47 protein-coding genes, 5 tRNA genes, 6 rRNA genes, 1 other RNA gene and 1 other annotated feature (1 of these 60 running past the window's edge) are annotated in these 57,671 nt (G+C 46.5%); of the genes, 53 read left to right on the plus strand and 6 right to left on the minus strand.

Translation table 11 applies throughout. The features are described from left to right. The 15 genes from dnaA (at window position 1) to rrf (JOJ89_RS00075) (ending at window position 17,804) form a co-directional block, all read left to right on the plus strand. A complete protein-coding gene (dnaA, locus tag JOJ89_RS00005) occupies window positions 1–1,347 on the plus strand; it encodes a chromosomal replication initiator protein DnaA (protein WP_029282914.1) in 1,347 nt (448 codons plus the stop codon). A gap of 256 nt (window positions 1,348–1,603) precedes the next feature. Then, window positions 1,604–2,740, plus strand: coding sequence for a DNA polymerase III subunit beta (gene dnaN, locus JOJ89_RS00010; RefSeq protein ID WP_029282912.1), 1,137 nt, complete (start codon window positions 1,604–1,606; stop codon window positions 2,738–2,740). A 205-nt stretch (window positions 2,741–2,945) separates the two neighbouring features. Further along, window positions 2,946–3,164, plus strand: coding sequence for a S4 domain-containing protein YaaA (gene yaaA / locus JOJ89_RS00015; protein ID WP_029282910.1), 219 nt, complete (start codon window positions 2,946–2,948; stop codon window positions 3,162–3,164). A 45-nt stretch (window positions 3,165–3,209) separates the two neighbouring features. After that, a complete protein-coding gene (gene recF, locus JOJ89_RS00020; protein WP_029282908.1) occupies window positions 3,210–4,319 on the plus strand; it encodes a DNA replication/repair protein RecF in 1,110 nt (369 codons plus the stop codon). Between the two features lie 19 nt (window positions 4,320–4,338). Beyond that, the gene (gene remB, locus JOJ89_RS00025; protein WP_029282906.1) at window positions 4,339–4,593 is read left to right on the plus strand and encodes an extracellular matrix regulator RemB; all 255 of its coding nucleotides are present in this window, start codon (window positions 4,339–4,341) and stop codon (window positions 4,591–4,593) included. Between the two features lie 56 nt (window positions 4,594–4,649). After that, window positions 4,650–6,572: a DNA topoisomerase (ATP-hydrolyzing) subunit B gene (gene gyrB / locus JOJ89_RS00030; protein ID WP_029282904.1), complete on the plus strand. Its 1,923-nt coding sequence runs from the start codon at window positions 4,650–4,652 to the stop codon at window positions 6,570–6,572. A gap of 141 nt (window positions 6,573–6,713) precedes the next feature. Continuing rightward, entirely contained in the window at window positions 6,714–6,968 is a 255-nt protein-coding gene (locus JOJ89_RS00035; RefSeq protein ID WP_203289294.1) for a spore coat protein, read from the plus strand. A 126-nt stretch (window positions 6,969–7,094) separates the two neighbouring features. Continuing rightward, the gene (locus JOJ89_RS00040) at window positions 7,095–8,468 is read left to right on the plus strand and encodes a copper amine oxidase (RefSeq protein ID WP_203289295.1); all 1,374 of its coding nucleotides are present in this window, start codon (window positions 7,095–7,097) and stop codon (window positions 8,466–8,468) included. Between the two features lie 285 nt (window positions 8,469–8,753). After that, window positions 8,754–11,273 carry a DNA gyrase subunit A gene (gene gyrA, locus JOJ89_RS00045; RefSeq protein WP_029282898.1) on the plus strand — a complete coding sequence of 840 codons (2,520 nt, stop codon included), beginning with the start codon at window positions 8,754–8,756 and terminating at the stop codon, window positions 11,271–11,273. 105 nt (window positions 11,274–11,378) lie between these two features. After that, on the plus strand, window positions 11,379–12,428 hold the full coding sequence (locus JOJ89_RS00050; protein WP_203289296.1) for an HD-GYP domain-containing protein: 1,050 nt from the start codon (window positions 11,379–11,381) through the stop codon (window positions 12,426–12,428). 265 nt (window positions 12,429–12,693) lie between these two features. After that, a 16S ribosomal RNA gene (locus tag JOJ89_RS00055) occupies window positions 12,694–14,231 on the plus strand. Between the two features lie 151 nt (window positions 14,232–14,382). After that, window positions 14,383–14,459: transfer RNA gene (locus JOJ89_RS00060), tRNA-Ile, on the plus strand. Between the two features lie 12 nt (window positions 14,460–14,471). After that, a tRNA-Ala gene (locus JOJ89_RS00065) sits at window positions 14,472–14,544 on the plus strand. Window positions 14,545–14,666: 122 nt separating this feature from the next. Next, window positions 14,667–17,597 (plus strand): 23S ribosomal RNA (locus JOJ89_RS00070). A gap of 91 nt (window positions 17,598–17,688) precedes the next feature. Further along, window positions 17,689–17,804, plus strand: a 5S ribosomal RNA gene (gene rrf / locus JOJ89_RS00075). Together the 16S, 23S and 5S rRNA genes with 2 tRNA genes alongside form the textbook arrangement of a ribosomal RNA operon. Before the next feature lie 191 nt (window positions 17,805–17,995). Here rrf (JOJ89_RS00075) and JOJ89_RS00080 read toward each other — a convergent pair. After that, the gene (locus JOJ89_RS00080; protein WP_203289297.1) at window positions 17,996–18,964 is read right to left on the minus strand and encodes a YaaC family protein; all 969 of its coding nucleotides are present in this window, start codon (window positions 18,962–18,964) and stop codon (window positions 17,996–17,998) included. Between the two features lie 114 nt (window positions 18,965–19,078). Here JOJ89_RS00080 and guaB point away from each other — a divergent pair, with 114 nt between their 5' ends. The 6 genes from guaB (at window position 19,079) to JOJ89_RS00110 (ending at window position 25,577) form a co-directional block, all read left to right on the plus strand. Continuing rightward, window positions 19,079–20,545 carry an IMP dehydrogenase gene (gene guaB / locus JOJ89_RS00085; protein ID WP_029286447.1) on the plus strand — a complete coding sequence of 489 codons (1,467 nt, stop codon included), beginning with the start codon at window positions 19,079–19,081 and terminating at the stop codon, window positions 20,543–20,545. A 171-nt stretch (window positions 20,546–20,716) separates the two neighbouring features. Continuing rightward, the gene (locus tag JOJ89_RS00090) at window positions 20,717–22,072 is read left to right on the plus strand and encodes a serine hydrolase (protein WP_406818063.1); all 1,356 of its coding nucleotides are present in this window, start codon (window positions 20,717–20,719) and stop codon (window positions 22,070–22,072) included. Window positions 22,073–22,259: 187 nt separating this feature from the next. Continuing rightward, window positions 22,260–23,144, plus strand: a complete 885-nt coding sequence (pdxS, locus tag JOJ89_RS00095) for a pyridoxal 5'-phosphate synthase lyase subunit PdxS (protein ID WP_203289298.1) — start codon at window positions 22,260–22,262, stop codon at window positions 23,142–23,144. 21 nt (window positions 23,145–23,165) lie between these two features. Beyond that, window positions 23,166–23,756, plus strand: coding sequence for a pyridoxal 5'-phosphate synthase glutaminase subunit PdxT (pdxT, locus tag JOJ89_RS00100; RefSeq protein ID WP_203289299.1), 591 nt, complete (start codon window positions 23,166–23,168; stop codon window positions 23,754–23,756). Window positions 23,757–23,808: 52 nt separating this feature from the next. After that, window positions 23,809–24,029 (plus strand) — a binding site (T-box leader). A 56-nt stretch (window positions 24,030–24,085) separates the two neighbouring features. Continuing rightward, window positions 24,086–25,363, plus strand: a complete 1,278-nt coding sequence (serS, locus tag JOJ89_RS00105; RefSeq protein ID WP_203289300.1) for a serine--tRNA ligase — start codon at window positions 24,086–24,088, stop codon at window positions 25,361–25,363. A gap of 121 nt (window positions 25,364–25,484) precedes the next feature. After that, a tRNA-Ser gene (locus tag JOJ89_RS00110) sits at window positions 25,485–25,577 on the plus strand. 136 nt (window positions 25,578–25,713) lie between these two features. Here the strand turns inward: JOJ89_RS00110 and JOJ89_RS00115 are convergent. Next, on the minus strand, window positions 25,714–26,382 hold the full coding sequence (locus tag JOJ89_RS00115; RefSeq protein WP_203289301.1) for a deoxynucleoside kinase: 669 nt from the start codon (window positions 26,380–26,382) through the stop codon (window positions 25,714–25,716). After that, window positions 26,379–27,020, minus strand: coding sequence for a deoxynucleoside kinase (locus JOJ89_RS00120; RefSeq protein ID WP_203289302.1), 642 nt, complete (start codon window positions 27,018–27,020; stop codon window positions 26,379–26,381). The genes JOJ89_RS00115 and JOJ89_RS00120 overlap by 4 nt, the downstream gene beginning before the upstream one ends. A gap of 256 nt (window positions 27,021–27,276) precedes the next feature. Here JOJ89_RS00120 and hppD point away from each other — a divergent pair, with 256 nt between their 5' ends. Genes hppD through JOJ89_RS00140 form a run of 4 tightly spaced genes read left to right on the plus strand, consistent with a single transcriptional unit; the run spans window position 27,277 to window position 31,085 of the window. Further along, window positions 27,277–28,392 (plus strand): 4-hydroxyphenylpyruvate dioxygenase, encoded by a 1,116-nt coding sequence (gene hppD / locus JOJ89_RS00125; protein WP_203289303.1) that lies wholly within the window; start codon window positions 27,277–27,279, stop codon window positions 28,390–28,392. Between the two features lie 18 nt (window positions 28,393–28,410). Next, a complete protein-coding gene (locus JOJ89_RS00130; protein ID WP_203289304.1) occupies window positions 28,411–29,019 on the plus strand; it encodes a flavin reductase family protein in 609 nt (202 codons plus the stop codon). Window positions 29,020–29,023: 4 nt separating this feature from the next. Next, on the plus strand, window positions 29,024–29,935 hold the full coding sequence (locus JOJ89_RS00135; protein ID WP_203289305.1) for a fumarylacetoacetate hydrolase family protein: 912 nt from the start codon (window positions 29,024–29,026) through the stop codon (window positions 29,933–29,935). Window positions 29,936–29,939: 4 nt separating this feature from the next. Further along, the gene (locus JOJ89_RS00140; RefSeq protein ID WP_203289306.1) at window positions 29,940–31,085 is read left to right on the plus strand and encodes a homogentisate 1,2-dioxygenase; all 1,146 of its coding nucleotides are present in this window, start codon (window positions 29,940–29,942) and stop codon (window positions 31,083–31,085) included. Between the two features lie 36 nt (window positions 31,086–31,121). Here the strand turns inward: JOJ89_RS00140 and JOJ89_RS00145 are convergent, their stop codons facing one another. Both JOJ89_RS00145 and JOJ89_RS00150 read right to left on the minus strand, forming a co-directional pair. Next, window positions 31,122–32,408: a glycoside hydrolase family 18 protein gene (locus JOJ89_RS00145; protein ID WP_203289307.1), complete on the minus strand. Its 1,287-nt coding sequence runs from the start codon at window positions 32,406–32,408 to the stop codon at window positions 31,122–31,124. 67 nt (window positions 32,409–32,475) lie between these two features. Beyond that, window positions 32,476–33,021, minus strand: coding sequence for a cysteine hydrolase family protein (locus JOJ89_RS00150; RefSeq protein ID WP_277987843.1), 546 nt, complete (start codon window positions 33,019–33,021; stop codon window positions 32,476–32,478). Window positions 33,022–33,085: 64 nt separating this feature from the next. Between JOJ89_RS00150 and tadA the strand changes: the two genes are divergently transcribed. From tadA to rsmI, 23 genes are all read left to right on the plus strand, one after another. Further along, window positions 33,086–33,577 carry a tRNA adenosine(34) deaminase TadA gene (gene tadA / locus JOJ89_RS00155; RefSeq protein WP_029286419.1) on the plus strand — a complete coding sequence of 164 codons (492 nt, stop codon included), beginning with the start codon at window positions 33,086–33,088 and terminating at the stop codon, window positions 33,575–33,577. Between the two features lie 85 nt (window positions 33,578–33,662). Continuing rightward, window positions 33,663–33,928: signal recognition particle sRNA large type (gene ffs, locus JOJ89_RS00160), an RNA gene on the plus strand. A gap of 174 nt (window positions 33,929–34,102) precedes the next feature. After that, a complete protein-coding gene (dnaX, locus tag JOJ89_RS00165) occupies window positions 34,103–35,812 on the plus strand; it encodes a DNA polymerase III subunit gamma/tau (protein ID WP_203289309.1) in 1,710 nt (569 codons plus the stop codon). Window positions 35,813–35,829: 17 nt separating this feature from the next. Then, window positions 35,830–36,156 carry a YbaB/EbfC family nucleoid-associated protein gene (locus tag JOJ89_RS00170; protein ID WP_029566291.1) on the plus strand — a complete coding sequence of 109 codons (327 nt, stop codon included), beginning with the start codon at window positions 35,830–35,832 and terminating at the stop codon, window positions 36,154–36,156. 10 nt (window positions 36,157–36,166) lie between these two features. Then, window positions 36,167–36,763, plus strand: a complete 597-nt coding sequence (gene recR, locus JOJ89_RS00175) for a recombination mediator RecR (RefSeq protein WP_029286413.1) — start codon at window positions 36,167–36,169, stop codon at window positions 36,761–36,763. Window positions 36,764–36,787: 24 nt separating this feature from the next. Next, on the plus strand, window positions 36,788–37,009 hold the full coding sequence (locus JOJ89_RS00180) for a YaaL family protein (protein ID WP_029286411.1): 222 nt from the start codon (window positions 36,788–36,790) through the stop codon (window positions 37,007–37,009). Window positions 37,010–37,073: 64 nt separating this feature from the next. Then, window positions 37,074–37,340 carry a pro-sigmaK processing inhibitor BofA family protein gene (locus tag JOJ89_RS00185; protein ID WP_029286409.1) on the plus strand — a complete coding sequence of 89 codons (267 nt, stop codon included), beginning with the start codon at window positions 37,074–37,076 and terminating at the stop codon, window positions 37,338–37,340. A gap of 258 nt (window positions 37,341–37,598) precedes the next feature. After that, window positions 37,599–39,136, plus strand: a 16S ribosomal RNA gene (locus JOJ89_RS00190). A gap of 151 nt (window positions 39,137–39,287) precedes the next feature. Next, a tRNA-Ile gene (locus JOJ89_RS00195) sits at window positions 39,288–39,364 on the plus strand. A 12-nt stretch (window positions 39,365–39,376) separates the two neighbouring features. Next, window positions 39,377–39,449, plus strand: a tRNA-Ala gene (locus tag JOJ89_RS00200). Between the two features lie 122 nt (window positions 39,450–39,571). Continuing rightward, window positions 39,572–42,502 (plus strand): 23S ribosomal RNA (locus tag JOJ89_RS00205). Between the two features lie 90 nt (window positions 42,503–42,592). Further along, a 5S ribosomal RNA gene (gene rrf / locus JOJ89_RS00210) occupies window positions 42,593–42,708 on the plus strand. 581 nt (window positions 42,709–43,289) lie between these two features. Beyond that, a complete protein-coding gene (locus JOJ89_RS00215; RefSeq protein WP_029286013.1) occupies window positions 43,290–43,493 on the plus strand; it encodes a sigma factor G inhibitor Gin in 204 nt (67 codons plus the stop codon). A gap of 197 nt (window positions 43,494–43,690) precedes the next feature. Then, complete coding sequence (locus JOJ89_RS00220) at window positions 43,691–45,115, plus strand: aminotransferase class I/II-fold pyridoxal phosphate-dependent enzyme (RefSeq protein ID WP_203289310.1); 1,425 nt, start codon at window positions 43,691–43,693, stop codon at window positions 45,113–45,115. A gap of 5 nt (window positions 45,116–45,120) precedes the next feature. Continuing rightward, window positions 45,121–45,747 carry a dTMP kinase gene (gene tmk / locus JOJ89_RS00225; protein WP_203289311.1) on the plus strand — a complete coding sequence of 209 codons (627 nt, stop codon included), beginning with the start codon at window positions 45,121–45,123 and terminating at the stop codon, window positions 45,745–45,747. An 85-nt stretch (window positions 45,748–45,832) separates the two neighbouring features. Further along, window positions 45,833–46,162, plus strand: coding sequence for a cyclic-di-AMP receptor (locus JOJ89_RS00230; RefSeq protein WP_029286018.1), 330 nt, complete (start codon window positions 45,833–45,835; stop codon window positions 46,160–46,162). A 9-nt stretch (window positions 46,163–46,171) separates the two neighbouring features. Continuing rightward, on the plus strand, window positions 46,172–46,609 hold the full coding sequence (locus JOJ89_RS00235; RefSeq protein ID WP_203289312.1) for a YaaR family protein: 438 nt from the start codon (window positions 46,172–46,174) through the stop codon (window positions 46,607–46,609). A gap of 18 nt (window positions 46,610–46,627) precedes the next feature. Beyond that, a complete protein-coding gene (gene holB / locus JOJ89_RS00240) occupies window positions 46,628–47,617 on the plus strand; it encodes a DNA polymerase III subunit delta' (protein WP_406818056.1) in 990 nt (329 codons plus the stop codon). A 2-nt stretch (window positions 47,618–47,619) separates the two neighbouring features. Further along, entirely contained in the window at window positions 47,620–48,447 is an 828-nt protein-coding gene (gene ricT / locus JOJ89_RS00245) for a competence/sporulation regulator complex protein RicT (RefSeq protein ID WP_029286024.1), read from the plus strand. 13 nt (window positions 48,448–48,460) lie between these two features. Next, complete coding sequence (yabA, locus tag JOJ89_RS00250) at window positions 48,461–48,829, plus strand: DNA replication initiation control protein YabA (RefSeq protein ID WP_029286025.1); 369 nt, start codon at window positions 48,461–48,463, stop codon at window positions 48,827–48,829. Between the two features lie 266 nt (window positions 48,830–49,095). Next, entirely contained in the window at window positions 49,096–49,839 is a 744-nt protein-coding gene (locus tag JOJ89_RS00255; protein ID WP_029566229.1) for a tRNA1(Val) (adenine(37)-N6)-methyltransferase, read from the plus strand. Next, window positions 49,826–50,149, plus strand: a complete 324-nt coding sequence (locus JOJ89_RS00260; protein WP_203289313.1) for a GIY-YIG nuclease family protein — start codon at window positions 49,826–49,828, stop codon at window positions 50,147–50,149. Before JOJ89_RS00255 ends, JOJ89_RS00260 begins: the two co-directional genes overlap by 14 nt. Continuing rightward, a complete protein-coding gene (gene rsmI / locus JOJ89_RS00265; protein ID WP_203290225.1) occupies window positions 50,121–50,999 on the plus strand; it encodes a 16S rRNA (cytidine(1402)-2'-O)-methyltransferase in 879 nt (292 codons plus the stop codon). Before JOJ89_RS00260 ends, rsmI begins: the two co-directional genes overlap by 29 nt. A gap of 42 nt (window positions 51,000–51,041) precedes the next feature. Here the strand turns inward: rsmI and JOJ89_RS00270 are convergent, their stop codons facing one another. Continuing rightward, complete coding sequence (locus JOJ89_RS00270; RefSeq protein WP_029286033.1) at window positions 51,042–51,320, minus strand: transition state genes transcriptional regulator AbrB; 279 nt, start codon at window positions 51,318–51,320, stop codon at window positions 51,042–51,044. A gap of 593 nt (window positions 51,321–51,913) precedes the next feature. Between JOJ89_RS00270 and metG the strand changes: the two genes are divergently transcribed. The 5 genes from metG to rsmA form a co-directional block, all read left to right on the plus strand. Then, window positions 51,914–53,872 (plus strand): methionine--tRNA ligase, encoded by a 1,959-nt coding sequence (metG, locus tag JOJ89_RS00275; RefSeq protein ID WP_203289314.1) that lies wholly within the window; start codon window positions 51,914–51,916, stop codon window positions 53,870–53,872. A 91-nt stretch (window positions 53,873–53,963) separates the two neighbouring features. Further along, on the plus strand, window positions 53,964–54,734 hold the full coding sequence (locus tag JOJ89_RS00280; protein ID WP_203289315.1) for a TatD family hydrolase: 771 nt from the start codon (window positions 53,964–53,966) through the stop codon (window positions 54,732–54,734). A gap of 233 nt (window positions 54,735–54,967) precedes the next feature. Then, window positions 54,968–56,182 carry a G5 and 3D domain-containing protein gene (locus JOJ89_RS21205; protein ID WP_277987844.1) on the plus strand — a complete coding sequence of 405 codons (1,215 nt, stop codon included), beginning with the start codon at window positions 54,968–54,970 and terminating at the stop codon, window positions 56,180–56,182. A gap of 151 nt (window positions 56,183–56,333) precedes the next feature. Next, window positions 56,334–56,897 (plus strand): ribonuclease M5, encoded by a 564-nt coding sequence (rnmV, locus tag JOJ89_RS00290; protein WP_203289316.1) that lies wholly within the window; start codon window positions 56,334–56,336, stop codon window positions 56,895–56,897. Beyond that, window positions 56,890–57,671: the 5' portion of a 16S rRNA (adenine(1518)-N(6)/adenine(1519)-N(6))-dimethyltransferase RsmA gene (gene rsmA / locus JOJ89_RS00295; RefSeq protein WP_203289317.1), read on the plus strand. The gene runs 100 nt beyond the window's last position; the window shows 782 of its 882 coding nt (coding positions 1–782); its start codon is at window positions 56,890–56,892; the stop codon falls past the right edge of the window. Before rnmV ends, rsmA begins: the two co-directional genes overlap by 8 nt.

The raw sequence follows: 57,671 nt of genomic DNA on the forward strand, positions 1-57,671 counted from the left end.
ATGGAGAACATTGATGAGCTGTGGAGCAAGGCGCTGTCTGAAATTGAAAAAAAACTCAGCAAGCCAAGCTTTGAAACGTGGCTGAAATCGACGAAGGCCCATGCGCTTAAAGGAGACACGCTGACGATTACGGCGCCTAATGAATTTGCACGCGACTGGCTGGAATCACGGTATCTGCATTTGATTGCCAATACCATATATGAACTGACGGGCGAGGAGCTGCTGATCAAGTTCATTATTCCCCAAAATCAGAACGAAGCAGATTTTATGCCGAAATCACCGATTAAGCAGGTGGCAAAAGACGAAGAGCAGATCGAGCTGCCTCAAAATATGCTGAATCCTAAATATACGTTTGATACATTCGTTATCGGTTCAGGCAACAGGTTTGCGCACGCAGCGTCGCTTGCCGTGGCAGAAGCGCCTGCTAAAGCCTATAATCCGCTGTTTATCTACGGGGGAGTAGGACTTGGAAAAACGCATCTTATGCATGCAATCGGCCATTATGTCATTGATCATAAACCAAATGCGAAGGTCGTTTACCTGTCCTCAGAGAAATTCACGAACGAATTCATTAACAGCATCCGTGACAACAAGGCGAAAGATTTCCGCAACAAATACCGCAGCGTTGACGTTTTGCTTATAGATGATATTCAGTTTCTTGCCGGAAAAGAACAGACGCAGGAGGAGTTTTTCCATACGTTTAACACCCTGCATGAAGAAAGCAAGCAGATTGTCATTTCCAGCGACCGTCCTCCAAAGGAAATACCGACACTAGAAGACCGCCTCAGATCCAGATTTGAATGGGGACTGATTACGGACATTACCCCTCCGGATCTTGAGACGCGTATTGCGATTCTCAGAAAAAAAGCAAAGGCTGAGGGCCTTGATATCCCTAATGAAGTCATGCTTTATATCGCCAATCAAATTGATTCCAATATTCGTGAACTTGAAGGCGCACTTATTCGGGTTGTTGCTTATTCATCCCTTATCAATAAAGACATAAATGCAGATCTTGCTGCAGAAGCTTTAAAAGATATCATCCCGAGCTCAAAGCCGAAAATGATCACCATTGCGGATATTCAGCGCATGGTAGGCCAGCATTTCAGCGTGAAGCTTGAGGATTTTAAAGCAAAGAAACGAACAAAATCCGTCGCTTTTCCAAGACAAATCGCGATGTATCTGTCACGGGAACTGACTGATTCCTCCCTTCCGAAGATCGGCGAGGAATTCGGAGGCCGCGACCATACGACCGTCATTCATGCCCATGAGAAAATCTCCAAGCTCCTTCAGGCTGATGACCAGCTTGTGAAACAGCTGAAAGAAATAGAGAGCATGCTGAAGAACTAGCTCTCTCTCTAGCAGCATAAACCAGGCAAAATCATCTCAAAATAAAATAGAGCATCCGGGATAATGTGAATAACCCAATACGATTCATACACAGTCTGTCCACATGTGGATAGGCTGTGTTTCCTTTCTTCAACAGAGTTATACACATATCAACAGGCCCTACTAGTACTTCTACTATTTTTTTCTTTAAAAGATATATATATTAAGTCACCAGAAAAAATATTCCGCCGTATGAAAAAAAGGAGGATTTACCCTAATGAAATTCGTCATACAAAAAGACCGTCTTGTTCAAAGCGTACAGGATGTCATGAAAGCTGTTTCGTCCAGAACGACTATTCCAATCCTGACGGGAATTAAAATTGTGGCAACAGAAGAAGGCGTCACTCTTACAGGAAGTGACTCTGATATCTCAATTGAGTCTTTCATTCCTACAGAAGAAAACGGAAAAGAGATTGCAGAAATCAAGCAGGCAGGCAGCATCGTCCTTCAAGCCCGTTTCTTCAGTGAAATCGTTAAAAAACTTCCTAAGGATTCTGTAGAGATGGAGGTTCATGGCCACCACATGACAGTCATCCGGTCGGGCAAAGCAGAGTTCAACTTAAACGGACTGGATGCAGAGGAATATCCGCATCTTCCACAAGTAGAAGAGCACAACAGCTTTAAAGTTCCGACAGATCTTTTAAAAACGATGATCCGACAGACCGTCTTTTCTGTTTCAACATCTGAAACCCGCCCGATTTTGACAGGTGTTAACTGGAAGCTTGAAAATAAAGAGCTGATCTGCATCGCAACAGACAGCCACCGTCTTGCCCTCCGCAAGGCGAAAATTGAAATGGAAGCCGACACTTCCTACAATGTTGTCATTCCAGGAAAAAGTTTAAATGAACTGAGCAAAATTCTTGCTGATACGAGCGAAGAAATCGAAATCGTGATCACAGAAAGCCAGGTGCTTTTCAAAGCGGAAAACCTGCTGTTCTTCTCAAGACTTCTTGACGGAAACTATCCTGATACAACGAGGCTGATTCCTTCTGAAAGCAAAACAGAAATGGTTCTGAATACAAAAGATTTTCTTCAGGCCATCGACCGCGCGTCTCTTCTTGCAAAAGAAGGCAGAAACAACGTCGTAAAGTTCTCTACGCTTGAAGACGGAATTGTCGAAGTTTCTTCGAATACTCCGGAAATCGGAAAAGTCATCGAGGAAGTGCAGACACAGGAGCTCTCAGGAGAGGAATTAAAAATTTCTTTCAGTGCAAAATATATGATGGATGCATTAAAGGCACTTGAGGGAACAGAAATCAGCATCAGCTTTACAGGTGCGATGAGACCGTTTTTGATCCGCACTCCAAATGACGATTCCATCCTTCAGCTGATTCTCCCTGTCAGAACGTATTAATGACACAAGCTGCCGGCGGTCTGCCGGCAGCTTTCTTTTTTTAGCGAAAGAATCAACCTGGCCAGGGAGGACTTTTGTCATGATTGGTGTCCGTGCAGGAAAGACACGATTTTCTTTAAAAAGAACAGACAGCTGCCTATTGTGGGATGGCTATCATATTTAGTAAAATAAAGTGTTAGAGATTTTAGAAAGAAGGCGATCCGGAATGTCCAGAAAACCTGTTAAAATAGATACAGAATATATAGCACTTGGCCAATTTTTAAAGTTGGCGGACGTAATCCAGACCGGCGGCATGGCAAAATGGTTTCTTCAGGAATACGCGATATTTGTAAACGGGGAGCCTGAGAACCGCCGAGGCAAAAAACTTTATGACGGAGATCTTGTTGATATTCCTGATTTCGGTACATTTATCGTTAAAAGCTGAATGTTTCAAGATGTGAAATACACAACTTAAAGTTGGTGAACGGATTTGTTTATCAAAGAACTGTCCCTGCGGAACTACCGCAACTATAAAGAACTGACTGCGGAGTTTGAAAACAAGGTCAATGTCATCCTCGGGGAAAATGCCCAGGGGAAAACGAATGTGATGGAAGCCATCTATGTCCTTGCCATGGCCAAATCCCACCGCACGTCAAATGACAAAGATCTTATCTACTGGGACGAGGAATATGCTAAAATAGAAGGCAGAGCAGAAAAACAAAACGGTTCTGTGCCAATGCAGCTCGTCATTTCGAAAAAGGGAAAAAAAGCGAAGCTGAACCACATTGAGCAGCAGAAATTAAGCCAGTATGTCGGAGCGATGAACGTGATCATGTTTGCTCCCGAAGACCTTAACCTTGTAAAAGGCAGCCCCCAGGTCAGAAGACGCTTTATCGATATGGAAATTGGACAGGTTTCGCCTGTCTATCTTCATGATTTAAATAAATTTCAAAAAGTCATGCTGCAGCGGAATCAGTATTTAAAGCAGCTGCAGATGAAGAGGCAGACCGACCGGACGATGCTTGATGTGCTGACTTCGCAGCTTGCGGAATCCGCTGCAAAAGTAGTGAAAAAGCGAATGGAGTTTATCGGCAAACTAGAGAAATGGGCTCAGCCGGTCCACGAGGGAATCAGCAGGGGGCTTGAAACACTGACGATTGAGTATAAAGCCTCCGCCGATGTATCAGAAGCCTCAAGTTTGTCGAAAATGATAGAAGGATATGAAGAGAAGTTTGATAAAATAAAAGAAAAAGAAATTGAGCGCGGAGCAACACTTGCCGGTCCGCACAGAGATGATCTTCTTTTCTTTGTGAACGGGCGGGACGTTCAGACGTTCGGCTCCCAGGGACAGCAGCGGACAACCGCTCTCTCGCTGAAGCTTGCGGAAATCGATCTGATCCACGAGGAAATCGGCGAGTATCCGATTCTTCTTCTTGATGATGTTTTATCTGAACTTGATGATTACAGGCAATCGCATTTATTAAATACAATTCAGGGGAAAGTGCAGACGTTTGTCACGACGACAAGCGTTGAGGGCATTGACCATAAGACGCTGAAGGAAGCAACAACGTACCGCGTTTCAAAAGGCACGCTTACTTAAGTGAGAGAGGTGGTTTTTCATGTATATCCACTTGGGAGACAATTTCGTGATTCCTTCAAAGGAAGTCGTCATGATTATTGATCATCAATCGTCAAAGACGTCCGGAATTGTCAGTGAATTTTTGGAAAAGCAGCAGAATCAGCCGGTAAAGCTTGCAAATGGCGAAACAAAGTCGATTGTTGTGACGACAGACAAGATTTATTTTTCTCCTCTTGCTTCAGGCACGCTGAAAAAACGTGCAAAATTCTCATTTGACATAGAGACGGCAGAATGAACGTTCTGAACCCAATCTATAAGCCCTTAAGAAAAGTGTAGGTGATCATAGTGGCGATGGAACAAAAACAAATGGAACAGCAATCATATGATGAAAACCAGATACAAGTACTAGAAGGCTTAGAGGCTGTCCGGAAACGTCCCGGAATGTATATTGGCTCAACTGCGGCGAAAGGTCTCCACCATCTGGTCTGGGAGATTGTCGACAACAGTATCGATGAAGCTCTTGCGGGATACTGCGATGAGATTAATATTATCGTTGAAGAAGACAACAGCATTACCGTAAAAGACAACGGCCGCGGAATTCCGGTTGGAATCCATGAAAAAATGGGACGTCCTGCAGTTGAAGTCATTATGACGGTGCTTCATGCCGGAGGAAAATTCGGCGGCGGCGGATACAAGGTGTCGGGCGGTCTTCACGGCGTAGGTGCATCTGTCGTAAATGCCCTGTCCACGTATCTTGAAGTCACTGTTTACCGCGACGGTAAAATTCATTATCAGAAGTTTGAGCGCGGTGTGCCTGCTGCCGACCTGGCAGTAATCGGCGAAACAGAAGTAACAGGAACAACCACTCACTTTGTCCCTGATCCGGAAATCTTTACAGAGACGACGGAATATGATTTTGACACACTTGCAAACCGTTTAAGAGAGCTTGCCTTCTTAAACCGCAATATCAAAATCACAATTGAAGACAAGCGTGAAACGAAACGCAAAAAAGAATATCTGTACGAAGGCGGCATTAAATCCTATGTTGAGCATTTAAACCGAACAAGAGAAGTTATTCATGAAGAGCCTGTCTACATGGAAGGCGAAAAGGACGGCATCACAGTCGAGGTTGCCCTTCAGTACAATGATTCCTATACAAGCAACATTTATTCGTTCGCCAACAACATTCACACTTATGAGGGCGGAACGCATGAAGCCGGATTTAAAACGGCTCTTACACGCGTCATCAATGACTATGCCCGCAAAAGCGGCGCATTTAAAGACAATGATGCCAACCTCACAGGTGACGATGTGCGCGAAGGTTTGACAGCCATTATTTCTGTTAAACATCCGGACCCGCAGTTTGAGGGCCAGACAAAAACGAAGCTCGGCAACTCAGAAACGCGGACTGTTACGGATAATGTCTTTGCAGATGCATTTGAGAAGTTTCTTCTTGAAAATCCTTCAACAGCAAAGAAAATTGTTGAAAAAGGGGTTATGGCATCAAGAGCGCGTCTTGCAGCCAAAAAAGCGCGCGAACTGACTCGCCGTAAAAGTGCGCTTGAGATCTCTAACCTTCCCGGGAAACTTGCCGACTGTTCGTCTAAAGACCCGTCCATCTCAGAACTTTACGTCGTTGAGGGTGACTCTGCGGGCGGTTCTGCAAAACAGGGGCGCGACCGTCATTTCCAGGCGATTCTGCCGCTTAGAGGAAAAATCATCAACGTTGAAAAAGCGCGTCTTGATAAAATCCTTTCCAACAACGAGATCCGGACGATTATCACGGCTCTTGGAACAGGAATTGCGGAAGACTTTGATCTTTCAAAAGCGCGCTACCATAAAATCATCATCATGACGGATGCAGACGTTGACGGAGCCCATATCCGCACACTGCTTCTGACGTTCTTCTACCGCTACATGAGACAGATCATCGAAAGCGGATATGTCTACATTGCCCAGCCGCCGCTTTACAAGGTGCAGCAGGGCAAGCGGGTTGAATATGCGTACAATGACAGGGAGATGGAGAAGCTTATGGCAGAACTGCCTGCAACTCCTAAGCCTGGAATTCAGCGCTACAAAGGTCTTGGTGAGATGAATCCCGAGCAGCTTTGGGAGACGACGATGGATCCGAACACGCGTACATTCCTTCAGGTTACGCTTGAAGATGCGATGGAAGCGGATGAAACCTTTGATATTCTGATGGGCGACAAAGTCGAACCCCGCCGGAACTTTATCGAAGGCAACGCCCAGTATGTTAAGAATCTTGATATTTAATGCGATAAATAGAGGCATAGCCGGTTCCCGGCTTTGCCTTTTCTTTTTGCCCTAAATTCCGTCATAGCCCACTACATTTCACATGTCCCTGCATATCTTTGTAAAGAAAGTAGGCAATTTATCTAAGCAGGAGGCGTGGAAATGAACAATCAGCAATATGACATGAGGCGTCCATTTGGATTTGGAGGAGGCTTCGGGAGACCGGGCTTTGGCTTTGGAAGACCAGGCTTCGGCTTTGGAAGACCTGGATTTGGCTTTGGAAGACCGGGCTTCGGCTTTCCGTTTGCAACGGGGTTTGTCGGCGGTCTTGCGACAGGAGCGCTGCTGTCGCCGGGCTATGGCTACGGATATCCTTATCCTTATTATCCGCCGTACCCGTACTATCCGTATTATTAATTTCTTTAAAAAACATCCGGGCAGGATGTTTTTTAATTTTTTAAAAGATAAATGATCCATGTATTCATTCTCTCCGTTAGTCATGATGTAAACGTCAAATAAATAAAAATAAAAGGAGAGAATAACATGAAGATGAAAAAAGCACTGATTGCTGTACCACTCAGTTTTTCCCTGCTGATTCCCGCTTTTGGAACAGTGAACGCAGAAGATCACGGAGGCAGCCACGGCGGAAGCCACAGCGGCATGGCATCAGCAGAGGTTTCAAACCCTGCCATTGATCTTCGGGCATCCCTTGATGCGATCCTCTCAGAGCATGCATACTTAGCGGTTGTTGCCATGCAAAAAGGCATTGACGGCAAAGAAGACTTTGAAGCGGCTGCAGGACAGCTGAATAAAAATACCGACGATTTAGCGGCAGCTGTAGGATCTGTTTACGGTGAAGAAGCGGGAAATCAATTCAAAGAAATCTGGAGCAGCCACATCGGCTATTTCGTAGACTATGTAACGGCGACAGCTGAAAACAATGAAGAAGGCAGAAAACAGGCACTTGCAGAACTGGACAAGTACCGTGCCGAGCAAGCTGGCTTTTTGGATACAGCAACAGAAGGCCGCCTGAAAGCGGCAGATCTTGAAGCGGGCCTAAAGGTTCATGTGGAACAGCTGATTGGAGCTTTTGAAAGCTACAGAGCGGGTGAATACGACAAAGCATACGATGATGCAACAGAATCGATGCACCATATGTTCGGAGTCGGCAAAAGCCTTTCATGGGCCATCACCGACCAGTTCCCTGAGAAATTCGAAAATACATCTCCGGACACTGCCGCTGCTGACTTGCGCGCAGATTTAAATCATGTATTTTCAGAGCACGCAGCATTAGCTGCACTGACGATGCAAAAAGGAATTGACGGAGCAAAAGATTTTGATGCGGCGGCAGCGGCATTAAATGAAAACACAGATGATCTGACAGCAGCTGTTGAATCTGTCTACGGTGCTGAAGGAGCTGCGCAGTTTAAAGAAATCTGGAGCAGCCACATCGGCTACTTTGTTGACTACGTGACAGCAACTGCTGAAAACGATGAAGCGGGTAAGGAAGAAGCAGTGGCGGAGCTTGATGCATACCGTGCAGAGCAGGCGGCATTCCTAGATGCTGCAACAGAGGGCAGACTGAAAGCGGCCGACCTCGAGGCGGGTCTCAAAGAGCATGTAGACCAGCTTCTCGCGGCATTTAACAGCTACACAGGAAAAGACTATCCTGCAGCCTATGAAAATATCCATGTTGCTTATTCGCACATGTTTGGAGTAGGCCAGGCCCTGTCAGGCGCCATTACGGATCAATTCCCTGAAAAGTTTGAGGGGCAAAAGCCTTCTGACATGCCGAAAACAGGCATGGGCGGCATGAGCCAGTCAAACAGCGGTGTCATTATGTGGGCCGTATTCGGATTTATTCTGGCATCTGCAGCGATCGCCATGATTGCACGCAAAAAATCAGTGAAAAACTAAGGGCTCGAGCAGAAGTTTTAAGCAAGGCCCGCCTTATTTAAAAAAAATGAGTAAAAGAACTGTGATCCCTGCCGAAAAGGCAGGGATTATTCGGTTTTTCGGGATATTTCTATGAATTTGACGTGTAATGTCATAGGTTTATTGATATAATGGAGAGTAGGCTATTATTCAATTATCGGAAAGACTTACATATTTATGGTCTTATATATTTCAGCATGAACATCATTACAAAAACTTTTAACTCCCGTTTTTTATGGAGCTAGATAGATTAGGGAGGTTCAACTCATGGAAGAAAACAAAACACCTAACGTGAAAGAGATTAATATCAGTCACGAGATGCGTTCTTCTTTTCTCGATTATGCGATGAGCGTTATCGTTTCGCGCGCTCTTCCGGACGTTCGTGACGGCCTGAAGCCTGTTCACCGCCGGATTCTCTACGCGATGAATGACCTTGGCATGACATCGGACAAACCGTTCAAAAAGTCCGCGCGTATCGTCGGCGAAGTAATCGGAAAGTATCATCCGCACGGCGACAGCGCCGTTTATGACTCTATGGTCAGGATGGCACAGGATTTCAACTTCCGCTACATGCTTGTCGACGGTCACGGGAACTTTGGTTCAGTTGACGGAGACGGTGCGGCAGCGATGCGTTATACAGAAGCCAGGATGTCTAAGATCGCAATGGAGCTTCTCCGCGATATTAACAAAGACACCATCGATTATCAGGACAACTATGACGGGTCTGAACGTGAACCTGTCGTGCTTCCTTCAAGGTTCCCTAATCTTCTGGTAAACGGAGCAGCGGGGATTGCTGTCGGCATGGCGACAAACATTCCGCCTCATCAGCTTGGAGAAGTCATCGACGGGGTTCTTGCTGTCAGCAAAGATCCTGAAGTCAGCATACAGGAGCTGATGGAAATCATTCCGGGTCCGGACTTCCCTACTGCAGGACAGATTATCGGCAGAAGCGGCATCCGCAAAGCGTATGAAACCGGCCGGGGATCGATCACCATCAGAGCAAAAGTTGAAATTGAACAAAAAGCGTCAGGCAAGGAAGTTATTATCGTCAGAGAGCTTCCTTACCAGGTGAACAAGGCGAAGCTGATCGAAAAAATTGCAGAGCTTGTTCGCGACAAAAAGATCGAAGGAATTACAGACTTAAGAGACGAATCCGACCGAAACGGCATGCGTATTGTCATTGAAGTCCGCAAAGATGCAAATTCAAACGTCCTTTTGAACAATCTTTTTAAACAGACAGCTCTTCAGACAAGCTTCGGCATCAACATGCTTGCCCTTGTAGGCGGACAGCCTCAGGTGCTGAACCTGAAGCAGTTCCTTGTCTATTATCTGGACCATCAAAAGGTGATTATCCGCCGCCGCACAGCCTTTGAGCTGCGCAAAGCGGAAGCACGTGCGCATATTCTGGAAGGACTCCGGATTGCTCTTGATCATCTGGATGAAGTGATTGCACTTATCCGTGCTTCACAGACAACAGATATCGCTAAACAAGGATTGATGGACAACTTCTCTCTTTCTGAAAAACAGGCTCAGGCTATTCTTGACATGCGTCTTCAGCGCTTAACAGGACTTGAGCGCGAAAAGATTGAAGAAGAATACCAGGGTCTTGTTCAACTGATCGCAGAATTGAAGGCAATTCTTGCAGATGATGAGAAAGTTCTTGAAATCATCCGCGAGGAGCTTGAAGAAATCAAGGAGCGCTTCAATGATGTGCGCCGTACGGAGATTGTAACCGGCGGCATCGAAATGATTGAAGACGAAGACTTAATTCCTGTTGAAAACATCGTGATCACGCTGACGCACAACGGCTATATCAAGAGACTTCCAATCTCGACATACCGAAGCCAGAGAAGGGGCGGACGCGGAATTCAGGGAATGGGCACGAATGAAGATGATTTCGTCGAACATCTGCTCACAACTTCAACCCACGACACGATCCTGTTCTTCACGAACAAAGGAAAGGTTTACCGTACAAAAGGCTACGAGATTCCTGAGTACGGAAGAACGGCAAAAGGTCTGCCGATCATTAACCTCCTTGAGATTGAAAAAGGGGAATGGGTCAATGCCATCATTCCTGTTTCGGAATTTGCAGATGACTGGTCTCTCTTCTTCACGACGAAAGAAGGAATCTCAAAACGGTCTCCGCTTTCTCAATTTGCCAACATCAGAAAGGGCGGCCTGATTGCTGTCAATCTGCGCGAGGCAGATGAACTGATTTCTGTAAGGCTGACGGACGGAACGAAACACATCATGATCGGAACGAAAAAGGGAATGCTGATCCGCTTCCCGGAAACAGACGTCCGCTCAATGGGCCGTACGGCTACAGGGGTAAAAGGCATCACGCTTGATGCGGATGACGAAGTTGTCGGCATGGAGATCCTGGAAGAGGACGCAGACGTTCTGACTGTCACGCGAAACGGATTCGGCAAGCGGACGCCTGCAGCTGAATACCGCGTGCAAAGCCGTGGCGGAAAAGGGATTAAAACATGTAATGTAACCGAAAAGAACGGTACTGTCATATCTGTTAAGCCTTCAACAGGAGAAGAGGACCTGATGCTGATTACAGCAAGCGGCGTTCTGATCCGGATGGCGATTGACAGCATTTCGACAACGGGACGAAACACACAGGGCGTCAAGCTGATTAAGCTTGGCGGCGAAGAACACGTTGCAACAGTAGCGGTAGTGGAAAAAGAAGAATTGGAACCTGAAGAGGATCTGACAGAAGAACAGATTCAGGATTCTGAAACTGAAGCACCGCCGGAAGATCCATCAGGCACTGAAGAATAAGGGGGAAAAGTACAGCGGAAGCTGTACTTTTTTTCTGCCTTTTTTATTCAATAAATCCATATCCTTCTAAAATATTGGGTTATAATCAGGTTGGGAGGGATTCATGTGAGGGTCCATATCAATCAGATAAATGAGGGGAACATCTTGCTGAAGGATGTTCTTTCAGCATCGGGTAAACCGCTTATGCGGAAACATACTGTACTTGAACGGGAACTTGTCGATGTTTTGCATGCGTTTTTAATAGAAACAGTAGATATAGAATCATTCAGTGAGACCGAGCAGGACAAAAACGTTCCGGCTGACAAGTCTGTTACACCGTTTGGGGCAGTCTATCATGCTGCTGTTCAGGGCTTTAAAAAACTGTATGCGGACTGGCATTCAGGTGCTTCAGTTGACATCTCAAAGGTTAGAAATCTTCTGATTCCTGCTGTGGAACATATCCTGCAGCACCCGTCAGAAGTGTTTAAAACAACCGGATATACAGGAGAAGAAGACTATCTCTACCATCAATCTGTATCAGCGGCGCTCCTGAGCGCAAGCCTCGCCAAATCTTCAGGCTTCCCGCACGGCGACGTGATTCAGATTGCAATGACAGGACTGCTTTGCGACTGCGGTCTGACAAAGCTTGATCAGGGGTTTATTCAGAAAAAAAGAGCTCTGACGGCAAAGGAATTTGACGAAATCAAACAGCATCCTGTACACAGCTATAAGATGCTTAAAAACATTGTCTCTTTAAAAGAAGCTGTCAAGATCGGTGTCCTGCAGCATCATGAACGAATGGACGGGAGCGGGTATCCCCTCGGCACTAAAGGAGATCAGCTTCATCCTTACGGGAAAATTGCAGCACTCGCCCACGCCTATCAGGCCATGGTCAGCACCAGGCCTTACAGGGACCGGCAGTCTCCATTTCTCGTTCTTGAGCAGCTGATGGAAGATGAGTTTGGCAGATTTGACCTTTCAGCTCTTAAAGCATTGAGAAAAGGGCTGCTGACATTCAGCAGCGGAACATTCATCAGGCTGTCTGACGGGCGAACAGCAGAAATTGTCTTTATAGAAGACCAGCAGCCTGCAAGACCTCTTGTGAAGCTCCAGGACAGCGGTGAAATGATTGCTCTGAAAGAATATAGACAGCTATATATAGAGGAAATATTATAAGAGCAACTTTTTGCTCTTTTTTTATTGCTTATTTAAAAGAATGCTGATATAATTCTAAAAGTCAGTAAGAAAGCCACTACATAAGCGAGTTTAGCAAAAAAACATTTTCAAAATGTTATTGACTTAATGGGCTTTAGAGTGATATACTGATTAGGTCGCTTCGAGATGAAACGACATCAAAAGTTCTTTGAAAACTAAACAAAACCAAAAGCGTACCAAACGTTTTAAATTTTTTAAGTCAGCAACATTTATGAGTCACAAATTTTCTTCGGAGAGTTTGATCCTGGCTCAGGACGAACGCTGGCGGCGTGCCTAATACATGCAAGTCGAGCGGACCTCTTCGGAGGTCAGCGGCGGACGGGTGAGTAACACGTGGGCAACCTGCCTGTAAGACTGGGATAACTCCGGGAAACCGGAGCTAATACCGGATACTATGTCAAACCGCATGGTTTGACATTCAAAGACGGTTTCGGCTGTCACTTACAGATGGGCCCGCGGCGCATTAGCTAGTTGGTGAGGTAATGGCTCACCAAGGCGACGATGCGTAGCCGACCTGAGAGGGTGATCGGCCACACTGGGACTGAGACACGGCCCAGACTCCTACGGGAGGCAGCAGTAGGGAATCTTCCGCAATGGACGAAAGTCTGACGGAGCAACGCCGCGTGAGTGATGAAGGTTTTCGGATCGTAAAACTCTGTTGTCAGGGAAGAACAAGTGCCGGAGTAACTGCCGGCACCTTGACGGTACCTGACCAGAAAGCCACGGCTAACTACGTGCCAGCAGCCGCGGTAATACGTAGGTGGCAAGCGTTGTCCGGAATTATTGGGCGTAAAGCGCGCGCAGGCGGTTTCTTAAGTCTGATGTGAAAGCCCCCGGCTCAACCGGGGAGGGTCATTGGAAACTGGGAAACTTGAGTGCAGAAGAGGAGAGTGGAATTCCACGTGTAGCGGTGAAATGCGTAGAGATGTGGAGGAACACCAGTGGCGAAGGCGACTCTCTGGTCTGTAACTGACGCTGAGGCGCGAAAGCGTGGGGAGCGAACAGGATTAGATACCCTGGTAGTCCACGCCGTAAACGATGAGTGCTAAGTGTTAGAGGGTTTCCGCCCTTTAGTGCTGCAGCTAACGCATTAAGCACTCCGCCTGGGGAGTACGGTCGCAAGACTGAAACTCAAAGGAATTGACGGGGGCCCGCACAAGCGGTGGAGCATGTGGTTTAATTCGAAGCAACGCGAAGAACCTTACCAGGTCTTGACATCCTTTGCCACTTCTAGAGATAGAAGGTTCCCCTTCGGGGGACAAAGTGACAGGTGGTGCATGGTTGTCGTCAGCTCGTGTCGTGAGATGTTGGGTTAAGTCCCGCAACGAGCGCAACCCTTGATCTTAGTTGCCAGCATTCAGTTGGGCACTCTAAGGTGACTGCCGGTGACAAACCGGAGGAAGGTGGGGATGACGTCAAATCATCATGCCCCTTATGACCTGGGCTACACACGTGCTACAATGGATGGTACAAAGGGCTGCGAGACCGCGAGGTTTAGCCAATCCCATAAAACCATTCTCAGTTCGGATTGCAGGCTGCAACTCGCCTGCATGAAGCTGGAATCGCTAGTAATCGCGGATCAGCATGCCGCGGTGAATACGTTCCCGGGCCTTGTACACACCGCCCGTCACACCACGAGAGTTTGCAACACCCGAAGTCGGTGGGGTAACCGCAAGGAGCCAGCCGCCTAAGGTGGGGTAGATGATTGGGGTGAAGTCGTAACAAGGTAGCCGTATCGGAAGGTGCGGCTGGATCACCTCCTTTCTAAGGATATGAGGTCGCTTTTGGATTTTGTTTAGTTTTGAGAGAACTTTGTTCTCCATTTAAATAGGAAGTTTACTTTACAAGTAAGCGAGAACGTCATGCGCGTGCTTTTTTGTTCGTCGCAATCGTCTCTTTTATCCTTATATGAGATGGGCCTATAGCTCAGCTGGTTAGAGCGCACGCCTGATAAGCGTGAGGTCGATGGTTCGAGTCCATTTAGGCCCACCATCTCTTTAATACGGGGCCTTAGCTCAGCTGGGAGAGCGCCTGCCTTGCACGCAGGAGGTCAGCGGTTCGATCCCGCTAGGCTCCACCTAGAAAGTTGTTCTTTGAAAACTGGATAACGTAATTGATAACAAGTAATTCACTGAGATTTACGCTTACCATAGTGATTTTCTTAGACTTTACAGTCTAAACAAACGATTGACCAATTTTGGTTAAGTTATGAAGGGCGCACGGTGGATGCCTTGGCACTAGGAGCCGATGAAGGACGGGACTAACACCGATATGCTTTGGGGAGCTGTAAGTAAGCTTTGATCCAGAGATTTCCGAATGGGGAAACCCACTGTTCGTAATGGAACAGTATCTTTACCTGAATACATAGGGTACTGAAGGCAGACCCGGGGAACTGAAACATCTAAGTACCCGGAGGAAGAGAAAGCAAATGCGATTTCCCAAGTAGCGGCGAGCGAAACGGAATCAGCCCAAACCAAGAGGCTTGCCTCTTGGGGTTGTAGGACACTCTATACGGAGTTACAAAGGAACGGGGTAGATGAAGCGGCCTGGAAAGGCCTGTCATAGAAGGTAAAAACCCTGTAGTCGAAACTTCGTTCCCTCCAGAGTGGATCCTGAGTACGGCGGGACACGTGAAATCCCGTCGGAATCCGGGAGGACCATCTCCCAAGGCTAAATACTACCTAGTGACCGATAGTGAACCAGTACCGTGAGGGAAAGGTGAAAAGCACCCCGGAAGGGGAGTGAAAAGATCCTGAAACCGTGTGCTTACAAGTAGTCAGAGCCCGTTAACGGGTGATGGCGTGCCTTTTGTAGAATGAACCGGCGAGTTACGATCCCGTGCAAGGTTAAGTTGATGAGACGGAGCCGCAGCGAAAGCGAGTCTGAATAGGGCGAATTAGTACGTGGTCGTAGACCCGAAACCAGGTGATCTACCCATGTCCAGGGTGAAGTTCAGGTAACACTGAATGGAGGCCCGAACCCACGCACGTTGAAAAGTGCGGGGATGAGGTGTGGGTAGCGGAGAAATTCCAATCGAACTTGGAGATAGCTGGTTCTCTCCGAAATAGCTTTAGGGCTAGCCTCGAGTATGAGAGTCTTGGAGGTAGAGCACTGATTGGACTAGGGGCCCTCATCGGGTTACCGAATTCAGTCAAACTCCGAATGCCAAAGACTTGCTCCTCGGGAGTCAGACTGCGAGTGATAAGATCCGTAGTCAAGAGGGAAACAGCCCAGACCGCCAGCTAAGGTCCCAAAGTATACGTTAAGTGGAAAAGGATGTGGAGTTGCTTAGACAACCAGGATGTTGGCTTAGAAGCAGCCACCATTTAAAGAGTGCGTAATAGCTCACTGGTCGAGTGACTCTGCGCCGAAAATGTACCGGGGCTAAACGTATCACCGAAGCTGCGGACTGTTCTTACGAACAGTGGTAGGAGAGCGTTCTAAGGGCGTCGAAGCCAGACCGGAAGGACTGGTGGAGCGCTTAGAAGTGAGAATGCCGGTATGAGTAGCGAAAGAGGGGTGAGAATCCCCTCCACCGAATGCCTAAGGTTTCCTGAGGAAGGCTCGTCCGCTCAGGGTTAGTCGGGACCTAAGCCGAGGCCGAAAGGCGTAGGCGATGGACAACAGGTTGATATTCCTGTACCACCTCCTCACCATTTGAGCAATGGGGGGACGCAGGAGGATAGGGCAAGCGCGCTGTTGGATATGCGCGTCCAAGCAGTTAGGCCGGGAAGTAGGCAAATCCGCTTCCCATATAAGGCTGAGCTGTGATGGCGAGGGAAATTTAGTACCGAAGTTCCTGATTCCACACTGCCAAGAAAAGCCTCTAGCGAGGTGAGAGGTGCCCGTACCGCAAACCGACACAGGTAGGCGAGGAGAGAATCCTAAGGTGAGCGAGAGAACTCTCGTTAAGGAACTCGGCAAAATGACCCCGTAACTTCGGGAGAAGGGGTGCTTTTTAGGGTGAATAGCCCTGAAAAGCCGCAGTGAATAGGCCCAGGCGACTGTTTAGCAAAAACACAGGTCTCTGCGAAGCCGCAAGGCGAAGTATAGGGGCTGACGCCTGCCCGGTGCTGGAAGGTTAAGGGGAGAGGTTAGCGCAAGCGAAGCTTTGAACCGAAGCCCCAGTAAACGGCGGCCGTAACTATAACGGTCCTAAGGTAGCGAAATTCCTTGTCGGGTAAGTTCCGACCCGCACGAAAGGCGTAACGATCTGGGCACTGTCTCAACGAGAGACTCGGTGAAATTATAGTACCTGTGAAGATGCAGGTTACCCGCGACAGGACGGAAAGACCCCGTGGAGCTTTACTGCAGCCTGATATTGAATTTTGGTACAGCTTGTACAGGATAGGTAGGAGCCTTGGAAGCCGGAGCGCAAGCTTCGGTGGAGGCATTGGTGGGATACTACCCTTGCTGTATTGAAATTCTAACCCGCAGCCCTTACCGGGCTGGGAGACAGTGTCAGGCGGGCAGTTTGACTGGGGCGGTCGCCTCCTAAAATGTAACGGAGGCGCCCAAAGGTTCCCTCAGAATGGTTGGAAATCATTCGCAGAGTGTAAAGGCACAAGGGAGCTTGACTGCGAGACCTACAAGTCGAGCAGGGACGAAAGTCGGGCTTAGTGATCCGGTGGTTCCGCATGGAAGGGCCATCGCTCAACGGATAAAAGCTACCCCGGGGATAACAGGCTTATCTCCCCCAAGAGTCCACATCGACGGGGAGGTTTGGCACCTCGATGTCGGCTCATCGCATCCTGGGGCTGTAGTCGGTCCCAAGGGTTGGGCTGTTCGCCCATTAAAGCGGTACGCGAGCTGGGTTCAGAACGTCGTGAGACAGTTCGGTCCCTATCCGTCGTGGGCGCAGGAAATTTGAGAGGAGCTGTCCTTAGTACGAGAGGACCGGGATGGACGCACCGCTGGTGTACCAGTTGTCTTGCCAAAGGCATCGCTGGGTAGCTATGTGCGGAAGGGATAAGTGCTGAAAGCATCTAAGCATGAAGCCCCCCTCAAGATGAGATTTCCCATCACATTTGTGAGTAAGAACCCTGAAAGATGATCAGGTTGATAGGTCTGAGGTGGAAGCGCGGTGACGTGTGGAGCTGACAGATACTAATCGTTCGAGGACTTAACCACAGTCTAACTAAGCGTAAATTGCACGTGAATCTTGTTATCAAACGTTACTCAGTTTTGAAAGAATAACTTCTTTCAACAAAAATGCATATTGTCTGGTGATGATGGCAAAGAGGTCACACCCGTTCCCATGCCGAACACGGAAGTTAAGCTCTTTAGCGCCGATGGTAGTTGGGGGTTTCCCCCTGTGAGAGTAGGACGTTGCCAGGCACGCAGAAAAAAGGACAGCAGAGATGCTGTCTTTTTTGTTGTTCTGAAGGAATGCAGGATTAATTAGTGCAAACAAATGGGGAATCGTACCCTGTGAAACTGTAAATCGATATCAGAGGGTAAGCAAACGCCCGAATCGTACCCTCCAAAACCGAAAAACGATATCGGAGGGTAAGCAAACAGCTTGGATCCTACCCCTGCATACTCTGCTCCCTCATCTGATTCAAAAAGGTCAGCGCCATCTGGGGTATTTTATCCTTTGTGGCTTCAAGGAAACGGACTATGAAGACATAGTCATCCTGGGAATGGCTGAGCATCAGTTCGTACCACCACTCTGTTTCATATCTTGAGATCATGCTGAGATTGTACAGCAGGAGATAGTGCGCAAGAAACTCAGGCAGACCTGCCAGATCATTCAGCGATGCCGGCAGACTGTACGTGCACGTCTGCTGGTTATATAAAAAGGGCGGGCTGCTGAAAGCGTTAAAAGACTCTGGCAGAAGCAATGACATAACGTCACTAGTCTCACCTGCTTTATCAAGCTGAAAGTGATGATGCAAATAGTCAAGCATCCTATCCGGTGTCATGTGGTAGGATGCTGCCGCATCTTTCGGAAGATGAATGTGTTGATCGTCCACCCCAATTGCGATATGTACGTCTTTTTGTTTATGCATTTTAAACAGGTCACAGAGCTCGGGCACTCTCTTTAAAAGCTCGTGCATGGAGTACTTGTCATTCTCCACGTGCTGAAGGCTGTACAGGTGGAATGCTGCATGGGCAAACAGGCCGTTTCTTTGTATTTTCACTTCGTCCTGCAGAAAGCGGTAATGCTGTTTTTTTCGTTTGCGTGAAGATACTCCGTGTGCAAGAACAGAGGATGCGGCAGGGTATTCGGGATCTTTTGTCAGGATGCAGGCTTTGATGAGCTGGGCCATGCCGTAGAAAAGCAGCATGGGCTTTACGGGCAGTGATGCATTCTCAGCTGAGAGATAAAAGTTTTCTGCATGCTTCAGATGGTACACAAACGGGTAGCTGTTCTGATAAGAGAGTTCTGCCGGCAATGACTGGCAGGATTTTTGGTAACATTTTTCCAGAAACTTTTGGACGGTATCTGTTGTTTGGTAGGATTTAAGCTGATTCCACGCGTTTGTTGCAGTCATTTTGCAGACCTCCTTATTGTCGAAATTTTTAAACTCTTTTACCTGTTCTTGACAGTGGGTAGGCAAGTTGTTAATCTACTAATAATATTTTGCCGTAAAGAGGGGGATTTCATGATGTGGGAAAGTAAATTTGTTAAAGAAGGTTTGACGTTTGACGATGTATTGCTTGTTCCGGCTAAATCTGAAGTACTGCCAAGGGATGTAGATTTAAGTGTCAGCTTAACACCGACTCTTAAGCTTAATATTCCGGTTATCAGTGCAGGCATGGATACGGTGACGGAAGCTCAGCTTGCGATTTCGATGGCAAGGCAGGGCGGCATGGGCATTATCCACAAAAACATGTCCATTGAGCAGCAGGCAGAACAGGTTGATAAGGTAAAGCGTTCTGAACGGGGTGTTATTACAAACCCATTCTTTTTAACTCCTGACCACCAGGTATATGATGCTGAGCATTTGATGGGAAAATACCGTATTTCGGGTGTTCCTGTCGTCAACAATGAAGACGAGCAAAAGCTTGTCGGCATCATTACAAACCGGGATATGCGTTTTATTCAGGATTTCTCCATCAAGATTTCAGAGGTTATGACAAAAGATAACCTTGTAACGGCAGCTGTCGGAACAACGTTAAAGGAAGCAGAGAGCATTCTTCAAAAACACAAAATCGAAAAACTTCCTCTTGTTGATGATAAAGGTGTTTTAAAAGGATTAATCACGATTAAGGATATTGAAAAAGTCATCGAGTTCCCGAACTCTGCAAAAGATGAGCACGGCCGCCTTCTTGTAGGTGCAGCAGTAGGTGTTACGTCAGATACGATGACCCGCGTTAAAAAACTTGTGGAAGCCAATGTTGATGCGATTGTAGTTGATACGGCCCACGGTCATTCAAAAGGCGTTCTCGATATGGTCAAAATGATCAGAAGCGAATTCCCTGAACTTAATATTATCGCTGGAAACGTGGCGACTGCAGAAGCGACAAGAGCTCTTGCTGAAGCCGGAGCGAATGTTGTAAAAGTAGGAATCGGACCTGGATCAATCTGTACAACACGTGTTGTTGCAGGCGTAGGTGTACCTCAGATCACGGCTGTTTACGACTGTGCGACAGAAGCAAGAAACCTTGGCATTACTATTATCGCAGACGGCGGCATTAAATATTCAGGCGACATCGTAAAAGCACTTGCTTCAGGCGGACATGCTGTTATGCTCGGAAGCCTTCTTGCAGGCACGTCTGAAAGCCCCGGCGAAACAGAGATCTACCAAGGCAGACGCTTTAAAGTCTACCGCGGCATGGGGTCTGTCGGCGCTATGGAAAAAGGAAGCAAGGACCGCTACTTCCAGGAAGACAACAAGAAGTTTGTTCCGGAAGGCATTGAGGGCAGAACGCCTTATAAAGGACCCCTTTCAGATACGATATATCAGCTTGTCGGGGGTATCCGCTCAGGCATGGGCTACTGCGGAACAGCAAATCTTGAAGAGCTTCGCGAAAATACCCAGTTTGTCCGCATGACCGGCGCAGGTCTGCGCGAAAGCCATCCGCATGATGTGCAAATTACAAAAGAATCACCTAACTACTCGTTATCATAAGATTTTTAGGCCGTTTGACCTGAAATGTAATACAATGTTCAATCTTTAGGACAGAGTCTCAGACTCTGTCTATTTTTTTTTATAATAGTGTGATAAAATCGACTTTGTTGTTTGTAGCTAAGGTCAATAATTGAATAATAAATAGATAAAAAAACGGTGGAGGTTATGAAGTTGAGCAACATGAAAGTAAAGTGCCTGCTGTCTGTTTTTCTTGCAGCTGTTCTGGCAGTGACTGCAGTATTGCCGGGTGCAGGAGCAAAAGCGGCAGAGAACGATCCAGTTGGAGTAAATGCAAAAGGAGCCATTTTAGTAGAGGCATCTACAGGAAAGATCCTGTACGGCAAAAATGCCGATGAGCTTCTGCCGATCGCAAGTATGGCTAAAATCATGACAGAATACCTTGTCCTTGAAGCTGTAAACGAAGGAAAAATCAAGTGGGATCAAACCTATACACCGAGTGACTATGTTTACCGCATCTCCCAAAACCGCAGCCTGTCAAATGTTCCATTGCGAAAAGACGGTACATACAATGTAAAAGAGCTCTTTGAAGCCATGAGCATTTATTCTGCAAACGGTGCAGCGATCGGTCTTGCTGAAATTGTAGCAGGATCTGAATCGAATTTTGTTAAATTGATGAATGAAAAAGCGAAAGATCTTGGTCTTAAAAATTATGAATTTGTTAACTCAACTGGTCTTGATAATGGAGATCTGATTGGACAGCATCCTGAAGGAACGAGTGCAGACGCTGAAAACAAAATGTCAGCACGCGACATGGCTCTTCTTTCACAGAAACTCATCAATGAATATCCGGAAGTGCTTGAAACAGCAAGCATTCCAAGAAAGGTATTCAGAGAAGGAACAGATGATGCGATTAAAATGGATAACTGGAACTGGATGCTCAAAGGTCTTCTTTTTGAAACAGAAGGCGTTGACGGGCTGAAAACGGGTTCCACGAAATCTGCAGGCTCATCCTTTACTGCCACAGCAGAACGAAATGACATGCGTGTCATTACAGTTGTTTTAAATGCACAGGGCAGCGACGGGCTTCACACACCGCGCTTTAAAGAAACGAAAAAGATGATTGATTATGCATACAATAACTTCAAGATGGAAGAAGTTTACCCTGAAAACTATCAAATCAAAGATAAATCAAACCTTTCTGTAGTGAAAGGAAAAGAAAAAGAAGTGGCTGTTGCAACAAATGAGCCGTTATCGCTAGTTGTTAAAAACGGTGAAAAAAATGCGTACAAGCCAAGCTACGTTTTTGATGAGAAAAAAGTAAATGCTGATAACGAAGTGCAGGCACCGGTTAAAAAAGGCGAGAAGATCGGCTCTATGACCGTTCAATACAGCGGTGAAGGCCAGGATCTTGGCTTCCTTGAAGAAAAAAGCGAAGCAAGCGTTGACCTTGTCACAAAGAGCAGCATTGAAAAAGCAAACTGGTTTGTCCTTTCCATGAGAGGAATCGGAGGATTCTTTGCAGGGTTATGGGGCACTGTGACAGATACAGTAACCGGCTGGTTTTAAGGAAAGAGATTTGCCCGATTTGGGCAAATCTTTTTTTTACAATAATTTCTTTTAAAGGAAACATGACAGCTGTTTGTTTGAAATGTTACTATTATTCCGTTAATTTTGATAGGATTTTTCGATAACTTAGGATAGAATAAGCTATATGTGCTAGATCAATTTTTATCTATTACGAGGGGGATATAGAATGAACAATACAGGTACTGACCGCGTAAAGCGCGGCATGGCAGAAATGCAAAAAGGCGGCGTCATCATGGACGTTGTGAACGCTGAACAGGCTAAAATTGCTGAGGAAGCAGGCGCAGTTGCTGTAATGGCACTTGAGCGCGTTCCTGCGGATATCCGCGCAGCAGGCGGAGTTGCCCGCATGGCAGATCCGACAATTGTTGAGGCGGTTATGGGAGCAGTATCCATTCCTGTTATGGCAAAAGCGCGTATCGGACATATTGTAGAAGCACGCGTATTAGAAGCTATGGGTGTTGATTATATCGATGAGAGTGAAGTATTGACTCCTGCAGATGAAGAATATCACTTGAACAAGCGCGATTTCACAGTTCCGTTTGTCTGCGGATGCCGCGATTTAGGCGAAGCGACAAGACGTATTGCAGAAGGAGCTTCTATGCTTCGCACTAAAGGCGAGCCGGGAACAGGAAACATTGTTGAGGCTGTCCGCCACATGCGCAAAGTAAATGGACAAGTACGCAGAATCGCAAGCATGAGCACAGACGAGCTGATGACAGAAGCGAAGCTGTTAGGCGCGCCTTATGAGCTTCTTCTTCAAATTAAACATGAAGGACGCCTTCCGGTAGTTAACTTTGCAGCAGGCGGAGTAGCAACACCTGCAGATGCTGCTCTTATGATGCAGCTTGGTGCTGACGGAGTATTTGTAGGATCAGGTATCTTCAAGTCAGAAAATCCTGCTAAATTTGCACGTGCGATTGTTGAAGCAACAACACACTTTGAAGATTATGAGTTGGTTGCAAGCCTTTCTAAAGGTCTTGGAACGGCAATGAAAGGCATCGAGATCTCAACACTGCTTCCTGAAAACAGAATGCAGGAGCGCGGCTGGTAATCATAAAGGAGTAGAAGAGTCATGCTTAAAATTGGTGTACTTGGCCTTCAGGGTGCCGTCAGAGAGCACATCCGCTCCATCGAGGAAAGCGGAGCTGAAGGGATCGTTATCAAACGGACTGAGCAGCTTGATGAGCTTGACGGTCTGATTATTCCTGGCGGTGAAAGCACAACGATGCGCCGCCTGATTGATAAATACGGGTTCATGGATCCCTTAAAAACGTTTGCTGCACAAGGAAAACCGATGTTTGGAACGTGTGCAGGCCTTATTCTTCTTGCGAAAAACATTGTCGGATATGAAGAAGGCCATCTAAGTGTAATGGATGTAACCGTCGAACGAAATTCCTTCGGCCGTCAGCGCGACAGTTTTGAAGCGGAGCTTAACATCACAGATGTAGCAGAAGACTTCACCGGCGTTTTCATCAGAGCCCCTCATATTGTGGAGGTAGGAGAAGACGTTGAGATCCTTTCTAAACATGATGGACGCATTGTCGCTGCAAGGCAGGGCCAGTTCCTTGGATGCTCCTTCCATCCGGAATTAACGGATGATCACAGGATGACAGGTCTTTTTGTCCGCATGGCGGAACAGGCAAAAGAAAAATTAAGCGTATAAAACCCTTGCAACCGTACCAAACTTATAGTAAATTATGAATTACTTAAATAAGCACAACGTGATGACAGGAACCAGTAGCAAGTGTTTCTTTCCAAAGAGAGCCGGTGGTCGGTGCGAACCGGTGTGAGAGCCTTGTGAATCCATCCTTGAATGATGTATTGAAATCTTCGGAGACTAGATATGTCCGGAACAGGCCGTTATCCTGCTAAGAGGAAGGCGCAGGATTCTGTCTTCAATTAGGGTGGCAACGCGGATACAACTTCCGTCCCTTTACCGGGGACGGGAGTTTTTTATTTGTAAAAAAATGATAAATAAAAGGAGTTATTAGGATGCTTGATATTAAGTACTTGCGGGCTAATTTTGAAGAGGTAAAAGAAAAGCTCTCTCATCGCGGAGAAGATTTAGGCGACTTTGCCAAATTTGAAGAGCTTGACCAAAAACGCCGTGAATTGATTTCTGAGGTTGAGGTCTATAAAAGCAAACGAAATGAAGTATCCGGCCAAATCGCTGTCATGAAGCGCGAAAAGCAGGATGCCGATCACCTAATTAAAGAGATGCGCGAAGTTGGCGACAAGGTGAAGGAAATGGATGAAGAGCTCAGACAAGTAGAAGCCGATCTTGAACATTTGATGCTGTCTATCCCGAATATTCCCCACGAAAGCGTGCCGGTTGGGGAGACGGAGGATGATAACATTCTTCACCGCGAGTGGGGAGAAGTTCCGTCATTTGCATACGAGCCGAAGCCTCACTGGGATGTAGCCGACCATTTGGGAATCCTTGATTTTGAACGTGCCGGCAAAGTAACAGGAAGCCGCTTTGTTTTCTACAAAGGTCTTGGCGCCCGTCTTGAGCGTGCATTGATCAGCTTCATGCTCGATCTTCATATTGATGAGCACGGCTATACGGAAGTTCTGCCTCCATACATCGTCAACAGAGCGAGCATGACGGGTACAGGTCAGCTTCCTAAGTTTGAGGAAGATGCTTTCAAAATTGCAGATGAGGACTATTTCCTGATTCCTACGGCTGAAGTACCGGTGACAAACATGCACCGCGAGGAAATCATGTCGGTTGATCAGCTACCAATCAATTATGCAGCATACAGCTCTTGCTTCCGTTCTGAAGCAGGTTCTGCGGGAAGAGATACAAGAGGTCTGATCCGCCAGCATCAATTTAACAAAGTAGAGCTTGTAAAATTCGTAAAACCTGAAGACTCTTACGATGAGCTTGAAAAACTGACAGGACACGCTGAAAAAGTTCTGCAGCTTCTCGGCCTTCCGTACCGCGTTCTGAGAATGTGCACAGCTGACCTCGGATTTACGGCTGCGAAAAAATACGACATTGAAGTATGGATTCCAAGCCAGGAAACATACCGTGAAATTTCTTCTTGCAGTAACTTTGAAGCATTCCAGGCACGCCGTGCAGGCATCCGCTTCAGACGCGAGCCTAAAGGGAAACCTGAATTTGTTCACACGCTGAACGGTTCAGGACTTGCGATCGGACGCACGGTTGCAGCGATTCTTGAAAATTACCAGCAGGAAGATGGAACAGTCATCATCCCTGAAGTTCTTCGTCCGTACATGGGTAACAGAGAAGTTCTATCAAGATAATGGTTTGTCATACCGGAGGGCCCAAAACAGCCGTTTTGGCCCTCTGATTTTTTTTGAAAAAAGTTTTTTAGAAACGTTGACAGAGATATTTTCTATATGATATATTAATTCTTGTCAGTACGGAGGTATACCCAAGTCTGGCTGAAGGGATCGGTCTTGAAAACCGACAGGGGGGTCAAACCCCGCGGGGGTTCGAATCCCTCTACCTCCTCCATTTTAAATATGAATTCCGGTTATTACGCGCATAATAATTGGAGATTGATACTTAGACCGCTGCTTTTGCAGCGGTCTTTTTGCATCTCAAAAAAGGACATAAAAAATAACCGGGAATGATCCCGGTTATTCTACCATTATTTTTTCAGCAGTCTGGTCTGCTCGATGAAATGCGCAACACGCTCAACAATCGGCTCGATGGAACCTTCGTCTTTCATGATGTCGTAATCGTTAATGTTCAGACGCAGTACCGGGCACGCATTGAAGTTGTTGATCCAGTCTTCATAGCGGCGGTGCATTTCCTCCCAGTACGCAACAGGCGTCTGCTGCTCCATCGGGCGTCCGCGCTCTTTAATGCGGGACAGAATGTCGTCAAGGCTGCCTTCGAGATAAATCAGTAGGTCAGGGTGAGGGAAGTAAGGTGTCATGACCATCGCATCGAAAAGATTCGTGTATGTTTCATAATCAACCTCTGTCATCGTCCCTTTTTCGTAGTGCATTTTTGCGAAAATGCCTGTGTCTTCGTAGATGGAACGGTCCTGAATAAATCCGCCGCCGTATTCAAAGATGCGCTTTTGCTCTTTGAAGCGTTCTGCGAGGAAGTAGATCTGCAGGTGGAAGCTCCATCTTTCAAAATCCGCGTAAAACTTGTCAAGATAAGGATTGGTATCTACTTTTTCAAATGAGGTGCGAAAGTTCAGGGCGTTTGCAAGTGCATTGGTCATTGTCGATTTGCCGACGCCGACTGTACCCGCTATTGTAATGACAGCATTGTTCGGGATGCTGTATTTTTCTCTCAAATTCATTTAGCTTTAGCTCCTTCGTGTAAAGATTCATCCAGACGCTTAAAGATATAGGCCAAATCATTGTCGTTTTGGACAAAATCAAGCTCGTCCCCGCTGAACCTCAGCACAGGGATGGACGGGTGTTCCTTTTCCCACTGTGACATGGCCACTTCATAATCCTCAGAAAGCTGCTTCAGGTATCCGGGATCAATCTTTTTCTCAATCTCTCTGCCGCGCTTGTCGATGCGCGAAAGAAGCGTTTCAAGACTTGCATCTAAGTATATGATCAAGTTTGGTTTTGGCATGTCGCTTGTCAAAATGGAATATATGTCGAGGTATTTATCATATTGTTCTTTTTTAAGAGTGCGCTTTGCAAAAATGAGGTTTTTATAGATATGATAATCCGCCACAACAGGCTGACTCTTTTTCAAAAACAACTGGGCAATATCTTCAAGCTGTTTATATCGGTTACAGAGGAAGAACATTTCTGTCTGGAAGCTCCACTCTTCGATGTTTTCATAAAATTTGCCGAGAAACGGATTTTCATCCACAATTTCTTTCAGCAAATGAAAGTGATAGTGTTCTGCTATCGCCTTTGCAAGTGAAGTTTTCCCTACGCCAATCGGTCCTTCCACAGTAATAAACGGTACGCCATTCATCACGTGTCCTCCTACGCAAAAAAATCTATCAAAACAGACAAATTTCATTGTATCACAGTGTTAATAGGAAAAGAGCGGGCATTTCCCAAAAAAGAAAAGTTTCCAATTATCCTGCCATAGAAGGTTGTGATTTATGCCGGTGCACATCACTGCAGAAAAGCGTTTTAGCTTTACTTTGAACTCTTGCCTGAAATGTTTCATTTTCCGTATGATAGATTCGGAATAGTAATAATTTTCATAAAATGGAGGGATTTTTATGCGTGAGGAAACAGTTGCAATGGATGAAGTGACAGAGGATTTTTTTCCGGTAAAAGATGTTGATTATCTAGAAATGTATTCAGGGAATGCCAAGCAGTCTGCCCATTATTTCTGTACAGCGTTCGGATTTAAACTTGTTGCCTACTCCGGTCTTGAAACCGGCAATAGAGAGACTGTCTCCTACGTCCTGCAGCAGCAAAAGGTCCGTCTCATTATTACAGGTTCTTTGAACGATACCTCGCGTGCAGCTGAGTTTGTTAAAAAACACGGGGACGGTGTCAGGGATATTGCCCTTGTCGTGGATGATGTTGAGAAGGCTTACAAGGGTGCTGTTGAACGGGGAGCCATCGCAATTACCCCTCCATTTGAATTGAAAGATGACTATGGAATGGTGAAAAAAGCCGTGATTGGAACATACGGGGATACGATTCATTCTCTTATTGAGAGAAAAGAGTACAAGGGTGTTTTTATGCCGGGGTATGAAAAAGCAGAAATGAAATTTCCATATACAGAAGCCGGCATTATCGGGGTTGATCATGTCGTTGGAAACGTAGAAAGCATGCAGGAATGGGTTTCCTATTATGAGAAGGTCATGGGCTTCAAGGAAATGAGGCATTTCACGGATTCGGACATCAGCACGGAATATTCTTCTCTTATGTCAAAAGTGATGCATAACGGCGGGAGGATCAAGTTTCCTATTAACGAGCCGGCTGAAGGAAAACGAAAATCACAAATCCAGGAATACCTTGAGTTCTTCAAAGGACCGGGCGTGCAGCATCTGGCTGTTTTAACGGAGGATATTGTGTCAACAGTCGCAATCTTGAAGAGAAACGGTGTTGAGTTCCTGAATACTCCTGATACTTACTATGAAACGCTGAGCGAGCGGGTGGGGGATATAGACGAAGAAATTGATAAGCTGAAAGAATTGAACATTCTGGTAGACCGCGACGATGAAGGATACCTGCTGCAGATCTTCACAAAGCCGATTGTCGACCGTCCAACTGTGTTTATTGAAGTCATTCAGAGAAAAGGGGCAAAAGGATTCGGCGACGGAAACTTCAAAGCGCTCTTTGAGTCGATTGAAAGAGAGCAGGAGCGGCGGGGAAATCTGTAAACGCGGAAGGTGATGGAAATGGATGTAATGCCTGACTCGCTCCATTGGAAAGATGCCTATAAGCTCATGATCGGTTCGATTTTGCCGCGGCCGATTGCGTTTGTTTCTACATTAGATGAAAGCGGAACGGCCAATCTTGCACCGTTCAGCTTTTTCACGGCGATCTCAGCAGAACCGATGATGATCTGTTTTTCTCCCATGAGAAGAGGAACAGACGGGACGAAAAAAGATACGCTTCTTAACATTGAACAGACGAAAGAGTTTGTTATTAATATCGTCAGCGAAGAGATTGGCGAACAGATGAATCTGTGTGCCGGGGAATTCCCGAGGGATGCGGACGAATTTGAGGAGAGCGGGCTGACAAAAATAAGCAGCGCTGCGGTTTCGCCTCCAAGGGTAAAGGAAAGCCTTGTGCACTTGGAGTGCCTTCTTCATGAGGTCCTTCACTTCGGGGAGCATGCCGGGGCCGGAAGTCTTGTGATCGGCAAGGTCGTTCACATCCATGTTGACGATGCCCTTTTCTTTGACGGCAAAATCGATACAGGGAAGCTGAACCCGATTGGCCGGCTGGCAGGGAATCAGTATACAAAGCCGATGAGTGACACATTTGAAATTGTCAGAAGGTGATGGGATGAAATTTGTGACCTTTCAAACGGGTGATCAGCAACTAAGGGCAGGATGGATACAGGGAGATCTGATCATCGATATGCATGCGGCAAGCGGGGGGGATTTGCCTCGGGATCTACTCCATTTGATAACGGATTATGAACGGTATGCTGATTTCATCAGGACTCTAAAACCTTTTCGAGCCGGAGATGAAGGGGTTTATGAGCTTGAGGAGGAAAGGCTTGCAGCTCCGCTTCCAAGACCGCTGAGCATCCGTGATTTTTATGCGTTTGAACAGCACGTGAAAACCGCACGGGGAAAAAGAGGACTTGACGTTGTGCCTGAATGGTATCAGTTTCCGGTGTTTTATTTTTCAAATCATCTGGCTGTTAAAGGGCCGGGAGATGCAATCGAAGTTCCTCCCGGCTGCGGGGCTTTGGATTATGAGCTTGAGATTGCCTGCGTGATTGGAAAAGAAGGCCATGATATTCCGGCTGATCATGCAGCTGAGTATATATTCGGTTACTTTATCATGAATGACTGGAGTGCACGCGATCTTCAGCAGGCAGAGATGAAAGTCGGCCTCGGTCCTGCAAAAGGAAAAGATTTTGCGACCTCGCTCGGTCCTTTTCTTGTAACGGCGGATGAACTGGGACCAAAGCTTGATCTTGAGATGAAGGCAGCTGTCAACGGTAAGCAGCTCTCCAGCGGCAACGTACGGGACTGCTATTATTCCTTTGGCGAAATGATTGAACGGGCATCCGCCGGAGTGACGCTGTATCCGGGGGAAGTGATTGGTTCCGGCACCGTTGGCACAGGCTGCATTCTTGAGCTTGGTGAAGAGGTGCACCGCTATTTGAAGCCTGGAGATGAAGTGGAACTTACAATTGAGGGCCTCGGTTCTCTGAAAAACAAAATCACAGCTAAAAGCAGGTGAGAGGATGTATTACCGGACTCTTGGCACAATCCCGCATAAGAGGCACACAATGTTTAAAAAAGAAGACGGCAGCCTGTACAGGGAACAGGTGATGGGAACGAAAGGCTTTTCAGGTGTTCAGTCGATTCTCTATCATCATTATATGCCGACTGAAGTGGTGAGGTCTGAGCTGCTGCAGCCGTGTATGCCTGAATACGAAGAGACAGATTCGTTAAAGCACAGGCACTTTTTCACAGATGCTTTGACAGAAAAGGGGGATGCCCTGAGAAGGGAGTATCTTCTTGGAAATGACGATCTTTTAATCGGCGTCATCAAAGCAAATACGCCCATGTCCTCTTTTTACCGCAACGGCGACGGCGACGAGCTGTTTTTTGTCCACGAAGGAAGCGGAAAAGTGGAGACGATGTTCGGTGTGATCACCTATCGCCCGGGAGATTATATCTCGGTTCCCATTGGGACGATTTACAGGATCCGGCCTGAGACAGAGACAGCATTTCTCGTCGTTGAATCGTGCAGTCAGATTACGACGCCGAAAAGGTACAGAAATGAGTATGGACAGCTGCTTGAGCACAGCCCGTTTTGCGAGAGGGATTTTCGCGGTCCTGAGGAACTGATTACCTTTGATGAGCGGGGAGAGTTTGAAGTTCTGACAAAATCCAGAGGGTATATGCACAGGCACATCCTGGGGCATCATCCTTTTGATGTCGTCGGCTGGGACGGCTATTTGTATCCGTGGACGTTTAACATTGAAGATTTCGAGCCGATTACAGGCCGTATCCATCAGCCGCCGCCGGTTCACCAGACGTTTGAAGGGCACAATTTTGTCGTCTGTTCCTTTGTGCCGCGGATGTACGACTATCATCCGGAGAGCATTCCGGCACCTTATTATCACAGCAATGTGAACAGTGATGAGCTTCTCTATTATGCAGAAGGCAATTTTATGAGCAGAAAAGGAATCAAGAGAGGGTCCATTACCCTTCATCCGAGCGGCATTCCCCATGGCCCTCATCCAGGGAAGACGGAAGCAAGCATCGGGAAAAAAGAAACTCTTGAGCTTGCTGTCATGATTGATACGTTCCGGCCGCTCAAGGTTGTGAAAAAAGCACAGGAGATTGAAGATAAAGACTATATGTATACATGGGTTGAATAGGAAAGCAATTAGAAAAAGCAGCCGGGCGGCTGCTTTTTAACGTTTCACGACCTCGAAATTGTCGGTTATTAAAAGCCAGTTCTGCGGGAAGGAAAGTCCGAGCTTCCAATAGCTCATGCCGCGGAGCTTCAGTTCCTTCATCAAGTCGAATTTCGCCTGGATGGAGCGTGCGTCTTCAAACCAGACTTCATGTTCTTTTCCGTCCTCTGCACGGTAGTTGAAGTGAGGTGCCTGAGCTTTCATATCATATTGAATCGGGACATTATACCGGCTTGCGAGACGGATGGCCTGCTGCGGGCTTATGGCTTTTGCAAACTGGCCTCCCGGCTTAAACGGAAGCGTCCAGTCATAGCCATAGAGATTCTGCCCCATCATGACCTTTCCTGCAGGAATTTCTGTAAGCGTATAGTCGAGCACTTCGCGGACAGGGCCAATCGGAGACACTGCCATAGGAGGTCCGCCGCTGTATCCCCATTCGTATGTCATGACGACGACAAAGTCGACAATTTCCCCATGAGCCTTGTAATCGTGGGCTTCATACCACTTTCCTTTTTGATCTGCGCTTGTTTTCGGTGCAAGAGCGGTTGAGATCAGCCATCCTTCTTTTTTGAATCTTGCCTTTGCTTTTTTCAAAAAACGGTTATAGGCTTCTCTGTCTGCCGGGCGCAAATATTCCATGTCAAAATGAATATCCCTGAATCCGTATTTCTTTGCTGTTTCAACAATGTTGTTTAAAAGTTTATTCTGGACATCCTGATTGTTGAGGACAATCCGTCCGATTTCATCACTGAAGCCGTCATCATCCAGGTTCGTTACAATCATCATCAAAGTGACTTTGTTTTTCTTCGCGATATTGGCAAAATCATTTAATAGAGGTTCTTTCAGTGTTCCGTCTTTTTGGATGCGGAAACTGAACGGGCCGAGATACGTTAAATAAGGAGCTGCTTCTCTGGCGCTTTCCTCAAGGTTTGGGCTGACCTGATTTCCGGACGGCTCTATATAGGCGTTAAATTCTGCTTTTGGTTTAGGGCGTTCGGGAACATAGAGCCTGAATCCAATCTGAAGCTGTGTGTTGATCTGGATCCCGTTTATTTCTGCAAGCTCTTTCGGAGTGGTGCCGAACTTTCTGCTGATGGACCAGAGGGTGTCGCCGGGCTGCACCCAGTAGAAACGCCCTTTGATTGGAATAACAATCGTCTGGCCGACGACAAGTTGGCCGGGATTTGGGATTTCGTTTGTCTGGATAATCTCTTCGGCAGTCGTGCTGTACGCCTGGGCAATGCCGTATAATGTTTGTCCTTCCCGGACAATATGTATCTGCATATTGATCCCCTCACTCATTCGTCATACTTTCTCTGTTACATCCTATGAGGAAATGAGCGGGAGCATGTTATATTTTTAATTGGGAGGAAGCGGTTGTATCTGCCTGCAGGACGTTCTTCATCATCCGCAGGGCATATTCATTGTCATGCTTATCGTTTGATGCAATGCAGTCTTCCGGAACCGAAAGCTGATATCCGCGCATATAGGCATCGTTTGCTGAAAAGAGGACGCAAATGTTTCCGGCAATGCCTGTTAAAATGAGATGCTTTACTTGAAGGTGGTCAAGGAGTACATTTAATGCGGTTCCGTAAAAGGCGGAGTGCATGGGCTTAATTAAAAAATAGTCGGTATCATCCGGATAGAGCTGGTCGATAATCGGTTTGCTCCGTTCATTTTTGCAGGTCTCCGATATTTTTTGAAAATCGGCCTGCCATAATTTATAATGATCATTTATATAGACGACAGGAACATTTTGCTTCTGCAGCTTCTTTTTTAAAGTATAAATGTTTTGCGACACTGTTTTTGCTTCAGCGGCGAGCGTTTCGCCGTGCTTGAAGTCGAAATTGTTTATCATATCAATAATCAGCAGGGCACAGGCTGCTTTTTTATCCAAAGCCATTCACTCCTTTACTAAACCTAGCTTGTGCCAACCTGCTTGAATCTATAAGGAGCACATAATGGATAAAGATCAGATGTACATGGAACTGGCGGTAAAAGAGGCGCTTAAGGCAAAAGCCATTGGAGAGGTGCCTATAGGTGCTGTTATCGTTCTGAATGATGAAGTGATTGGTGCAGGATATAACTTGAGAGAAACGGACCAGCGCTCAATTGCCCATGCCGAGATGATTGCCATCGATGAAGCATGCAGACGGACAGGATCATGGAGACTGGAAGATGCGACAATGTACGTCACCCTTGAACCCTGTCCGATGTGTGCAGGTGCGATTGTGCTCTCAAGAGTGAAGCGGGTCGTTTACGGCGCTTCAGATCCAAAGGGCGGCTGTGCCGGAACATTGATGAATCTTCTGGATGAAAGCAGATTTAATCATCAATCAGAAGTGACCCGTGGTGTGCTTGAAGAAGAATGCGGGCGTCTGCTCAGTGATTTTTTCAGAGAGCTGCGTGAAAAGAAAAAGGCGCTGAAGGCTTCTTCAAAAAATTTACAGTAGCTGGAGATTGCAATTTTCGGCAAAACCTTATATACTAGGTTATGCGTCGTACTAAACGGCGCACCTAAACTAGGTATCAATTTTGCCGTGCTAAGCGGGGAGGTAGCGGTGCCCTGTACTCGCAATCCGCTCTAGCGAGGCCGAATCCCTTTCCCGAGGTTAGCTGTCTGTAGGGCCTGCCTTAAGTAAGTGGTGTTGACGTCTGGGTCCTGCGCAATGGGAATCCATGAACCATGTCAGGTCCGGAAGGAAGCAGCATTAAGTGGAATCTCTCATGTGCCGCAGGGTTGCCTGGGCCGAGCTAACTGCTTAAGTAACGCTTATGGGCACTAATCGACGGAAGGTGCACGGCAGTTTAATTTATAATAATCAGCCCATCCTGATAAAGGATGGGTTTTTTATTTTGAAAAAGGGGTCAGTCCCGCACTGCTTTAAAGCATGCGGGGACTGACCCCTTTTTGGGCTTTGTAAATTCCTGTTTCCATAAGGTATAATAGAAAGGATGAATTTGAAGGAGGGCGTTATGTGAGTTATCAGGCTTTATACCGTGTTTGGCGGCCGCAGCAATTTCATGATGTCGTAGGTCAAGAACATATTACCAGAACGCTTCAAAATGCCCTGCTGCAAGAAAAATTCTCGCACGCGTATCTTTTTTCCGGACCGAGGGGAACAGGGAAAACGAGCGCTGCCAAGATTTTTGCCAAAACAGTCAACTGTGAAAAAGCGCCAGCCGCAGAGCCGTGCAATGAATGCTCTGCATGCCGGGGGATCACAGATGGCTCTATTTCTGATGTCATTGAAATTGACGCTGCTTCAAACAACGGAGTAGATGAAATCCGGGATATCCGGGATAAAGTAAAATATGCACCATCATCGGTTAAATATAAAGTCTATATCGTCGATGAGGTTCACATGCTTTCAATCGGCGCATTCAATGCCCTTTTAAAGACGCTTGAAGAGCCTCCGAAACATGTCATCTTTATTTTGGCGACAACAGAACCCCACAAAATCCCTCTCACCATCATTTCAAGGTGCCAGCGGTTTGACTTTAAGCGAATCACGGCAGCTTCAATAGTGGGAAGAATGCAGGAGATCATTGATGATCAGAAGATAATCGCAGACCAGTCTGCCCTTCAGGTCATTGCAAGCGCTGCAGACGGAGGCATGCGTGATGCGCTAAGCCTGCTTGATCAGGCGATTTCCTTCAGTGATGAGAGAGTGACGCTCGATGATGCCCTGCTCATTACAGGTTCTGTCTCCCAGGCGATGATTGGAAACCTGATTCATTCCATGCATGAAAAAGATGTATCGAGTGCGCTGCAGACACTAGATGAGCTGATGAACCAGGGGAAGGATGCATCAAAGCTTACAGAAGACTTTATCTACTATTACAGGGATCTGCTTCTCTACCAGACAGCTCCGCAGCTTGAAGAGGTACTTGAAAGAGTGACGGCCGATGATCAATTTGTCAGCCTGTCAAAAGAAATTCAGACTGATGCCATCTACCATGCGATTGATGTGCTGAACAAGAGCCAGCAGGAAATGAAATGGACAAACCATCCGCGCATCTTCCTTGAGGTTGCCATTGTGAAACTGTCAGAGTTTGAGGGCAAAGGCAGAGCGGCGAGCAGCGAAGGCGGGGGCGGCGATTACAGCGAGCTTCAGGCCATGGTGAAGAAATTGTCCGGGGAGCTTGAACTCCTGAAAAAGCAGGGTGTGACTCAAGTCGGACAGCAGCAGGCGCAGCAGGGAGAACAAAAAGCATCTAAAACAATCCGCGGAGGATACAAAGTCCCTTCAGGACGGATTCAGGAAATCCTGAAAGATGCTACGAAGCCAAATCTTGCTGCTATTAAAGGCAAGTGGGGAGAACTCCTTGAAGAGCTCCGAAGACAAAATAAAGTATCCCATGCAGCGCTTCTGACAGACAGTGAACCTGTCGCAGCATCAGAGACTGCATTTGTGCTAAAATTCAAATATGAAATCCACTGCAAGATGGTGGCGGACGATAATAACGGTGTCCGCAGCAATATGGAAGCCATTTTGCTTTCCCTTACAGGACGGAACTTGGAAATGGTTGGCGTTCCTGAGCAGGAATGGGGTAAAATAAGAGAGGATTACATACGTGATCAGCGTCAGAATGATGACGGCGATACCCCTGATGAAAACGAGGACCCGCTGATCGCCGAGGCGAAAAAATTAGTGGGTGCAGACCTCATTGAAATAAAAGACTGATTTGGAGGAGATTATTAATGAACCGTGGCGGAATGGGAAACATGCAGAAAATGATGAAACAAATGCAGAAAATGCAGAAGGACATGGCAAAAGCACAGGAAGAGCTTGTAGCAAAAACAATTGAAGGATCTGCAGGCGGCGGGATGGTCACTGTGACAATCAACGGCAACAAAGAAGTCACTGATGTAGTCATCAAGCCGGAAGTTGTTGACCCGGATGATATCGAAATGCTTCAGGACCTCGTGCTTGCAGCTACTAACGATGCACTCAAAAAAATGGATGATCTGACGAACGAAACAATGGGTAAATTCACTAAAGGCATGAATTTGCCAGGCATGTTCTAGGAGGAATGGGATGCATTATCCAGAGCCTATATCAAAGCTGATTGACAGCTTTATGAAATTGCCAGGAATCGGCCCCAAAACGGCGGTTCGCCTGGCTTTTTTCGTCCTGAACATGAAGGAAGACGTCGTTTTGGATTTTGCAAAAGCGCTTGTTAACGCAAAAAGGAATCTGACGTACTGCTCTGTATGCGGACATATCACAGATCAGGACCCTTGCTACATTTGCGAGGATCAAAGAAGAGATAAATCTGTGATCTGTGTCGTGCAGGACCCGAAAGATGTCATTGCCATGGAAAAAATGAAAGAGTACACGGGCCTTTATCATGTCCTTCAAGGAGCCATTTCTCCAATGGATGGAATTGGGCCGGAGGATATTAAAATTCCTGAACTGCTTAAAAGGCTGCAGGATGATTCTGTCCAGGAAATCATACTCGCGACAAACCCCAACATTGAGGGAGAAGCGACAGCTATGTATATCTCAAGGCTTCTGAAGCCTGCAGGGATTAAAATGACGAGAATCGCACACGGTCTTCCTGTAGGAGGAGACCTGGAATACGCCGATGAAGTGACACTCTCTAAAGCACTTGAAGGCAGACGCGAGCTTTAGCACAGGGGGAAGGGGGATTTTTCAATGTTTTTTCGCAGAAAAGGCTGGCTAAGAAAAGAATATGATCAGCTGCTTATTGACGACCTCCTCCATATGAAAAGTGAATGGAATCACAGAAAGCAGCTTGTTGATAAAAGCGTGGAGCCCTCGCCGGAAATCCTTTATGAGCTGAAGGTTTCCCAGTCCAAATACTTCTTCTTATTAAGAGAAGCCAAGAAAAGAAATATCACCATCGGAAAGAAATAGCTTGTTCTATTTTTACCGTCCTTTCATAGATATGTAGAAAGTAACGATGAAAGTGAGTGGTGGAATGGAACCTGTATATGTTTTTTCCATTCTTGGAGGCATCATCGTCCTGCTCCTTGTGGCAGGCGCCCCGATGAAATCAATGAGGTGGATCGGGCAGATGATGGCTAAAGTTGTTGTAGGCGCATTGTTTCTATTTTTTATTAATGCATTCGGTACAAGCATTGACCTGCACATTCCTATTAACTGGACAACAGCAGCCATCTCGGGCTTGCTAGGATTGCCTGGAGTGGCGGCGCTTATCGTAATCAAAATGGTGATCTTAACGTAGAACGGGCAATATAAACTGCCTGTTCTATTTTTTTTGTTGACACCCCGATGACACGATGGTATATTAATAAACGTCGCTGATGACATTAACAAAAACTTCTTCAAAAAAGTTATTGACTTAATAGGACATCGCGTGATATATTAAAGAGGTCGCTTCAAGACGATGCGACATCAAAAGTTCTTTGAAAACTAAACAAAACCAAAAGCGTACCAAACGTTTTAAATTTTTAAGTCAGCAACATTTATGAGTCACAAATTTTCTTCGGAGAGTTTGATCCTGGCTCAGGACGAACGCTGGCGGCGTGCCTAATACATGCAAGTCGAGCGGACCTCTTCGGAGGTCAGCGGCGGACGGGTGAGTAACACGTGGGCAACCTGCCTGTAAGACTGGGATAACTCCGGGAAACCGGAGCTAATACCGGATACTATGTCAAACCGCATGGTTTGACATTCAAAGACGGTTTCGGCTGTCACTTACAGATGGGCCCGCGGCGCATTAGCTAGTTGGTGAGGTAATGGCTCACCAAGGCGACGATGCGTAGCCGACCTGAGAGGGTGATCGGCCACACTGGGACTGAGACACGGCCCAGACTCCTACGGGAGGCAGCAGTAGGGAATCTTCCGCAATGGACGAAAGTCTGACGGAGCAACGCCGCGTGAGTGATGAAGGTTTTCGGATCGTAAAACTCTGTTGTCAGGGAAGAACAAGTGCCGGAGTAACTGCCGGCACCTTGACGGTACCTGACCAGAAAGCCACGGCTAACTACGTGCCAGCAGCCGCGGTAATACGTAGGTGGCAAGCGTTGTCCGGAATTATTGGGCGTAAAGCGCGCGCAGGCGGTTTCTTAAGTCTGATGTGAAAGCCCCCGGCTCAACCGGGGAGGGTCATTGGAAACTGGGAAACTTGAGTGCAGAAGAGGAGAGTGGAATTCCACGTGTAGCGGTGAAATGCGTAGAGATGTGGAGGAACACCAGTGGCGAAGGCGACTCTCTGGTCTGTAACTGACGCTGAGGCGCGAAAGCGTGGGGAGCGAACAGGATTAGATACCCTGGTAGTCCACGCCGTAAACGATGAGTGCTAAGTGTTAGAGGGTTTCCGCCCTTTAGTGCTGCAGCTAACGCATTAAGCACTCCGCCTGGGGAGTACGGTCGCAAGACTGAAACTCAAAGGAATTGACGGGGGCCCGCACAAGCGGTGGAGCATGTGGTTTAATTCGAAGCAACGCGAAGAACCTTACCAGGTCTTGACATCCTTTGCCACTTCTAGAGATAGAAGGTTCCCCTTCGGGGGACAAAGTGACAGGTGGTGCATGGTTGTCGTCAGCTCGTGTCGTGAGATGTTGGGTTAAGTCCCGCAACGAGCGCAACCCTTGATCTTAGTTGCCAGCATTCAGTTGGGCACTCTAAGGTGACTGCCGGTGACAAACCGGAGGAAGGTGGGGATGACGTCAAATCATCATGCCCCTTATGACCTGGGCTACACACGTGCTACAATGGATGGTACAAAGGGCTGCGAGACCGCGAGGTTTAGCCAATCCCATAAAACCATTCTCAGTTCGGATTGCAGGCTGCAACTCGCCTGCATGAAGCTGGAATCGCTAGTAATCGCGGATCAGCATGCCGCGGTGAATACGTTCCCGGGCCTTGTACACACCGCCCGTCACACCACGAGAGTTTGCAACACCCGAAGTCGGTGGGGTAACCGCAAGGAGCCAGCCGCCTAAGGTGGGGTAGATGATTGGGGTGAAGTCGTAACAAGGTAGCCGTATCGGAAGGTGCGGCTGGATCACCTCCTTTCTAAGGATATGAGGTCGCTTTTGGATTTTGTTTAGTTTTGAGAGAACTTTGTTCTCCATTTAAATAGGAAGTTTACTTTACAAGTAAGCGAGAACGTCATGCGCGTGCTTTTTTGTTCGTCGCAATCGTCTCTTTTATCCTTATATGAGATGGGCCTATAGCTCAGCTGGTTAGAGCGCACGCCTGATAAGCGTGAGGTCGATGGTTCGAGTCCATTTAGGCCCACCATCTCTTTAATACGGGGCCTTAGCTCAGCTGGGAGAGCGCCTGCCTTGCACGCAGGAGGTCAGCGGTTCGATCCCGCTAGGCTCCACCTAGAAAGTTGTTCTTTGAAAACTGGATAACGTAATTGATAACAAGTAATTCACTGAGATTTACGCTTACCATAGTGATTTTCTTAGACTTTACAGTCTAAACAAACGATTGACCAATTTTGGTTAAGTTATGAAGGGCGCACGGTGGATGCCTTGGCACTAGGAGCCGATGAAGGACGGGACTAACACCGATATGCTTTGGGGAGCTGTAAGTAAGCTTTGATCCAGAGATTTCCGAATGGGGAAACCCACTGTTCGTAATGGAACAGTATCTTTACCTGAATACATAGGGTACTGAAGGCAGACCCGGGGAACTGAAACATCTAAGTACCCGGAGGAAGAGAAAGCAAATGCGATTTCCCAAGTAGCGGCGAGCGAAACGGAATCAGCCCAAACCAAGAGGCTTGCCTCTTGGGGTTGTAGGACACTCTATACGGAGTTACAAAGGAACGGGGTAGATGAAGCGGCCTGGAAAGGCCTGTCATAGAAGGTAAAAACCCTGTAGTCGAAACTTCGTTCCCTCCAGAGTGGATCCTGAGTACGGCGGGACACGTGAAATCCCGTCGGAATCCGGGAGGACCATCTCCCAAGGCTAAATACTACCTAGTGACCGATAGTGAACCAGTACCGTGAGGGAAAGGTGAAAAGCACCCCGGAAGGGGAGTGAAAAGATCCTGAAACCGTGTGCTTACAAGTAGTCAGAGCCCGTTAACGGGTGATGGCGTGCCTTTTGTAGAATGAACCGGCGAGTTACGATCCCGTGCAAGGTTAAGTTGATGAGACGGAGCCGCAGCGAAAGCGAGTCTGAATAGGGCGAATTAGTACGTGGTCGTAGACCCGAAACCAGGTGATCTACCCATGTCCAGGGTGAAGTTCAGGTAACACTGAATGGAGGCCCGAACCCACGCACGTTGAAAAGTGCGGGGATGAGGTGTGGGTAGCGGAGAAATTCCAATCGAACTTGGAGATAGCTGGTTCTCTCCGAAATAGCTTTAGGGCTAGCCTCGAGTATGAGAGTCTTGGAGGTAGAGCACTGATTGGACTAGGGGCCCTCATCGGGTTACCGAATTCAGTCAAACTCCGAATGCCAAAGACTTGCTCCTCGGGAGTCAGACTGCGAGTGATAAGATCCGTAGTCAAGAGGGAAACAGCCCAGACCGCCAGCTAAGGTCCCAAAGTATACGTTAAGTGGAAAAGGATGTGGAGTTGCTTAGACAACCAGGATGTTGGCTTAGAAGCAGCCACCATTTAAAGAGTGCGTAATAGCTCACTGGTCGAGTGACTCTGCGCCGAAAATGTACCGGGGCTAAACGTATCACCGAAGCTGCGGACTGTTCTTACGAACAGTGGTAGGAGAGCGTTCTAAGGGCGTCGAAGCCAGACCGGAAGGACTGGTGGAGCGCTTAGAAGTGAGAATGCCGGTATGAGTAGCGAAAGAGGGGTGAGAATCCCCTCCACCGAATGCCTAAGGTTTCCTGAGGAAGGCTCGTCCGCTCAGGGTTAGTCGGGACCTAAGCCGAGGCCGAAAGGCGTAGGCGATGGACAACAGGTTGATATTCCTGTACCACCTCCTCACCATTTGAGCAATGGGGGGACGCAGGAGGATAGGGCAAGCGCGCTGTTGGATATGCGCGTCCAAGCAGTTAGGCCGGGAAGTAGGCAAATCCGCTTCCCATATAAGGCTGAGCTGTGATGGCGAGGGAAATTTAGTACCGAAGTTCCTGATTCCACACTGCCAAGAAAAGCCTCTAGCGAGGTGAGAGGTGCCCGTACCGCAAACCGACACAGGTAGGCGAGGAGAGAATCCTAAGGTGAGCGAGAGAACTCTCGTTAAGGAACTCGGCAAAATGACCCCGTAACTTCGGGAGAAGGGGTGCTTTTTAGGGTGAATAGCCCTGAAAAGCCGCAGTGAATAGGCCCAGGCGACTGTTTAGCAAAAACACAGGTCTCTGCGAAGCCGCAAGGCGAAGTATAGGGGCTGACGCCTGCCCGGTGCTGGAAGGTTAAGGGGAGAGGTTAGCGCAAGCGAAGCTTTGAACCGAAGCCCCAGTAAACGGCGGCCGTAACTATAACGGTCCTAAGGTAGCGAAATTCCTTGTCGGGTAAGTTCCGACCCGCACGAAAGGCGTAACGATCTGGGCACTGTCTCAACGAGAGACTCGGTGAAATTATAGTACCTGTGAAGATGCAGGTTACCCGCGACAGGACGGAAAGACCCCGTGGAGCTTTACTGCAGCCTGATATTGAATTTTGGTACAGCTTGTACAGGATAGGTAGGAGCCTTGGAAGCCGGAGCGCAAGCTTCGGTGGAGGCATTGGTGGGATACTACCCTTGCTGTATTGAAATTCTAACCCGCAGCCCTTACCGGGCTGGGAGACAGTGTCAGGCGGGCAGTTTGACTGGGGCGGTCGCCTCCTAAAATGTAACGGAGGCGCCCAAAGGTTCCCTCAGAATGGTTGGAAATCATTCGCAGAGTGTAAAGGCACAAGGGAGCTTGACTGCGAGACCTACAAGTCGAGCAGGGACGAAAGTCGGGCTTAGTGATCCGGTGGTTCCGCATGGAAGGGCCATCGCTCAACGGATAAAAGCTACCCCGGGGATAACAGGCTTATCTCCCCCAAGAGTCCACATCGACGGGGAGGTTTGGCACCTCGATGTCGGCTCATCGCATCCTGGGGCTGTAGTCGGTCCCAAGGGTTGGGCTGTTCGCCCATTAAAGCGGTACGCGAGCTGGGTTCAGAACGTCGTGAGACAGTTCGGTCCCTATCCGTCGTGGGCGCAGGAAATTTGAGAGGAGCTGTCCTTAGTACGAGAGGACCGGGATGGACGCACCGCTGGTGTACCAGTTGTCTTGCCAAAGGCATCGCTGGGTAGCTATGTGCGGAAGGGATAAGTGCTGAAAGCATCTAAGCATGAAGCCCCCCTCAAGATGAGATTTCCCATCACATTTGTGAGTAAGAACCCTGAAAGATGATCAGGTTGATAGGTCTGAGGTGGAAGCGCGGTGACGTGTGGAGCTGACAGATACTAATCGTTCGAGGACTTAACCACAGTCTAACTAAGTGTAAGTTGCACGTGAATCTTGTTATCAAACGTTACTCAGTTTTGAAAGAATAACTTCTTTCAACCAATTGCATATTGTCTGGTGATGATGGCAAAGAGGTCACACCCGTTCCCATGCCGAACACGGAAGTTAAGCTCTTTAGCGCCGATGGTAGTTGGGGGTTTCCCCCTGTGAGAGTAGGACGTTGCCAGGCACGCAGAAAAAAGGACAGCAGAGATGCTGTCTTTTTTGTTGTTCTGAAGGAATGCAGGATTAATTAGTGCAAACAAATGGGGAATCGTACCCTGTGAAACTGTAAAACGATATCAGAGGGTAAGCAAACGCTCGAATCGTACCCTCCAAAACCGAAAAACGATATCAGAGGGTAAGCAAACGCCCGAATCGTACCCTCCCAAACTGTAAATCGATATCAGAGGGTAAACAGAAGCCTGAATCCTACCCACCAAAACCGATAAAATGACATCAGAGGGTAAGCAAAGTCCCAAATCCTACCCAGCAAAGCCGAAAAAATGACATCCGAGGGTAAGAAACCGCCCGAATCGTACCCTCTAAAACCGTAAATCGATAACGGAGGGTAAGCAAAAGCCAAAATGAAAGCAAGTAGACCCTGCATGATCTATAAAAAATGAACGCCTCTCCCTGCAGCCCGGTTATTTTATATAGACATACACGATTTGGGCTCACCGGCATACAATGGGAGAGGGAATGAGTATTCGAAATTTTGTATACAACAGTGGATCTGTGGCAAAACTGCTTGTATGGAGGTGGAGTACAGTGAATTCGGAAGATGTGAAGAAACCGGCTGGGGAAACGTGTATTATATGCGATACAGAAAAGGCGAAGGGAATTCATCTCTATACAAGTTTTGTTTGTACAGATTGCGAGACTGATATGATTCAGACAGAAACGGAAGATCCCAAGTACGCCTATTACGTTGATAAACTGCGGAGGGTGAAAACACCGCCGCTCTATTCTTAAGCTGCCGTTACAGGCGGCTTTCTTTGTTTTATGCGAAAAGAAGTATATGTTTAGTCCTCAGGCGCAAGCGTCCGCCATACAGCCGGGATGAATCTGCCGGACAAGTCTGTCAGACCGGGCTCCGGCGCTTACGCTTTTTTCGGCGGGCTTCTATTGATATAATGGCCATAAGACATAATAAAGGACGGTTTGGTTAGATGGCAGCACCACTGTATGAAGCATTAAAGAAGCATGAGCTTCAAAATCCGGTTTCGTTTCATGTGCCGGGGCATAAGTATGGAAAGGTTTTTCCGGAGGAGGCTGCAGGAGATTTCAGGAGCGTTCTCAGGCTTGATGCAACGGAGATCACGGGACTTGATGACCTTCATGATCCAAGCGGCCCTATATTGGAGGCACAGAGGCTGGCTGCTGAGCTGTATCAGGCAGATGAAACATTTTTCCTTGTGAACGGGTCAACTTCCGGGAATTTGGCGATGATCATGGCGTGCTGTGAGCCGGGAAAGCCTGTTTTGGTTCAGCGCAACAGCCATAAGTCGATCATTCATGCCATCAGGCTCTCCGGTGCAAAGCCGGTATTCCTTTCCCCTAAGATGGATGAAGCGTACGGTGTTCCTTCTTACGTGGAGATTGAGACAGTTTTAGAAGCCGTAAGGAGGTACCCTGAGGCAAAGGCGCTCATTTTGACAAATCCGAATTACTACGGTATCACTGCAGACCTCAGAGAAGCGGTGGACCTTGCTCACAGTGAAGGAATTCCTGTTCTTGTGGATGAAGCTCATGGTGCTCATTTTGTTCCCGGTTTGCCATTCCCTGCTTCTTCAATTAAAGCAGGGGCTGATGCTGTTGTTCAGTCCGCGCATAAAACGCTTCCTGCAATGACAATGGGTTCATTCCTCCATGTGAATGGCGGGCTGATTGATCGGGAGCGTCTGTCTTACTATCTGTCTGTTTTTCAAAGCAGCAGCCCTTCTTATCCCATTATGGCTTCGCTTGATTTGGCCAGAGAGTATATGGAGAGGCTTGTTTTATCAAAAGAGGCGGATGCAATCCTGCGCGCTGTCGATGTCTTTAAAAAGCGCGTGGAGGCGAACAAGGAGGTTGAAATTGTCACGACAACAGATAAACGTGCAATCATCGATCCTTTAAAGCTTACGATAAGGTCTGCAGCCGGGCTTTCAGGGTTTGAGCTTCAGCGCCGCCTTGAAAAACAGGGAGTCTTCACTGAGCTTGCAGATATCCAAAATGTTCTCCTTGTTTTGCCTCTCAGCAGCAATCAGGCAGATTCATTCCTCTTTTCTTCTGATAATAGCGGTGAGGGCAGTATTTCATTTGAGCCTTTTTTATATAAGGAAGAAAATCAAAAAATCAGTATGCTTCCCCTATCGTACGGGGAATTAAATGGGTATAGTAAAGAAGTCGCATCGTTTGAGGATGCAGCCGGGCTGTTAAGCGGTGAGGCTGTTATTCCGTACCCGCCGGGTATTCCTCTTTTAATGGAAGGGGAAGTCATTACGGAGGAGCATGTGAGGCAGATCAGAACATTAATGGCATGCAAAGCGCGCTTTCAGGGCGGACAGGCACTGAAAGACGGACAGCTTGCTGTTTATATACAGAAAAGGTGATTGTATTGAAAGGGACGTTTATTACATTTGAAGGGCCGGAGGGTGCAGGGAAAACGACTGTTCTGCAAAAGATCCGTGAGGAGTTTGAACAAAAAGGCATCCAGGCTGTTTTCACAAGAGAACCCGGGGGAATCCGGATTGCCGAACAAATCCGTGAAGTGATTTTAAATAAAGAAAATACGGAAATGGATGCCAGAACAGAAGCGCTGCTTTATGCAGCAGCCAGAAGACAGCATATGGTCGAAAAAGTCATTCCGGCATTAAATGAAGGAAAGCTGATCATTTGCGACCGTTTTATTGACAGTTCTCTTGCTTATCAGGGATATGCGCGCGGAATTGGCACAGAAGAGGTATACTCTATCAACCTGTTTGCCATTGACGGGGTCATGCCCGATCTCACGATTTACTTTGATATCGCTCCTGAACGCGGTTTGTTGAGGATTAGCGGCAATGACGGCCGTGAAGTAAACCGGCTTGATCTTGAGAAGATGGATTTTCATGAGAAGGTTCAGGAAGGGTATAAACAAACGATAGAAAGATTTCCGGACCGGATCAAAGTGATCAACGCCGATCAGAGTCTTGAAGATGTGTGCCGGGACGTAATGGAAGTTTTAATTCCTTATTTAAAGTGAACGCTGATATAATGGGAATACAATTACCATAAATGAAACAATGCTTTATAGAAAGATAGCTGTTAAACTATAAGGAGGCATATTGATGAAAATGATCATTGCGGTTGTACAGGACCAGGACAGCAATAAGCTGTCGAGTGCATTGGTTGAACATAATTTCAGAGCGACAAAGCTTGCATCAACAGGCGGTTTCTTAAAATCCGGAAACACAACGTTCATGATTGGGACAGAAGATGCCCGGGTTGAGAAGGCATTGTCTGTCATCAGGGAAAATTGCCAGTCTAGAGAACAGCTGGTGGCACCCGTCTCTCCAATGGGAGGAAACGCGGATTCCTATGTCCCTTATCCTGTTGAAGTAGAGGTCGGCGGAGCGACTGTGTTTGTTCTTCCGATTGAACAGTTTCACCATTTTTAAGGTGACGATATGAAAATTAATCAGGAGCTCCGTACAGCGCCGGATAAACGAAATGCAGGCCCTTCGCCGTCTGGTGCAAGCCGGCCGTTTTCAGAGCTGGTGCACAAACAGGAGACGAAGCTGCATCTGCATCAGCTGAACGGAATGCTTGCAAGTGTGGAGGAAGCCGGACGCCGTGTAGCCAAGTCCCGCAATATGAGGGACCTTGCGCGGTACAAATCCCTTGTAAAGCGGATGATGAAAGAAGCTGTAGAATACGGACTGCAGCTGAAACAGTCCTCAAGTTTCGATTTCACCGGCAGCAGCAAAAATCATATAACCGTATTGGAAATTGACCGGCAGCTGATTGAACTGACAGAGGCTTTGCTTCAGGAGGAGCAGTCCTCCATTGACATACTGGAAAAAATAGGCGAAATTAAAGGCCTTTTAATGAACCTTTATACGTAAAGAGTGATAGAAATGACGATGAGCACGTGGAATGATTTAGAAGAGTACCAGCCCAGAGTCCTTAAACTTCTTGGAAACAGCTTTGAGAAGAACCGCCTTGCTCACGCGTACCTTTTTGAAGGGAAAAAAGGGACCGGGAAAAAGGAAGTCAGTCTTCTTCTCGCGAGAAGCTATTTTTGTGAAAAACCCGACGGACATAAGCCGTGTGAGACATGCAGAAACTGCAAGCGCATCCATTCAGGAAACCATCCAGATCTGCATCTGGTGGAGCCGGACGGACTTTCGATAAAAAAATGGCAGATTCAAAGCCTTCAGGAAGAGTTTACAAAAACAGGGGTAGAATCACACAAAAAGCTGTATATCATCTCCCACGCTGATAAAATGACGGCAAATGCCGCAAACAGCCTGCTAAAATTCCTGGAGGAGCCAAACGCAGACACGATGGCCATTCTTTTGACCGAACAAGTGCATCAAATGCTGAACACTATTCTCTCAAGATGCCAGACGCTGACTTTCATGCCTCTTCCCGTTTCAGCCATTGAAAAAGAGCTGCTAAAGCAGGATGTGCCTGCTAATTATGCAAGACTCGCTGCAAGAATGACCAACAGTTCTGAAAAAGCGCTCGAATTAAGTCGAGATGATTGGTTTGCACAGGCCAGACTTGTAGTGATAAAATTGTATGAAGTGATCTTTAAGCGAAATGGACAGGCGTTCGTCCAGGTTCAAACGCAATGGGTGCCTTTTTTCGCTGAAAAAGAACAGCAGGACATGGCTTTTGACTTGCTTTTATATGTATATAAAGACATTCTTTCCATCCAAATAGGCAATACAGATCATGTTATCTATCAAGATCTGCTTCCACAGTTAGAACAGCATGCCATTCAAGTATCCAGACAAAAGATCCTTGAAAAAATCACTTCTATATTAGAAGCAAAAAAAAGACTCCAGATGAATGTGAGTCCACAATTACTGATGGAGCAATTGGTTTTATCTTTGCAGGAGGGATAGAATTGTACGATGTAGTGGGTGTCCGCTTTAAAAAAGCGGGTAAAATATATTATTTCGACCCTAATGGGCTTCAAATAGAAAACGAAGATTTTGTGATTGTCGAAACAGTAAGAGGCGTCGAGTTCGGCAAAGTCGTCATTCATAAAAAGCAGGTTGGAGAGAATGACATCGTTCTTCCTCTGAAAAAAGTGCTGAGGGTGGCTGATGCAAAAGACCGCCTGATCGTAGATGAAAACCATCATGCAGCTAAAGAGGCGTATGAGGTCTGTCAGCATAAAGTGACAGAGCACCGGCTTGATATGAAGCTTGTAGATGTTGAGTATACATTCGACCGGAACAAGGTTATTTTTTATTTCACAGCAGACGGCCGCGTCGACTTCAGGGAGCTTGTAAAAGATCTTGCGGCTATTTTCAAAACGCGCATTGAACTCCGCCAGATTGGCGTCAGGGATGAGGCGAAGATGCTTGGAGGCATCGGACCCTGCGGCAGAATGCTTTGCTGCTCCACGTTCCTTGGAGATTTTGAACCGGTTTCCATTAAGATGGCAAAAGATCAGAACCTTTCACTCAATCCAACAAAAATCTCCGGCTTGTGCGGAAGGCTTATGTGCTGCCTGAAATATGAAAATGACGAATATGAATCTGCCAAAGAACAGCTTCCTGATATCGGTGAGTCAATCGGCACGCCGATAGGAACAGGAAAAGTAGTCGGGTTAAATATATTGGAACGGGTTTTGCAGGTTGAACTTTCAGAAAAAGACCGCGTGGTTGAATTTACTTGGGAAGAATTAATGAAAGAAGGCGCTGTTCCAATGAAATCCACAGATTGATGAGGTGGAACAAGTGGATAAAAAAGAAATCTTTGAATCTGTAAGCAGCATGGAAGAACAAATCGGTTCCCTGTACAGACAGCTTGGAGAGCTGAAGCATCACCTTGGCGGCCTGCTTGAGGAGAATCATCATCTTCAGATTGAAAATGATAACCTCCGCAGACGCCTGAATGCAACAGCAGCTGCAGCAGATCAAAAGAAGCAGATGAAACAGCATACAGATAAACAGGGAATGGATTCAAAGATTGTGGATATTGGAGAGGGCTATGATAATCTTGCCCGTCTCTATCAGGAAGGTTTCCATATATGCAATGTTCACTATGGAAGTGTCCGCAAAGACGGAGACTGTTTGTTCTGTCTTTCCTTTCTTAATAAGAAATAACCGGGCTTTCCTGCGAGGGGAAAGCTTTTTTTAAGGTCTGAAAAGAAATATTCTGAGCGGATTTGTTCTTGTTAAGGATATTATAATGAATGTAAGGATATGGGTAGTTTATCCTCGTCCAGCTCCAGCGCCTAGATCCTCTGTCAGAACAAATCCGGCAAAAAAGTCAAAACCGGACTTTTCTGCCGGATTCTTATCTGCCTATCGGATCTGACCAAGGCACTTGCGCTTTTGTTGATATTTATATAGAAAGAAAGGATTTTACGATGGTCGATTTAACAGGAGATGAGCGTTTGGATTACCTTCTGGCTGAGGATTTGAGGATTGTCCAGAGTCCGTCTGTTTTTGCCTTCAGTTTAGATGCGGTTCTTCTTTCCAAATTTGCTTATATGCCGATTCAAAAAGGAAAGGTGCTTGATTTATGCTCCGGGAACGCGGTTATTCCGCTGCTGCTTTCGACAAGATCTAAAGCAGATATTACCGGAGTTGAAATTCAGGAGCGGCTTTTTCAAATGGCTGAAAAAAGCATTGCCTATAACAACCTTCAAAATCAAATCAAGATGATTCACGGTGATTTAAAGGATATGCCTGGCGTACTTGGCCACGGGAAGTTTGATGTGATCACGTGCAACCCTCCATATTTTAAAACGCCGAAGAAGGATGAACAAAATCAGAATGAGCATTTAGCGATTGCGCGGCATGAAATTCTATGCACGCTTGAGGATGTTATTTGCGCGACCAGCAAGCTTGCCCGAATGGGGGCAAAGATCGCCTTTGTTCACCGGCCGGGAAGACTGCTTGAAATTACGGAGCTTATGAAGAAATACAAAATCGAGCCGAAACGGATTCAGCTCGTTTATCCTAAGCAGGGAAAAGAGGCAAATACCCTGCTGATAGAAGGAATTAAAGGCGGGCAGCCGGATCTGAAGATTCTTCCTCCGCTTTTTGTTTATGATCAGAACAATGAATATACAGATGAAGTGAAAGAGATCCTGTATGGAAAGCACTAGCTCTCATTTTTTCTATGTGCTCCAGTGCAGGGACGGCAGTTACTATGCAGGCTATACGAACGATCTTGCCGCCCGCCTGGAAAAGCATAATGCCGGAAAGGGTGCCAAGTATACACGGGCGAGGGGGCCTGTGAAGCTTCTGTACGCTAAGCAATTCTCCTCAAAAAGACCGGCAATGAGGGCGGAATATGCTTTTAAACAGCTGACGAGGAAAAAGAAGGAAGAGTTTCTCGCTGATCCTGAACGCTTTACAGCTTGGGATTTCTGGCAGGGAGAGGATGATGGAAATGCAGGAACAGAAAAGCTTTAATAGGGACACAGAGTGGGGCTCGCTCTACCTTGTGCCAACGCCGATCGGCAATCTGGAGGATATGACCTTCCGCGCCGTTTCCATTTTGAAAGAAGTGGATGTGATTGCAGCAGAGGACACACGGGAGTCTAAAAAACTCTGCAATCATTTTGAGATTGGCACACAGCTGATCAGCTATCATGAACATAATAAAGAATCAAGCGGATTTAAAATTCTGGAACTGATGAAACAGGGGAAAAATGTAGCGCTTGTCAGCGATGCGGGCATGCCGATTATCTCGGACCCTGGAAGTAAGCTTGTGGAAGATATCCTTGCTGAAGGCGGAAAGGTTATTCCTCTTCCAGGAGCAAATGCAGCACTTACTGCACTTGTGGCATCAGGTATAACTCCCCAGCCCTTTTACTTTTTCGGTTTTTTGGACAGGCAAAAAAAAGAAAAGAAAAAACAGCTGGAAGCTTTAGCAAACCGGACGGAAACCATGATTTTTTATGAATCTCCGCACAGGCTTAAAGAAACACTTGCTGCAATGGGGGAGATTCTGGGAGAACGCCGAATCTGTCTTTCAAGAGAGCTCACCAAACGATTTGAAGAATTCATCAGGGGGACAATACCTGAAGCAGTAAAGTGGGCTGAGGAAAACCAGATCCGCGGAGAGTTCTGTCTGATTGTGGAAGGACAGGATGTAAACAACATCCCTGCAGATGAAGAGTGGTGGGATTCACTGTCGCTTTATGAGCATGTTGCGCATTATGTGAACGAGGGAATGTCATCGAAAGAGGCAATTAAACAGGTTTCAAAGGAGCGGAATGTTCCGAAGAGAGATGTGTATCAGTCTTATCACGTTGAATAGGATAAAAAAAGACCTGGCGGATTTCCGCCAGGTCTTTCGTTATTACTTCACTAAGTTGCTTTGGATTTCTTTAAGGATCTGCTCTGCACCTTCGCGGCTCAGAACTAATTTCCCGTTGCCAAGAGTGAAGTTATCGTCAGATACTTCGCCAGTTACAGCGCAAGTCATGTTTGGTTTATATTTTTTAAGGATAATTCTTTCATCATCCACGTAGATTTCAAGAGCGTCCTTTTCAGCGATTCCAAGTGTGCGGCGCAATTCGATCGGAATTACCACTCGGCCAAGCTCGTCAACTTTACGTACAATACCTGTAGATTTCATATTTGTTCTCCTCCCAATAATAAAGGTTCTATATGTGTTTTTTCTTAAACTTCGTCATAATTCGACAAAATCTTCATCTTCATAAGCATAACAGTGTTTCCAATAAACGTCAATCAGAAACTATTCAATAGGCTGCGAAAACAAGTGAAATTTTCGTGAACCCCTACAGCCTTAGCGGTATTAAGATATATACCCGTCAAAAAAGGAAAATAAACGCATAAAAGGGAATATATAATTATACATAGAATAGTATTAATTCAAAATATTGTTAACTATATTATAACGATTGTTCGACAAGAATCAACAAAAATTATTCATCAGGAAACATTTGGCATAATTATGCCACTCATACTATTCATGGGGGCCTCTGTTTTTTTGTCCATAGGAGGTATATTTTCTTGATATTAAAGGCTAAGATGGTATCATAAAGAGTATAATTCGATTGGAAATCTATTAAGGATAATCGCTCTCGTCCATTGGGCGGGGGCTTTTTCCAGAAATAAGAATATATAGATGCGCATTGCCGGCAACAGACGCTTGCGCTTTTCTTATCTCTATCCTAGAGACAGTCACCATTACCGGGAGGGAAACCGATGGAAGATCAGAGAAAATCGTTCTACCTTACAACACCTATTTATTATCCAAGCGGAAAGCTGCATATTGGACATGCCTATACAACCGTTGCCGGGGATGCAATGGCCCGCTATAAACGCATGCGCGGATTCGACGTCATGTATTTGACGGGAACAGATGAGCACGGACAGAAGATTCAGCGGAAAGCAGAAGAGATCGGCGTCACTCCGCAAAAGTATGTCGATGACATTGTCAGCGGAATTAAAGATCTGTGGAGCAAGCTCGACATTTCTTACGACGATTTTATCCGTACGACTCAGGACCGCCATAAAGAAATAGTAGAGAAAGTATTTGCACAGCTGCTTGAACAGGGCGATATCTATCTTGATCAATACGAAGGATGGTACTGTACGCCATGTGAGTCCTTCTTTACAGAACGGCAGCTTGAAAACGGCAACTGTCCTGACTGCGGGCGACCTGTTGAAAAAGTAAAGGAAGAGTCCTATTTCTTTAAAATGAGCAAATATGCAGACCGTCTTCTTGCGTACTACCAAGAAAACCCGGAATTCATTCAGCCTGAATCACGCAAAAATGAAATGATCAACAATTTCATTAAGCCCGGCCTTGAGGATCTTGCTGTTTCCCGTACGACATTTGACTGGGGAGTAAAGGTTCCAGGTGATCCTAAGCACGTCATTTATGTGTGGATTGACGCTCTTTCCAACTATATAACAGCTCTTGGATACGGAACTGAAAATGATGAAAAGTACCGGAAATACTGGCCGGCGGATGTGCACCTCGTCGGCAAGGAAATTGTCCGCTTCCATACGATTTACTGGCCGATCATGCTGATGGCTCTTGATTTGCCGTTGCCAAAGAAAGTGTTCGCACACGGCTGGCTGCTGATGAAAGACGGTAAAATGTCCAAATCAAAAGGAAATGTTGTGGATCCGGTCACGCTTATTGACCGCTACGGCCTCGATGCTCTCCGCTACTATCTGCTGAGAGAAGTGCCTTTTGGCTCTGACGGTGTTTTCACTCCGGAAGGATTTATTGAAAGAGTGAACTATGACCTTGCCAATGACTTGGGCAACCTGCTGAACAGAACGGTTGCCATGATTCAGAAATACTTTGACGGCGAAATTCCTGCCTACACAGGAGCGCAAACTGAATTTGACGGTACGCTTGCTGCATTCAGCGGGGAAACGATTAAGAAGTATGAAGAAGCGATGGAAAAGATGGAATTCTCGATTGCTCTTAATGCACTATGGCAATTTATCAGCAGAACAAATAAATACATTGATGAAACACAGCCATGGGTTCTTGCAAAAGACGAGGAAAACCGCGGCAAATTAGGTTCGGTGATGGTGCATTTAGCTGAGTCACTCCGCATCTCTGCCATTTTGCTGAAGCCGTTTTTGACTAAAACACCTGAAAAGATGTTCGAACAGCTTGGCATTTCGGATGCTTCCCTGAAGGAATGGGACAGCCTGTCCTCATTCGGCAGCATCCCTCAGGTAAAGGTTGCCAAAGGAGTTCCGATCTTCCCCCGTTTAGAGGTTGAAGAAGAGGTTGCCTACATTAAAGAACAGATGCAGGGTCCGGCTCCAGCACCAGCTGAAGAAGCTAAGAAAGAAGAAAAAGCAGAAATAGCACCGGAAATTACGTTTGATGAGTTTATGAAGGTTGAAATGCGTGTAGCTGAAGTCATCCATGCAGAGCCTGTAAAAAAGGCAGACCGTCTGCTTAAGCTGCAGCTTGATCTTGGTTCCGAAAAAAGACAAGTGGTATCAGGGATTGCCAAAAGCTATCAGCCTGACCAGCTTGTAGGGAAGAAAGTCATCTGCATTACAAACCTTAAACCGGTTAAGCTTCGCGGGGAGCTGTCACAAGGAATGATCCTTGCAGGCGGCGGAGAAGGAAACTTGTCGCTTGCTACTGTCGATTCAAGTCTCCCGAATGGTACAATTATTAAATAAAAAAGAGAAAAAAAGAGGTGTTTCACGTGTAACAATCGGGGATAACGCCTCTTTTTTTCTGTTTCAAATCGTGGCGAAAGGATGTCGAAAGATGTTATTTGATACACATGCACACTTGAACGCCATCCAGTATCAGGATGACCTTGAAGAAGTGATTGAAAGGGCGATCCATGAAGGCGTGACCCATACTGTTGTCGTTGGCTTTGATACAGAAACGATTACAAAAGCGATTGAACTTGCTGAAGCATACGACTTTATTTATGCAGCAGTCGGCTGGCATCCGGTTGATGCGATTGATATGACGGATGCAGATTTAGAATGGATTAAAGAGCTTGCATCTCATCCTAAAGTAGTTGCTATAGGGGAAATGGGCCTTGACTATTATTGGGACAAATCACCAAAGGATGTTCAAAAAGAGGTATTCAGAAAACAGATTGCCCTCGCAAAGGAAGTAAATCTGCCGATCATTATCCATAACAGGGATGCAACAGCAGATGTGGTGGAGATTCTTCAGGAAGAAGGGGCGAGCGAAGTAGGCGGAATCATGCACTGCTTTACAGGAAGCCTTGAAGTGGCAAGACAGTGCATGGAGATGAATTTCTACATTTCATTCGGCGGGCCTGTCACTTTTAAAAATGCCAAAAAGCCAAAAGAGGTCGCAGCTGAAATTCCAATGGAAAGACTTTTAATTGAAACGGATTGTCCTTATTTGACACCTCATCCGTTCAGAGGAAAACGAAATGAACCAAGCTATGTAAAGTATGTAGCGGAGCAGATTGCGGAGCTTCGCGGCATGGATTACGCGGATTTTGTAAAACAAACGTCCGACAATGCAAAAAGAATTTTCGGCATTTCTCGCTAAGAGATTTTGTCATTTTTTGCGGGAGCCTGTCCAAAAACTCAATAGAAATATGAAGTTCTACCTGTCTTCTTTTCCTCATAGGATATATTTGTCGACAAGAAATTCTTCACTTTTTGATCTTTTTTTAGCATAATAGTGTTTACGATTAGAAAAAAATGAAAAAAGTGGGTGAGGGTTGACAGCAAGATCGTTACTCTATATAATCCTCGGAGGAGAAGGAGGCGTTTTTCATAGTGATAAATCTTATGAAAAAGCTGTTATCCGAAAGACTAAGCATGAACAAGATTGTCCTCGCAATTGTCAGTTTAGTCGTTTTAGCTACGGGTACCGCGTTCGCTACATTTGAAGCGACGAAAAACACCGTAACTGTCACGATGAACGGCAAAAGCGAGAAGCTCAGGACACATGCACGTACAGTAGATGAATTACTCCAAGATTTGAACATAGATAGAAAAAAAGAAGATAACGTATCACCGGAAGGCGATGCTGAAATCAAAAACAACCTGAACGTTGTTTATGAGGCTTCGAAACCTGTACACGTAACTGTGGATGATGAGAAAAGGACAATAAGGACAACAGCCAAAACCGTAGAAGAATTTTTGAAGGAACAGAAAATAAAGATTAACAAGCACGATAAGATGAATGCTTCAAAAGATACAAAGATCTCAGATAATCTTAAGCTCAACATTGAGAAAGCCATACAGATTACACTAACAGTTGGAGATAAAAAACAACAAGTATGGTCAACTTCGACTACTGTCGCTGACTTTTTGAAAGACCAAAAAGTACAGGTAAATGAACTTGATAAGGTTGAACCCCAAATTCATGAAACATTGAGTGCAAATGATGCCGTAATCGTCACACGCGTAGAAAAAGTCACCGATGTAGTGGAAGAACCAGTTGCGTTTTCAGTTGTAACAAAGAATGACCAAGACATTCCTAAAGGAAAACAGGAAGTTATTAAACCTGGTTCAGAAGGCAAAGTTGCGAAACATTTTGAAGTTATGCTTGAAAATGGAAAAGAAGTGTCTAGAAAGCTGATCAAAGAAGAGACTGTTAAAGAAAGTCAGGATCGTGTAGTGGCACTGGGCACAAAAGCTGCGCCTAAACCGGCTGCGAGCAAACCGGAAACAGTGTCAAGGTCTAATGATTCTGTATCCAAGGAGTTTTATGTAACATCAACCGCATACACAGCACACTGCAATGGATGTTCAGGTACAACGGCTACAGGTGTGGATTTGAGAGCAAATCCAAACGCCAAGGTCATTGCTGTTGATCCGAGCGTGATTCCGCTTGGCACAAAAGTGTATGTGGAAGGCTACGGGTATGCCGTTGCCTCTGATACAGGCGGCGCAATTAAAGGGAAAAAGATTGATGTATTCTTCTCTGACAAGGGAGCAGCCTACCGCTGGGGAAGAAAGACCGTTAAAATAAGAGTACTGAACTAATTATATGACGGCAGGGGGATGTAAGTCCCTCTGTCTTTTTGTGTTTGAATGGGGTACAATTACGTTTTAACCGGACAGCGAAGCACAAAGCGCTATTTATAAATTAGACGTTTGACTACTCATAAAAGTTTCACCTTTTTTGGAGGAAAATATGAAAATCAAAGAAATTATTGTAGTGGAAGGCAGAGACGATACGACGGCCATCAAACGGTCTGTTGACGCCGACACAATTGAGACGAACGGCTCTGCGGTCGGAGATGCGGTCATTGAGCAGATCCGTCTTGCACAGAAGACGCGGGGAGTTATTATTTTTACAGACCCTGACTTTCCTGGTGAAAAAATCCGCAAGCTGGTTGCCGAACAGGTTCCCGGCTGCAAGCATGCCTTTTTGGCAAAGCCGGATGCACGTCCGAAAAACGGCAGGGGCATAGGCGTAGAGCATGCTTCAAAAGAGGCCATCAGGAACGCTCTGAAGGATGTTAAAGAAGAAATGGCGGATACCGATCCCGTCATTCTTAAAAGCGATTTGCTGGCAGCGGGTCTAATCGGAGGTCCAAAAGCTAAGGACCGGAGAGAAAGACTTGGCGTGCTTTTGAAAATAGGGTACACAAACGGCAAGCAGCTTGAAAAAAGACTTCATATGTTCAAGATAACAAGAGAAGCTTTTGCACAAGCTATTGAGGAGATTGTTCGGGAGGAGCAGCAGAATGATTAAAGATATTGCAACACCGGTCCGCACGAAGGCCATTTTAGAAAAGTACGGCTTTTCATTTAAAAAGAGTCTTGGGCAGAACTTTCTGATCGATCCGAATGTCCTGACAAGAATTGTTGACCATGCAGGGGTAACGGAAGAAACGGGTGTTATTGAAATTGGCCCCGGAATAGGGGCACTGACAGAACAGCTGGCAAAGCGGGCCAAGAAAGTTGTTGCCTTTGAGATTGACCAGCGGCTGATCCCGATTTTAGAGGATACTCTGTCTCCTTATGATAACGTTTCAGTCATTCACCAGGATGTCCTGCAGGCTGATGTCAAAGCGGTCATGATTGATCAGTTTAAAGACTGCAAGGAAGTCATGGTCGTTGCCAATCTGCCTTACTACGTGACGACTCCGATCATTATGAAGCTGCTTGAAGATCAGATTCCTTTAAAAGGAATCGTTGTTATGCTCCAAAAAGAGGTTGCAGACAGAATTGAGGCGTCTCCGTCTTCTAAAGACTACGGATCCCTTTCTATAGCAGTGCAGTACTACACAGAGGCCAAAACCGTCATGACAGTCCCAAGAACAGTCTTCATGCCGCAGCCGAACGTGGACTCGGCCATCATCAGGCTTCTGCTCCGAAACGAAGCGAAAGTAACGGTGAAAGATGAGTCGTTTTTCTTTAAAGTGGTCAGAGGAAGCTTTGCTCAAAGGAGAAAAACCCTGCTCAACAATTTGCAGCACTCCCTCCAAAACGGAAAAGAAAAGAAGGCTGCCATTGAAGAGGCTCT

Origin of the sequence: Metabacillus sp. cB07 (genome assembly GCF_016839225.1) — a bacterium.
Classification (GTDB): Bacteria; Bacillota; Bacilli; order Bacillales; family Bacillaceae; genus Bacillus_P; species Bacillus_P indicus.

Excerpts from the sequence above, each read along its gene's own strand:
- hppD (WP_203289303.1), top strand. The coding sequence starts at position 27,277 with ATGCGTGAGGAAACAGTTGCAATGGATGAAGTGACAGAGGATTTTTTT.
- JOJ89_RS00115 (WP_203289301.1), bottom strand. The coding sequence starts at position 26,382 with ATGAATTTGAGAGAAAAATACAGCATCCCGAACAATGCTGTCATTACA.
- yaaA (WP_029282910.1), top strand. The coding sequence starts at position 2,946 with ATGTCCAGAAAACCTGTTAAAATAGATACAGAATATATAGCACTTGGC.
- metG (WP_203289314.1), top strand. The coding sequence starts at position 51,914 with ATGGAAGATCAGAGAAAATCGTTCTACCTTACAACACCTATTTATTAT.
- JOJ89_RS00080 (WP_203289297.1), bottom strand. The coding sequence starts at position 18,964 with ATGACTGCAACAAACGCGTGGAATCAGCTTAAATCCTACCAAACAACA.
- gyrA (WP_029282898.1), top strand. The coding sequence starts at position 8,754 with ATGGAAGAAAACAAAACACCTAACGTGAAAGAGATTAATATCAGTCAC.
- gyrB (WP_029282904.1), top strand. The coding sequence starts at position 4,650 with ATGGAACAAAAACAAATGGAACAGCAATCATATGATGAAAACCAGATA.
- JOJ89_RS00280 (WP_203289315.1), top strand. The coding sequence starts at position 53,964 with ATGTTATTTGATACACATGCACACTTGAACGCCATCCAGTATCAGGAT.
- JOJ89_RS00230 (WP_029286018.1), top strand. The coding sequence starts at position 45,833 with ATGAAAATGATCATTGCGGTTGTACAGGACCAGGACAGCAATAAGCTG.
- JOJ89_RS00185 (WP_029286409.1), top strand. The coding sequence starts at position 37,074 with ATGGAACCTGTATATGTTTTTTCCATTCTTGGAGGCATCATCGTCCTG.
- rsmI (WP_203290225.1), top strand. The coding sequence starts at position 50,121 with ATGGAAATGCAGGAACAGAAAAGCTTTAATAGGGACACAGAGTGGGGC.
- pdxT (WP_203289299.1), top strand. The coding sequence starts at position 23,166 with ATGCTTAAAATTGGTGTACTTGGCCTTCAGGGTGCCGTCAGAGAGCAC.
- remB (WP_029282906.1), top strand. The coding sequence starts at position 4,339 with ATGTATATCCACTTGGGAGACAATTTCGTGATTCCTTCAAAGGAAGTC.
- JOJ89_RS00180 (WP_029286411.1), top strand. The coding sequence starts at position 36,788 with ATGTTTTTTCGCAGAAAAGGCTGGCTAAGAAAAGAATATGATCAGCTG.
- JOJ89_RS00040 (WP_203289295.1), top strand. The coding sequence starts at position 7,095 with ATGAAGATGAAAAAAGCACTGATTGCTGTACCACTCAGTTTTTCCCTG.
- JOJ89_RS00235 (WP_203289312.1), top strand. The coding sequence starts at position 46,172 with ATGAAAATTAATCAGGAGCTCCGTACAGCGCCGGATAAACGAAATGCA.
- JOJ89_RS00130 (WP_203289304.1), top strand. The coding sequence starts at position 28,411 with ATGGATGTAATGCCTGACTCGCTCCATTGGAAAGATGCCTATAAGCTC.
- tadA (WP_029286419.1), top strand. The coding sequence starts at position 33,086 with ATGGATAAAGATCAGATGTACATGGAACTGGCGGTAAAAGAGGCGCTT.
- JOJ89_RS00255 (WP_029566229.1), top strand. The coding sequence starts at position 49,096 with ATGGTCGATTTAACAGGAGATGAGCGTTTGGATTACCTTCTGGCTGAG.
- JOJ89_RS00220 (WP_203289310.1), top strand. The coding sequence starts at position 43,691 with ATGGCAGCACCACTGTATGAAGCATTAAAGAAGCATGAGCTTCAAAAT.
- recR (WP_029286413.1), top strand. The coding sequence starts at position 36,167 with ATGCATTATCCAGAGCCTATATCAAAGCTGATTGACAGCTTTATGAAA.
- dnaN (WP_029282912.1), top strand. The coding sequence starts at position 1,604 with ATGAAATTCGTCATACAAAAAGACCGTCTTGTTCAAAGCGTACAGGAT.
- pdxS (WP_203289298.1), top strand. The coding sequence starts at position 22,260 with ATGAACAATACAGGTACTGACCGCGTAAAGCGCGGCATGGCAGAAATG.
- JOJ89_RS00120 (WP_203289302.1), bottom strand. The coding sequence starts at position 27,020 with ATGAATGGCGTACCGTTTATTACTGTGGAAGGACCGATTGGCGTAGGG.
- JOJ89_RS00145 (WP_203289307.1), bottom strand. The coding sequence starts at position 32,408 with ATGCAGATACATATTGTCCGGGAAGGACAAACATTATACGGCATTGCC.
- JOJ89_RS00035 (WP_203289294.1), top strand. The coding sequence starts at position 6,714 with ATGAACAATCAGCAATATGACATGAGGCGTCCATTTGGATTTGGAGGA.
- guaB (WP_029286447.1), top strand. The coding sequence starts at position 19,079 with ATGTGGGAAAGTAAATTTGTTAAAGAAGGTTTGACGTTTGACGATGTA.
- JOJ89_RS00140 (WP_203289306.1), top strand. The coding sequence starts at position 29,940 with ATGTATTACCGGACTCTTGGCACAATCCCGCATAAGAGGCACACAATG.
- JOJ89_RS00270 (WP_029286033.1), bottom strand. The coding sequence starts at position 51,320 with ATGAAATCTACAGGTATTGTACGTAAAGTTGACGAGCTTGGCCGAGTG.
- serS (WP_203289300.1), top strand. The coding sequence starts at position 24,086 with ATGCTTGATATTAAGTACTTGCGGGCTAATTTTGAAGAGGTAAAAGAA.
- JOJ89_RS00170 (WP_029566291.1), top strand. The coding sequence starts at position 35,830 with ATGAACCGTGGCGGAATGGGAAACATGCAGAAAATGATGAAACAAATG.
- holB (WP_406818056.1), top strand. The coding sequence starts at position 46,628 with ATGAGCACGTGGAATGATTTAGAAGAGTACCAGCCCAGAGTCCTTAAA.
- JOJ89_RS00135 (WP_203289305.1), top strand. The coding sequence starts at position 29,024 with ATGAAATTTGTGACCTTTCAAACGGGTGATCAGCAACTAAGGGCAGGA.
- dnaA (WP_029282914.1), top strand. The coding sequence starts at position 1 with ATGGAGAACATTGATGAGCTGTGGAGCAAGGCGCTGTCTGAAATTGAA.
- rnmV (WP_203289316.1), top strand. The coding sequence starts at position 56,334 with ATGAAAATCAAAGAAATTATTGTAGTGGAAGGCAGAGACGATACGACG.
- JOJ89_RS00260 (WP_203289313.1), top strand. The coding sequence starts at position 49,826 with ATGGAAAGCACTAGCTCTCATTTTTTCTATGTGCTCCAGTGCAGGGAC.